The 57,671-nt window shown below is 68.3% G+C and carries 49 protein-coding genes, 1 pseudogene and 1 riboswitch (2 of these 51 cut by a window edge); of the genes and pseudogenes, 23 read left to right on the top strand and 27 right to left on the bottom strand.

What is annotated here, in order from left to right; genetic code table 11:
- From FK256_RS05515 to lepA, 10 genes are all read right to left on the bottom strand, one after another.
- Window positions 1-1,171, bottom strand: the 5' portion of a protein-coding gene (locus FK256_RS05515; RefSeq protein WP_141423992.1) for a sodium:proton antiporter. Its footprint begins 251 nt before the window's first position; the window shows 1,171 of its 1,422 coding nt (coding positions 1-1,171); its start codon is at window positions 1,169-1,171; its stop codon lies off the left edge, out of view.
- A 134-nt stretch (window positions 1,172-1,305) separates the two neighbouring features.
- Window positions 1,306-2,346, bottom strand: coding sequence for a ferrochelatase (gene hemH, locus FK256_RS05510; RefSeq protein ID WP_141423991.1), 1,041 nt, complete (start codon window positions 2,344-2,346; stop codon window positions 1,306-1,308).
- Window positions 2,347-2,503: 157 nt separating this feature from the next.
- On the bottom strand, window positions 2,504-2,689 hold the full coding sequence (locus FK256_RS14560; RefSeq protein ID WP_244936175.1) for a hypothetical protein: 186 nt from the start codon (window positions 2,687-2,689) through the stop codon (window positions 2,504-2,506).
- Window positions 2,686-3,135, bottom strand: a complete 450-nt coding sequence (locus tag FK256_RS05505) for a hypothetical protein (RefSeq protein WP_244936173.1) — start codon at window positions 3,133-3,135, stop codon at window positions 2,686-2,688. The genes FK256_RS14560 and FK256_RS05505 overlap by 4 nt, the downstream gene beginning before the upstream one ends.
- Window positions 3,136-3,398: 263 nt before the next feature.
- Window positions 3,399-3,644 (bottom strand): hypothetical protein, encoded by a 246-nt coding sequence (locus FK256_RS05500; RefSeq protein ID WP_244936172.1) that lies wholly within the window; start codon window positions 3,642-3,644, stop codon window positions 3,399-3,401.
- Window positions 3,645-3,987: 343 nt separating this feature from the next.
- A complete protein-coding gene (gene hemW / locus FK256_RS05495) occupies window positions 3,988-5,265 on the bottom strand; it encodes a radical SAM family heme chaperone HemW (protein WP_141423990.1) in 1,278 nt (425 codons plus the stop codon).
- Window positions 5,262-6,578, bottom strand: coding sequence for an MFS transporter (locus tag FK256_RS05490; protein ID WP_141423989.1), 1,317 nt, complete (start codon window positions 6,576-6,578; stop codon window positions 5,262-5,264). The genes hemW and FK256_RS05490 overlap by 4 nt, the downstream gene beginning before the upstream one ends.
- Window positions 6,575-7,585 (bottom strand): tRNA (guanosine(46)-N7)-methyltransferase TrmB, encoded by a 1,011-nt coding sequence (gene trmB, locus FK256_RS05485; RefSeq protein ID WP_076136521.1) that lies wholly within the window; start codon window positions 7,583-7,585, stop codon window positions 6,575-6,577. The genes FK256_RS05490 and trmB overlap by 4 nt, the downstream gene beginning before the upstream one ends.
- Window positions 7,586-7,665: 80 nt before the next feature.
- Window positions 7,666-8,490 (bottom strand): MOSC domain-containing protein, encoded by an 825-nt coding sequence (locus FK256_RS05480; RefSeq protein WP_101560266.1) that lies wholly within the window; start codon window positions 8,488-8,490, stop codon window positions 7,666-7,668.
- Window positions 8,491-8,572: 82 nt separating this feature from the next.
- Entirely contained in the window at window positions 8,573-10,456 is a 1,884-nt protein-coding gene (gene lepA / locus FK256_RS05475; protein ID WP_280525780.1) for a translation elongation factor 4, read from the bottom strand.
- Between the two features lie 143 nt (window positions 10,457-10,599).
- Between lepA and FK256_RS05470 the strand changes: the two genes are divergently transcribed.
- From FK256_RS05470 to ribH, 18 genes are all read left to right on the top strand, one after another.
- Window positions 10,600-10,869 carry an SNARE-associated domain-containing protein gene (locus tag FK256_RS05470; RefSeq protein ID WP_244936170.1) on the top strand — a complete coding sequence of 90 codons (270 nt, stop codon included), beginning with the start codon at window positions 10,600-10,602 and terminating at the stop codon, window positions 10,867-10,869.
- Window positions 10,870-11,031: 162 nt separating this feature from the next.
- Complete coding sequence (locus FK256_RS05465) at window positions 11,032-12,726, top strand: S8 family peptidase (RefSeq protein WP_021607368.1); 1,695 nt, start codon at window positions 11,032-11,034, stop codon at window positions 12,724-12,726.
- Between the two features lie 291 nt (window positions 12,727-13,017).
- Complete coding sequence (locus FK256_RS05460; protein ID WP_039894754.1) at window positions 13,018-14,754, top strand: anthranilate synthase component 1; 1,737 nt, start codon at window positions 13,018-13,020, stop codon at window positions 14,752-14,754.
- A 63-nt stretch (window positions 14,755-14,817) separates the two neighbouring features.
- Complete coding sequence (locus FK256_RS05455; protein ID WP_051295745.1) at window positions 14,818-15,510, top strand: anthranilate synthase component II; 693 nt, start codon at window positions 14,818-14,820, stop codon at window positions 15,508-15,510.
- A 110-nt stretch (window positions 15,511-15,620) separates the two neighbouring features.
- Window positions 15,621-16,733, top strand: coding sequence for an anthranilate phosphoribosyltransferase (gene trpD, locus FK256_RS05450; protein WP_141423987.1), 1,113 nt, complete (start codon window positions 15,621-15,623; stop codon window positions 16,731-16,733).
- Window positions 16,734-16,742: 9 nt separating this feature from the next.
- On the top strand, window positions 16,743-19,028 hold the full coding sequence (gene trpB, locus FK256_RS05445; protein WP_141423986.1) for a tryptophan synthase subunit beta: 2,286 nt from the start codon (window positions 16,743-16,745) through the stop codon (window positions 19,026-19,028).
- 1 nt (window position 19,029) lies between these two features.
- Window positions 19,030-19,905 (top strand): tryptophan synthase subunit alpha, encoded by an 876-nt coding sequence (gene trpA / locus FK256_RS05440; RefSeq protein WP_021607373.1) that lies wholly within the window; start codon window positions 19,030-19,032, stop codon window positions 19,903-19,905.
- Window positions 19,906-20,021: 116 nt separating this feature from the next.
- Window positions 20,022-20,684 carry a hypothetical protein gene (locus FK256_RS05435; protein WP_141423985.1) on the top strand — a complete coding sequence of 221 codons (663 nt, stop codon included), beginning with the start codon at window positions 20,022-20,024 and terminating at the stop codon, window positions 20,682-20,684.
- 232 nt (window positions 20,685-20,916) lie between these two features.
- The gene (locus tag FK256_RS05430) at window positions 20,917-22,443 is read left to right on the top strand and encodes a hypothetical protein (RefSeq protein ID WP_170197914.1); all 1,527 of its coding nucleotides are present in this window, start codon (window positions 20,917-20,919) and stop codon (window positions 22,441-22,443) included.
- Between the two features lie 261 nt (window positions 22,444-22,704).
- The gene (locus FK256_RS05425) at window positions 22,705-24,159 is read left to right on the top strand and encodes a hypothetical protein (protein WP_141423984.1); all 1,455 of its coding nucleotides are present in this window, start codon (window positions 22,705-22,707) and stop codon (window positions 24,157-24,159) included.
- Between the two features lie 263 nt (window positions 24,160-24,422).
- On the top strand, window positions 24,423-25,892 hold the full coding sequence (locus tag FK256_RS05420) for a hypothetical protein (RefSeq protein ID WP_141423983.1): 1,470 nt from the start codon (window positions 24,423-24,425) through the stop codon (window positions 25,890-25,892).
- Between the two features lie 157 nt (window positions 25,893-26,049).
- Entirely contained in the window at window positions 26,050-26,667 is a 618-nt protein-coding gene (locus FK256_RS05415) for a type II toxin-antitoxin system PemK/MazF family toxin (protein WP_141423982.1), read from the top strand.
- 240 nt (window positions 26,668-26,907) lie between these two features.
- Complete coding sequence (rpsT, locus tag FK256_RS05410; protein ID WP_009233552.1) at window positions 26,908-27,168, top strand: 30S ribosomal protein S20; 261 nt, start codon at window positions 26,908-26,910, stop codon at window positions 27,166-27,168.
- 107 nt (window positions 27,169-27,275) lie between these two features.
- Complete coding sequence (locus FK256_RS05405) at window positions 27,276-28,763, top strand: DUF1846 domain-containing protein (protein ID WP_141423981.1); 1,488 nt, start codon at window positions 27,276-27,278, stop codon at window positions 28,761-28,763.
- 133 nt (window positions 28,764-28,896) lie between these two features.
- A riboswitch (FMN riboswitch) is annotated at window positions 28,897-29,024 on the top strand.
- Window positions 29,025-29,113: 89 nt separating this feature from the next.
- The gene (ribD, locus tag FK256_RS05400; protein ID WP_244936168.1) at window positions 29,114-30,271 is read left to right on the top strand and encodes a bifunctional diaminohydroxyphosphoribosylaminopyrimidine deaminase/5-amino-6-(5-phosphoribosylamino)uracil reductase RibD; all 1,158 of its coding nucleotides are present in this window, start codon (window positions 29,114-29,116) and stop codon (window positions 30,269-30,271) included.
- A complete protein-coding gene (locus tag FK256_RS05395; protein WP_141423979.1) occupies window positions 30,271-30,933 on the top strand; it encodes a riboflavin synthase in 663 nt (220 codons plus the stop codon). The genes ribD and FK256_RS05395 overlap by 1 nt, the downstream gene beginning before the upstream one ends.
- The gene (locus tag FK256_RS05390; RefSeq protein WP_141423978.1) at window positions 30,927-32,258 is read left to right on the top strand and encodes a bifunctional 3,4-dihydroxy-2-butanone-4-phosphate synthase/GTP cyclohydrolase II; all 1,332 of its coding nucleotides are present in this window, start codon (window positions 30,927-30,929) and stop codon (window positions 32,256-32,258) included. Before FK256_RS05395 ends, FK256_RS05390 begins: the two co-directional genes overlap by 7 nt.
- Window positions 32,255-32,728, top strand: coding sequence for a 6,7-dimethyl-8-ribityllumazine synthase (gene ribH / locus FK256_RS05385; protein WP_141423977.1), 474 nt, complete (start codon window positions 32,255-32,257; stop codon window positions 32,726-32,728). The genes FK256_RS05390 and ribH overlap by 4 nt, the downstream gene beginning before the upstream one ends.
- Before the next feature lie 8 nt (window positions 32,729-32,736).
- Here ribH and holA read toward each other — a convergent pair whose 3' ends face one another.
- The 5 genes and pseudogenes from holA to FK256_RS05360 form a co-directional block, all read right to left on the bottom strand.
- Window positions 32,737-33,768 (bottom strand): DNA polymerase III subunit delta, encoded by a 1,032-nt coding sequence (holA, locus tag FK256_RS05380; protein ID WP_244936165.1) that lies wholly within the window; start codon window positions 33,766-33,768, stop codon window positions 32,737-32,739.
- Between the two features lie 86 nt (window positions 33,769-33,854).
- Window positions 33,855-34,865, bottom strand: a pseudogene (locus FK256_RS14820) (ComEC/Rec2 family competence protein); the annotation flags it as partial.
- Window positions 34,866-35,503: 638 nt separating this feature from the next.
- A complete protein-coding gene (locus tag FK256_RS05370; protein ID WP_244936163.1) occupies window positions 35,504-36,313 on the bottom strand; it encodes a ComEA family DNA-binding protein in 810 nt (269 codons plus the stop codon).
- A 154-nt stretch (window positions 36,314-36,467) separates the two neighbouring features.
- Window positions 36,468-37,340, bottom strand: coding sequence for a DegV family protein (locus tag FK256_RS05365; RefSeq protein WP_141423975.1), 873 nt, complete (start codon window positions 37,338-37,340; stop codon window positions 36,468-36,470).
- A gap of 75 nt (window positions 37,341-37,415) precedes the next feature.
- The gene (locus FK256_RS05360; protein WP_021606392.1) at window positions 37,416-38,699 is read right to left on the bottom strand and encodes a glycosyltransferase; all 1,284 of its coding nucleotides are present in this window, start codon (window positions 38,697-38,699) and stop codon (window positions 37,416-37,418) included.
- Window positions 38,700-39,089: 390 nt separating this feature from the next.
- On the opposite strand from FK256_RS05360, the gene FK256_RS05355 reads away from it, so the two are divergent.
- Window positions 39,090-41,081, top strand: coding sequence for a helicase HerA-like domain-containing protein (locus tag FK256_RS05355; RefSeq protein ID WP_141423974.1), 1,992 nt, complete (start codon window positions 39,090-39,092; stop codon window positions 41,079-41,081).
- Between the two features lie 174 nt (window positions 41,082-41,255).
- Here FK256_RS05355 and FK256_RS05350 read toward each other — a convergent pair whose 3' ends face one another.
- The 4 genes from FK256_RS05350 to FK256_RS05335 all read right to left on the bottom strand — a co-directional run bounded on the left by FK256_RS05350 (window position 41,256) and on the right by FK256_RS05335 (window position 45,525).
- Window positions 41,256-41,531, bottom strand: coding sequence for a hypothetical protein (locus FK256_RS05350; protein ID WP_021606390.1), 276 nt, complete (start codon window positions 41,529-41,531; stop codon window positions 41,256-41,258).
- 6 nt (window positions 41,532-41,537) lie between these two features.
- Window positions 41,538-41,771, bottom strand: coding sequence for a hypothetical protein (locus FK256_RS05345; RefSeq protein ID WP_021606389.1), 234 nt, complete (start codon window positions 41,769-41,771; stop codon window positions 41,538-41,540).
- A 183-nt stretch (window positions 41,772-41,954) separates the two neighbouring features.
- Entirely contained in the window at window positions 41,955-44,936 is a 2,982-nt protein-coding gene (locus tag FK256_RS05340) for a leucine--tRNA ligase (RefSeq protein ID WP_141423973.1), read from the bottom strand.
- 148 nt (window positions 44,937-45,084) lie between these two features.
- Window positions 45,085-45,525, bottom strand: coding sequence for a MerR family transcriptional regulator (locus FK256_RS05335; RefSeq protein WP_244936161.1), 441 nt, complete (start codon window positions 45,523-45,525; stop codon window positions 45,085-45,087).
- Here FK256_RS05335 and FK256_RS05330 point away from each other — a divergent pair.
- Window positions 45,524-46,198, top strand: a complete 675-nt coding sequence (locus FK256_RS05330; RefSeq protein ID WP_170197912.1) for an RBBP9/YdeN family alpha/beta hydrolase — start codon at window positions 45,524-45,526, stop codon at window positions 46,196-46,198. The genes FK256_RS05335 and FK256_RS05330 overlap by 2 nt on opposite strands.
- A gap of 294 nt (window positions 46,199-46,492) precedes the next feature.
- Window positions 46,493-48,769, top strand: a complete 2,277-nt coding sequence (locus FK256_RS05325; RefSeq protein WP_141423972.1) for an HNH endonuclease signature motif containing protein — start codon at window positions 46,493-46,495, stop codon at window positions 48,767-48,769.
- Window positions 48,770-48,796: 27 nt separating this feature from the next.
- On the opposite strand, the gene FK256_RS05320 is transcribed toward FK256_RS05325, so the two are convergent.
- The 7 genes from FK256_RS05320 to FK256_RS05290 form a co-directional block, all read right to left on the bottom strand.
- Window positions 48,797-49,243, bottom strand: a complete 447-nt coding sequence (locus FK256_RS05320; RefSeq protein WP_021608605.1) for an HIT family protein — start codon at window positions 49,241-49,243, stop codon at window positions 48,797-48,799.
- A 60-nt stretch (window positions 49,244-49,303) separates the two neighbouring features.
- The gene (locus tag FK256_RS05315; protein ID WP_009233572.1) at window positions 49,304-50,065 is read right to left on the bottom strand and encodes a metal-dependent transcriptional regulator; all 762 of its coding nucleotides are present in this window, start codon (window positions 50,063-50,065) and stop codon (window positions 49,304-49,306) included.
- Window positions 50,065-50,799, bottom strand: a complete 735-nt coding sequence (locus FK256_RS05310; protein WP_021607486.1) for a vitamin K epoxide reductase family protein — start codon at window positions 50,797-50,799, stop codon at window positions 50,065-50,067. The genes FK256_RS05315 and FK256_RS05310 overlap by 1 nt, the downstream gene beginning before the upstream one ends.
- Window positions 50,800-50,893: 94 nt before the next feature.
- Window positions 50,894-52,945, bottom strand: coding sequence for a metallophosphoesterase family protein (locus FK256_RS05305; RefSeq protein WP_021607485.1), 2,052 nt, complete (start codon window positions 52,943-52,945; stop codon window positions 50,894-50,896).
- An 8-nt stretch (window positions 52,946-52,953) separates the two neighbouring features.
- Window positions 52,954-53,811: an HAD hydrolase family protein gene (locus tag FK256_RS05300; protein WP_009233575.1), complete on the bottom strand. Its 858-nt coding sequence runs from the start codon at window positions 53,809-53,811 to the stop codon at window positions 52,954-52,956.
- A gap of 96 nt (window positions 53,812-53,907) precedes the next feature.
- Window positions 53,908-54,081, bottom strand: coding sequence for a methionine/alanine import family NSS transporter small subunit (locus tag FK256_RS05295; RefSeq protein WP_021607483.1), 174 nt, complete (start codon window positions 54,079-54,081; stop codon window positions 53,908-53,910).
- A gap of 1 nt (window position 54,082) precedes the next feature.
- Complete coding sequence (locus tag FK256_RS05290; protein WP_021607482.1) at window positions 54,083-55,657, bottom strand: sodium-dependent transporter; 1,575 nt, start codon at window positions 55,655-55,657, stop codon at window positions 54,083-54,085.
- Between the two features lie 233 nt (window positions 55,658-55,890).
- On the opposite strand from FK256_RS05290, the gene deoD reads away from it, so the two are divergent.
- Both deoD and FK256_RS05280 read left to right on the top strand, forming a co-directional pair.
- Window positions 55,891-56,613: a purine-nucleoside phosphorylase gene (gene deoD, locus FK256_RS05285; RefSeq protein ID WP_021607481.1), complete on the top strand. Its 723-nt coding sequence runs from the start codon at window positions 55,891-55,893 to the stop codon at window positions 56,611-56,613.
- Between the two features lie 379 nt (window positions 56,614-56,992).
- Window positions 56,993-57,271 (top strand): DUF1540 domain-containing protein, encoded by a 279-nt coding sequence (locus FK256_RS05280; RefSeq protein ID WP_003781261.1) that lies wholly within the window; start codon window positions 56,993-56,995, stop codon window positions 57,269-57,271.
- Window positions 57,272-57,390: 119 nt separating this feature from the next.
- Here the strand turns inward: FK256_RS05280 and FK256_RS05275 are convergent, their stop codons facing one another.
- On the bottom strand, window positions 57,391-57,671 hold the final stretch of the coding sequence (locus FK256_RS05275) for a hypothetical protein (protein ID WP_021607479.1). Its footprint extends 607 nt past the window's final position; only the last 281 of its 888 coding nucleotides appear in the window; the start codon falls outside the window, past its right edge — the gene reads right to left on this strand; its stop codon occupies window positions 57,391-57,393.

Raw genomic sequence — 57,671 nt, 5'->3', positions numbered from 1 at the left:
TCGGGCCGTTACCGATGTAGGTGATGGCGCCGCACAGGACCGCTCCCAGGGAGACGGACACCAGGTAGAGCTCGGGGACCCCGGCCACGTTGTCCCCACCGGGGTGTGCGACCTGCCCGGCCATCTCGAAGAAAGTGGCGTAGGTGGGGGCGTTATCCAGGACGGAGGAGAGCCCGCCGGTGAAGACGAAGAAGGTGACCTCGTTGAGCGGCAGCGAGCCGGCCACCTCGTCGAGGTAGTGCAGGGCCGGAATCATGGTGAGGAAGATGCCGATGAACAAGATGGCGACCTCGGCGATGGGGTCCCAGGTGAATTGGTTGTCCTTGAAGCGGACCTCGCGGCTGCCCAGGAAGTAGGAGCATGCCGCGGCGGCGAGCATGATGATCTCGCGCACGGGGATCCAGTCGCCCGGGGCGGCGTGGCCGGTCTCAATGGCGTGGACGTCGACGGAGGGAGCGAAGGCGACGGCGGCGATGATGGCGGCGAAGAAGACGAAGTTGAGTGAACCCTTGAGGCCGAGGGGCTCGATCTCGGTGTCGTCGTCATGGACGGCCTTGGCCGGCTCCTGGGAGTAGTAGTAGGAGTCCAGGGCGTAGTAGCTCACCAGCAGCATGGCGTTGACGAAGAGGTACTCGCGCAGGAGGTTGAAGGTCCAGGTGAAGGGCACTCCGCGCAGGAAGCCCAGGAATAGGGGAGGGTCCCCCAGGGGTGTGAGGAGTCCGCCGCAGTTGGCCACGATGAAGATGGTGTACAGCACCGTGTGCACCCGGTAGTGGCGCTCCTTGTTGGTCGCCAGCAGGGGCCGGATGAGGAGCATGGCGGCGCCGGTGGTGCCCACGAAGGAGGCGATGACGCCGCCGATGGCCAGGAAGATCGTGTTGTTGCGGGGCGTGGCCCGGATGTCACCCTTGAGGAAGATGCCCCCGGAGACGACGAAGAGGGCCAGCAGCAGGCAGATGAACTGGAAGTACTCGACCACGGAGGCGAAGACGACCTCCCAACCGCCGAGGACCCACATCCAGGCGGCCACCGGCACACCCAGGCTCACGGCGACGAGCAGCTGGCTGGAGTGCTTCTCCCACCAGTGAGCCGTGGCCGGAATCAGCGGCAGGACGGCGATACAGGCGAGCATGCCCGCGAAGGGCAGGACGGACCACCACTCAAGATGCACGGCGACTTCCTCACAGAATCGGGGTTGTTTACGTCACCATACCGTCCCGGGCATCAGTTTCCCCGGCGAGAGCCTGTGGTCTCTCGTGCTGAGACCGACCTTCCGGGCCGATGCCGCAGTGAGGCAGGCCGGGCTCAGATCCAGCCGGCCAGCACGTTTCGGGCCTGTTCAGCCAGGGTGGCGATGGCGCCCTCGGAGTCGTTGCCCCAGGGGATGTAGTGGAAGCTTCCGCCTCCGGCAGTGGTGAAGGTCTCGCGGTTGAGCTGGTTGATCTCCTCGAGGGTCTCCAGACAGTCGGAGAAGAAGCCGGGGCAGATGACGTCGAGACGCGGGCAGCCTGCGCTCCCCAGCTCGCCGACCGTGTCGATGGTGGCCGGCCCGATCCACGCGGCGGGCCCGAAGACGGACTGGAAGGTGAGCTGGGCGAGCCCGTCGGGCAGATCGAGTCGGCGCGTCAGGAGCTCAACGGTGCGCTCGCACTCGGTGCGGTAGGGATCTCCGGCGTCGTGCATGGCTTGGGGGATGGAGTGGAAGGACAGAAGGAGGTGCTCGCCGGCAGCAGGGTCGGGACGTCCATGGATCTTCCAGTGCTGCTCCAGGGCCGTGGCGAGGGCTTCGATGTAGGCCGGGGAGGCCTCGAAGGAGCGGATGGTACGCAGCTCGGGCTGGTTGCGGGAGGCGAGGATGAAGCGGGCGACCTCGTCGATGACGGTGCCCGACGCGGAAGCGGCGTACTGCGGGTAGAGGGGGACGACGGCGATCCGGCGGCAACCGGTGTCCATGAGATCGCCCATGACGCGGCGCAGGGACGGCTGTCCGTAACGCATGGCGATGCGGACCTGAACCGATTCGCCGAGCTCATGCTGGAGCAGCTCGCCCTGGCGCTCGCTGTAGTGCATGAGCGGCGAACCGGAGCGGCCCACTTGGTCGGGACGCCAGATGGTGGCGTATTTGGCGGCCGAGTCCCGTGGACGCACCCGTAGGACCACGCCCTCCAGGACGGGACGCCACAGCAGTGGGTGCATCTCGATGACGCGGCGGTCGGAGAGGAACTCCCGCAGGAAGAATCGGACCGCGGTGGGGCTCGGTTCGGCCGGGGTGCCGAGGTTGGCCAGAACGAGGGCAGGACGCTCGTCCACGGCGCGCGGGTTCGGGGCGGCGGGGCTCGATGGCACGAAAGTCCTTGGGGCGGGCAGATGGTTGTCGAGAATGACGGCAACGGCCGACGTCGGACCTCACTCTAGCCGAGCCGGTGCGCCCTTCCGACCTCGAAAGCACTCTGCGCCCCGTAGGCCGGAGCATGCGGGGCGCAGACGGAGCACGAAAGCAGAGTCAACGGATGACGTCGTAGCCCTGGATGCGCACGTAGGAGTAACCGGTCATAAGCACGACCAGCGGCATCGTCACGATCCAGCCGAAGACCGTGATGACGCCGACAATGCTGAGGCCGGCACCGGTCAGAGCGAAGGGGAGGAGCTCGCCGACATGGCTGGACAGGGTGTTCCATGAGGCCCTCATTCCCTCGATACCGTCCACCCCCTTATCCACGGTGAAATAGACGGAGTAATATAACAGGAAAAGAACAATGAACATCGGAACAACACACAAAAGTATTCCGCAACCATAGCAAGCGTGCTTAGAAATGTCGCCAGAAGACCCGCAACCAAGTTCGGGAAAGAAAAAAGGTCTCCCCATTCCAGAGGCCGTCCGGAGGCAACCTTAAGCGACATGTTGGCACACACGATGGGGGCGAACAGCCCGGCGACGAAGGAGACAACGCTACCGACCGAGCTGCCGAGGCCGACACCATACTCCTGATCATTGATCGTGAAGTGGGCATCGAATCCGCCCGCCGAAAGAATATTCCACAAGCCGATTCCAACCACGAGAATAAGGGCATTCTCCTTGACCTTCGACCAGGCCCAGGACAGACCGTCGCCGATACTCATCGGCACGCCGCCCATGACACCTCCTGGATAGGGCGGCACGCCTCCCCCGGCACCCGTGCCGGGCTGGAAGCTGTAGCCGGGCGGCGGGCCATAGCCTGGAGAACCTCCTGGCTGAGCTCCGTAGCAGGGTTGCGGACCATAACCCGGAGCGCCCCCAGCCTGAGGGTTATCACCGGGTTGGGAACCGTCGCCTGGGTAACCTGGAGGGTGCGGAGTATTTATTCCACCAGTTTGCCACAAATCCCTGACACTACATTGAAAACATCACCGCGAAAACATCACTGCATCAGCTGGGGCAGGCCTTGAGCGGCCCGTGCCTGTTGGATCGCCGCAATGACCCTTTTCCTGCTCCACGTCACGAACTCCAGGTCGCCTCCCCTCGCGGTTGAGATGACGACGGTGACGTGGAGGATGAAGACCTTGGGGCGTGCAGCAAGGATTTCAGCCACGGGGACACGCAGCCGGCTTCGGTCTCTGTTGAGATTCATGGGGTGAGGCTCGAAAATGACCTCCGTGGTGGTCACCAGGAGACGTCCCCCACGCGCCACGCGGCCCCGCGCGCCAGTGAGGACGGCGGGCAGCGAAATGAACCGCTCAAAAGCAGAAGCAGGCCGGTCGAGATGATTCGCAGGCACCTTGAGCAGGACCTGTGCGTCAGGTGTCATTGTCACAGCCGTCGCCCTTCGATTCCGTCTAGGTATTGACCTACCGTCAGCTTACTGGATCACCCGCTCAGCGTGATGGATAGAACTGCCCCGCAGCACACGGATTCGCTCCTCAAGAGCAGACGCCCTCTTAAGGACCGCTCCACTCCAGGCCGCCCCTGGGCTGGGGCCATCCCGTCTGCTGCGGTGTCTGAGCGCCGACTTACTGGGTCAGGGCGCGGGTGACAGTGTCGGCCATGAGGCGGCCGCGCAGGGTGAGAACCGCCCGGCCCCTCATGGCAGCGCCGGCGTCGAGCAGCCCATCGGCCACGAGACCGGCCACGACGGGCACCAGGTGCGGCGGCGTGGCTCCGGTGCCGTCGGCCGAGTTCGCTGACGGGCCGTCTGCGAGACTCGCCAGCGCGATGCCCTCACGCAGGCGGATGCCCAGCATGATCCGCTCCAGCTCGCGCGAGCCCGCGTCGATGACCTCGTGTCCGGCTACGGGCAGGCGGCCGGCGGCGATCTGTCCTGCCCAAGCCACCGGGTGCTTGGTATTCCACAGGCGTACGTCGCCCAGGTGGGAGTGGGCTCCGGGTCCGGCACCCCACCAGTCCCAGTCGAGCCAGTAGGCCCGGTTGTGGCGGCACTGGGCGCCCGGGCACGCCCAGTTGGAGATCTCGTACCACTCGTAGCCGGCCCGCCCCAGGGCGGCGTCGGCCATTTCGTACTTGGTGGCCTCGTCGTCGTCCTCGGGCATCGGCAGCTCTCCGCGACGGACCTGTCCCCACATCCTGGTGCCTTCCTCGATGACCAGGGCGTAGGCACTCACGTGGTCGGGGCCGATCTGGGCCACTGCGTCCAGGGAGCGCTGCCAGTCCTCCAGGGACTCCCCCGGAGCCCCGTAGATAAGGTCCAGGGAGGTACTCAGTCCTGTCCGCCGCGCCCATTCGACGACGCGGGGCACCCGGGCGGGCTCATGGGTGCGCTCCAGGACTTTCAGCACGTGGGGCACGGCCGATTGCATCCCGAAGGAGACCCGGGTGAAGCCGCCGCGGGCCAGGACCGCCAGGCCCGCCTCGTCCACGGAGTCGGGGTTCGCCTCTGTCGTCACCTCCGCGTCCGGTGCGAGCCCGAAGCACTCGCGCACGAGGTCCAGCATTCTCACCAGGTCCGAGGCGGGCAGCATGGTGGGGGTTCCCCCGCCCACGAAGACGGTTTGCGCCCGGCGCACCGGCAGACCCGCAGCGTCCATGGCGCGGCGCGTAGCGCGCAGCTCGCCGGCGAGTGTGCCCACGAAGTCCTCGGCCGAGGCGCCCCGCCCCATGGACAGGTTCGTGTAGGTGTTGAAGTCGCAGTAGCCGCAGCGCACCCGGCAGTAGGGCACGTGCAGGTATACCGAGAACGGGCGCTCGCCCCCATCTGGCGCGGGCGCGGCCACCTGCGGCGGCAGCTCTCCCGTCCCCGGCAGGGGATCGCCCACGGGCTGGGCCGGACTCATGCGGTGCCACCGCGAGCATCGGCCTGTTCATCGCCCTCCAGGACATCGGCCGGGACGGTGCGTTCAGCTCCGGCCGGCTCACCCGCGCGAGCCGCGATCTGGGCGCATACGGTCATGAGCACCAGGACCGCCGTCACCACGGCGAAGGGAATCACCCAGCCTCCGCTGCGCCCGTGAATCCAGCCCATCACCACGGGTCCCACCGCGGCCACGCAGTAGCCGGTTGTCTGGATGAGAGCGGTTGTCCTGCGGTTGTCATCAACAGACTCCGAGCGGCGGATGACCAACGTGAACAGGGCGGCGAAGAAGGCGCCCTGTGCGATGCCGGAGAGCATGCAGGGCACCAGCCAGAAGCCGGGGGCCACCACGAGGCAGACCGGCAGCGTCAGCCAGCAGGCGCAGATGACGCCGAGCACCCGGCTCGCCGGCCACCGCAGCGCCTCGAACATCACCGGGACCAGCAGCGGCCCCACGATCCCCAGCAGGGAGAACACGGAGGCGGCCGCGCCAGCGCCCGCCTCACTCATACCGAGCTCGTCGGCAAGGGCCGTAGGCAGCCAGCCCGAGACCGCGTAGTAGGAGAAGGTCTGGGCTGCGAAGGCCACGGCCATCACCCAGGTCAGGGGGCGCCTCCAGACGGCGGCGCCCGCCGACGTCGTCGGCCGGGCCAGGGCCCGCTCCGTCACCCAGGAGGTCATCCCCGCCCGCTCCCGCAGACTCTGGCGGGGCGCCGGCCTGCCGGGCGGGAAGACCCACAGCCACAGGACGCCGGCCAACAGCACCGGGACCGCGGTCCAGGCGGCGGCCGAGCCCTGCCAGCCGATGACGAGGGCCAGCGGCACGGCAAGAGCCGTGGCCGCCGTGACGATGACGTTGCAGGTCGAGGAGTACAGGCCGGTCATCAGCGCCGTGCGGTGCCAGAAGTCGCGGCCGATGACCATGGGAGCCACCAGGTTGCCCACCGTCAGCCCCGCCCCGATGACGACGGTTCCGGCGAAGGCCGCCCAGGTGGTCCCGGCCGAGCGCAGCAGCGCCCCAGCCAGAGCCATTCCCAGGGTGAGCAGACCCGCGGCGTTGACGCCGACGCGGCGCACCACGAGTGAGGCCAGCGGCGTGAGCAGCCCGAAGCACAGGATCGGCACCGAGGTCAGCGCGCCGCGCGCCACCTCCCCCATACCCAGATCCTGCCCCAGACGCGTCAGCAGAGGCGGGATGACCCCGACCGGCGCCCGCAGAACCGCGCAGAAACCCAGGAAGCCGACAACGATGACCATAAGCCAGGCGCGGCGGGGCAGCCCGGCGGCACCGCTCACAGCTGATCCGTCGCGTGCAACAGGCCGTCGCCGCGGCCCTCTCGCAGGCGCCAGGGTTGGGACTCCAGCTGGTCCCAGGCCTGGCCCTCGACCTCGAGACGCTCCAGCATGGAGGCACCCCGTTCGGGGATCCAGGCCACCTCGGTGCGCACGGCGGTCAGGTCGCGGATCGTGCGCCCGGCATCCAGGCCCCGCTGCTCGAACCGGGTCATAACCCGCCCCTCGTAGCGGGGCGACCAGCCGCCGCGCACGCCCGCCGGGGAACCAGGGTCCAGGCCGTTGCCCAGACTCCCCTCCTCGGCGGTCTCGGCCCCCAGATCGGGGCGGGCGCCGGCGTCGTCGTGCCGGAAGTAGGGCAGGGTCGCGTCGGGGCGCAGACCGGTGGGCAGCGCCGCGACGTCCTCGATGACGTCGCGCATCTGCCAGGCGTAGTCCGCCCAGTCGGTGGCCAGACGCCACACGCCGCTGGGGCGCAGAACGCGCGCCACCGAGTCGGCGAAGGCGGTGGTCACCAGACGGCGTTTGCGGTGGCGGGGCTTGCGCCAGGGGTCGGGGAAGAACACCCACACCTCGCTGGCGCAGGCCACCGGCAGGGCCGTGGCCAACAGCTGGGAGGCGTCGGCGGGAACGACGCGCACGTTGTGCAGGCCCTGCCGGTGAATGGAGGTCACCAGTCGGGCGATCGCGGTCTCCCATACCTCCACCGCCAGGTAGTCCGCACCCGGGTGGGCGGCAGCGTGAGCCAGCAGCGCCTCACCACTGCCCGAGCCGACCTCGACGATGAGGGGGCGCACCTGCCCGACGTGTCCGAAGAGTCGGTCCGGCTCCAGGCGGAAGCTCGGGGACACGGTGCGCACGGCGTCGGCCCGCGGCACGTTGACGACGTAGCGGGGCCCGAGCTCGGCCAGGGCTTCGGCCTGGACGGGGCGCAGCCTGCCGCCGGCGCGCGAGAAGGAACGCACCCGCGAATGGATGGCGTGGGAACGGGGCGGATGGTGCTGAGCCATGCGGGGCCTTCAGTCCTTTCCTTCTCTTGACTCTTCTATGCCGTCTATCCGGTGCTGCTATCCGGCACTGCACGGTGCTTTCAGCCGACCTGCTCGTGGGCGGCGGCGCGCACGTACTTCTTGGTGAAGGGCGCGATGACGCAGTTGCCGAAGATCTCGGAGTTGAGCAACCCCTGGGCGTCGCGCGGGTCGTGGTGGGCGAACCAGCGCCGGCAGGTGACCCGATGGCCCGGGGAGGAGATCACGCGCACCTCGTCACCGGCCTGGATCACTCCCCCGGCGAGCACCGCGAGGTAGACGCCCACTCGGTTGCGCTCGGAGAAGACCTCCACCCAGTCGGCCCGGCCCACGCCCCGGGCGAAGGTGGCGCACGGGTTGCGCACGCCGGTCACCCGCACCCGCAGGCCTCCGGCGGCCGGGTCGCCGATGGACAGGATCGCCCCGATCTCGACGTCGTCGATATCACCCTCGATGAGCAGGTTCTCCCCCAGTCGGCCCGGCTCGATACCACCGAGTTCCTCCGACCAGTGACGCTGCTCGGCGGCGCTCATGGCGTAGAGGGCCTTGTCGGTCCCGCCGTGGTGGGCGCTGTCCCCGTGCTCGTCGGTGACAATCCCGGTGCGACCGACCTCGACCGGGCCGTCGACGGCGCCCTTGTGGATCGCCGAGACTCCCGCCGGGCCGGCATCGGGCCGCATCCGCCGGACAGTGCACACGGCGCTGACGGTTCCCACCAGGTCGCCGTCGTGGAACGGGGAGGGCTCGTCGTCGTGGCGGCCGTCGGCGCCCGCGTGCGGCTGACCCAGGACCCGGGCCAGCTCGCGGGTGAGCACCAGGCCGGAGCCGTCGTCGCTCAATGCAGCCTCGACCGTGCTCGCCGTGTTCTTCCCTGTCATCTCAGCCATGTCGGTACCCGTCCTTTCTTGGTCCGTCGGTGCCTTGCTCGTTCGGAGTCGTCGTGTCCCCGTACTCGTCTGCTACGTACCGTTACTTGCCCGGTTTGGCGCCGGTGGGCGTGTCCGCGCCGAGGGCAGCGATGAAGGCCTCCTGGGGCACTTCGACGCGGCCTATGGCCTTCATGCGCTTCTTGCCCTCCTTCTGCTTCTCCAGCAGCTTGCGCTTGCGGGTGATGTCACCGCCGTAGCACTTGGCCAGCATGTCCTTGCGCAGGGCCCGGATGGTCTCGCGGGCGATGACCCGGGTGCCGATGGCCGCCTGCACGGGCACCTCGAACTGCTGGCGCGGGATGAGGTCCTTAAGCCGCTTGGTCATCATGACGCCGTAGGAGTAGGCCGAGTCGCGGTGGACGATGGCGCTGAAGGCATCCACCTTGTCCCCGTTGAGCAGGATGTCGACCTTGACCAGGTTGGCGTCCTGGGAGCCGTCCGTCTCATAGTCCAGGGAGGCGTAGCCGCGGGTGCGCGACTTCAGGGCATCGAAGAAGTCGAAGACGATCTCCGCCAGCGGCAGCACGTAGTGCATCTCCACGCGGGACTCGGACAGGTAGTCCATGCCCTGCATGGTGCCGCGGCGCGACTGGCACAGCTCCATGACCGTGCCCACGAACTCACTGGGGGTCAGGATCGTGGCCCGCACGACCGGCTCGGAGACTGCGGCGACCTTGCCCTCGGGGAACTCGCTGGGGTTAGTGACCGTGTGCACGGTGCGGTCCTCCATGGTCACCTCGTAAACCACCGACGGCGCCGTGGAGATGATGTCCAGGTTGAACTCGCGCTCCAGTCGCTCACGGATGATCTCCAGGTGCAGCAGCCCCAGGTAGCCGCAGCGAAAGCCAAAGCCCAGGGCCACCGAGGTCTCCGGCTCATAGGTCAGGGCCGCGTCGTTGAGCTTGAGCTTGTCCAGGGCGTCGCGCAGAGCGGGGAAGTCCGAGCCGTCCACCGGGAACAGGCCGGAGAAGACCATGGGCTTGGGATCCTGGTAACCCGACAGGGGTTCGGCGGCCGGGGCAGCCGCAGAGGTGACCGTGTCACCGACCTTGGATTGGCGCACATCTTTGACGCCGGTGATGAGGTATCCGACCTCCCCGGCCCCCAGACCCGCCGACGGCGTGGGCTCGGGGCTGATGACGCCGATCTCCAGCAGGTCATGGACAGCCTCGGTGGAGAGCATCTCAATGCGCTCGCGGGGCTTGAGGGCGCCGTCGACGACGCGCACGTAGGTGACCACGCCGCGGTAGGTGTCGTAGACGGAGTCGAAGATCATGGCGCGGGCCGGGGCGTCGGGGGCGCCGTGCGGGGGCGGGACGGTCTCGACGATTCGGTCGAGGAGCTCGGGTACGCCCTGGCCGGTTTTGCCGGAGACCTTGAGGACGTCGTCGACGTCGCAGCCGATGAGGGAGGCGATCTCCTCGGCGTGCTTCTCTGGCTCGGCGGCGGGCAGGTCGATCTTGTTCAGGACCGGGATGATGGTGAGGTCTCCCTCGATGGCCATGTAGAGGTTGGCCAGTGTCTGGGCCTGGATGCCCTGGGCGGCGTCGACCAGGAGGACCGCGCCCTCGCAGGCGGCCAGAGAGCGGTTGACCTCGTAGGAGAAGTCGACGTGCCCGGGGGTATCGATCATGTTGAGGGCGTAGGCGCGCGTGACGCCGTCGTCGCCCTCGAGGGCCCAGGGCATGCGCACGGCCTGGGACTTGATGGTGATGCCGCGCTCGCGCTCGATGTCCATGCGGTCCAGGTACTGGGCGCGCATGTCGCGGGGCTGGACGACGCCGGTGGCCTGAAGCATGCGGTCGGCCAGGGTGGACTTGCCATGGTCGATGTGCGCGATGATGCAGAAGTTGCGCAGCCGCGCCTGCTCGGTGGCGGCGGGCTGGACGCTGGTCATCTGCTCTGGTGTGGGGATCGGTGACACGGAGATCGGTTCCTGGCTCTTCCTCATATCTGGCATGGGTCTGGCTCAAGTGTCCCACGACGGCGGCCCACCGCCCCAGCCCGGCGGGCCGCCCCGCGGTGTGAGGTGCGGCTGCACGCCGATTCTTCCAGGCGCCAACGTAGGTGATTCCACATCCGGACACCGGACTGCTTAGGCTAGCCTTCCTCATCTCCGCGGGCGTGGCCCGCATGCCGCTGCGCCGCTACGTAGCAGCCACGGCCGTCGGGGCAATCGCCTGGGCGGCCGTCTACATGACCGTCGGCATGACGATCCTGGCGGCCTGGCTCACCGCCCCGATCGGCCGCATCGTCTCCGTCCTGACGGGCACGGCCCTGGTGCTCATCGTTATGATTCGGCGCAGTCGATCCGTACGTGACGACCGGAGCCACTAGCGCAACCGAAGCGGGCGGACCTGTCCAACAGCCCCTGTTGGGGAGGCCTACCCACAGTCACGGATGGGACTCTGCCGCCTTTTCGTGCCAGACTCGTCGCACTGCGGGCTTCTGAGCAGCCCCGTCCCCCCGGGGTCGTCCCCACCGAAAGCGTCTCCTGATATGACTACAACCCTCAGCAGAAAACGTGTCCTGATCATCGCCATTGTCTCCACCGTCGCAGTGGTCTCCATCATCGCCGCAGGTCTGGTTTATGCCGGAGTCTTCGGCAACCGCAGCTCCTCCGCAAAGGCGTCCAGCAGCACTGCCGCAAATGAGCCCAGCGACCGCTTCATCGTCTCCTACGCCGAAAACTCGGCGGCGGCCAAGGTCATCGCCTCGGCGAAGGCCTACGGCGAGAACGTCCTCGAATCCCTGCCCTCCGAGGACAGGCAGACGCTGGACAACGCCGCCGGGAAGTTCTCAGTCAAGGTGGAGAACGTTACCGCGCACTCCCTGAGCACGGCCGGTGTCAAACTGAGCGACAAGCTCACTGTGAACCAGGTTAAGGAGTTCATTTCCACACTTGAGGCCGCCAACGGCATTGAGTCCGTCGAGCCCGATATGCACATGACCGCCGTGGACAACGCCTCCTCCGAGGACAGCAACGTCCCCGACGATCAATACTTCTCCAAGCAGTGGGACATGACCTCGGGCTCCTACGGCGTCAACGCCACCAACGCCTGGTCGCAGTCCACGGGCAAGGGCGTCACGGTAGCCGTCATCGACACTGGCATCCTGAGCAACCATCCGGACTTTGAGGGCCAGCTCCTGCCCGGCTATGACTTCATCTCCGATCCCGCAAGGGCTCGCGACAATGATGGCTACGACGCGGACCCGTCCGACGAGGGCGACTGGGTCGAGCAGGGCGACTGTTCTTCGGAGGGCGGGGCCAGCAAGGATCAGACGTCGAGCTGGCACGGTTCCCACGTGGCCGGCACTATCGCCGCGCGCACGAACAACAAGAACGGAGTGGCGGGCGTCGCCCCGGATGCCAAAATCGTGCCCGTGCGCGTCCTGGGCCGCTGCGGTTCCACAAGCGCCGACACCATCGACGCCGTCACCTGGGCCTCGGGGGGCAAGGTCAACGGCGTACCGGACAACGAGAACCCCGCCCGGATCATCAATATGAGCATAGGCGGCACCGGCAGCTGCCCGCGCTTCTTCCAGAAGACCATCGATGCCGCTGTCGCACGCGGCTCAATCATCGTCGCCGCCGCCGGGAACGATGATCAGGACGTGCGCAACGTCGCCCCTGCGGGCTGTAAGAACGTCATCACCGTCGGCGCCTCTACGAAGACCGGTGCCCGATCCTCCTTCTCCAACTATGGGACCGGTGTCGATATCTCCGCCCCCGGCGGTGAAATCGACGCCGCCGAGAACGGTATTTTGTCCCTGGCCGACAAATCCACGAAAGCTCCCCAGGATCCCGACTATGCCATCATGATGGGCACCAGCCAGGCAACCCCGCACGTGTCCGGCACGGTTGCGCTGATGCTGGCTCTTAACCCCGATCTGAAGGCCGAAGAGGTCGTCACCATACTGCAGAATACAGCTACGCCAATGGCAGAATGCGATCGCAAGGCCTGCGGCGCCGGCATTGTCAACGCGGCCGCCGCCGTGGACAACGTGTCCGGTAAGAGCCCTGGGCCCAGTACAACCGCCAGCGCGAGCCCTTCTGCCTCGGATAAGGAGTCCTCCTCCCCCAGCGCGAGTCCCTCGACCTCGAGCAGAAGATCCTCCACCCCCAGCACGAGTCCCTCGACCTCGAGCAGAAAATCCTCCACCCCCAGCGTGCCTCCCCGCCACTTCCAGTAAGAGGTTCTCGGCTTCCATCGGCCCACCGCCGGCATGGTGAGACACCGAGCGACTCATCCCGCGCTGCCAGTCCGGACACGCATCTCATCTTCTGCCGTCGATTTGGCTGCTTGACAACCTCGTTCTACTCTCTGTGGTTATGACAGCGTTCCGCGACCGCCAGTGGTGGTGGCTCCCTTTGCGGCGAGCCACCACCCTGACGCGCTAGGACGTGCCGGCTCGCTCACCGCGGGCCCGCCCGATGCATGAGTGAGAGGCCCGCCTGACCCACGATCTCAGGAAAGAGGCCCCATGCCACCCACCGTGTCAGATGCAGCACCTCCAGCCGCGCCCTCTGCTGCCTCACCGATCGTCCTCACGCGCCAAGTGCGCTACCACGCCGACGGCGGTGCCCTCCTGGAGCACCTGACCCGCACAGGCCTGCTGCGCATCACTGGCTACCCGGTCGGAGGTGCAGAAAGCGACACCGGCAACAGCACGGTACGCCCCGTGGACTGCATCCTGCTCGAGAGCGCCGACATCACGACCAAGGTCTCGCGCACCACGGTCGCCGTCCTAGAGGCCTCGGCCAGGATGACTTGCTGGGGCGGAACCGTCACCGCTGAGGCGCTGGACGCCGTCGACGGTCAGGGCCCCGGGCCCGACGGCCTCGCCGCCCTGGCCCGCCTGGAACAGCACCTGGGCGAGCACATCACGGACCGCTCCCCCAATCGGCTCACGCTCAGCCTGCCCACCATCTCCGACGACGACCCAGCGATCGAGGAACGCGAGCGCCTGACGGCCCTGTCCACCATCGAGCCGCTGCGGGTCCTGGCCGGAACCGAGATCGATCACCCTCATCTGCCGTTGGAGGCGGGGACCTTCGCTTTCGACTACCTGTCCACCTTCGAGTCCCTGCCCGAGGTGGACCAGGGTGCCAATACCTGCCCGGACTACCTTTTCTACGATGCCCGCATCATCCTCGTCGTCGACCACCCCACGCAGGAGGCGACCCTGGTGGGAGCCTCCGTCGACGCCGTGGACCTGGAGTCGCGCATGAATGCGCTGGCCGCAGCCATCGACGACGCGACCGATGAGCCGGTCGACGGTGCCGACGGCAGCGAGGCGCCGTCCGCGTCGACAGCCGCCGCCGGCTGCCCGGTCCTGCACGCGGAGCCCACCATCTCCGACGCCGACTTCGAGGCGGTTGTGGAGACGATGCGCGGCTACATCGCTGACGGCGACATCTATCAGGTGGTGCCCTCGCGCGGCTTCACCATCGCCTGCCCGGACACGCTGGCCGCCTACCACGTGCTGCGCCAGGCCAACCCGAGCCCCTACATGTTCTATCTGGCGGCCCCGGACTTCGAGTTGTTCGGGGCCTCCCCGGAGTCGGCGCTGCTGCACTCGGCGCGCAGCGGCCGGGTCGCCATCCGCCCGATCGCCGGGACCCGTCCGCGCGGGCTGCACCCCGACGGCTCGGTGGACCACGAGCGCGACACCCGTCTGGAGCTGGAGCTGCGCACCGACGCCAAGGAGGTTGCCGAGCACGTCATGCTCGTGGACCTTGCCCGCAACGACGTCGCCCGGGTCAGCCGCCCGGGCACCCGCAGCGTCCAGGACCTTTTGCGCGTGGACCGCTACAGCCGGGTGATGCACTTGGTCTCGGAGGTCTCCGGCGAGCTGGCCGATGACCTGGATGCTCTGGACGCCTTCCGCGCCTCCATGACGATGGGCACCCTCACCGGGGCGCCCAAGCTGCGGGCCGCCGAGCTCATCCGCCGGGCCGAGGGCGTGCGGCGTGGTTCCTACGGCGGCTCGGTGGGCTATATCCGCGGAGACGGCGAGCTGGACACCTGCATCGTCATCCGTTCCGGCTTCGTGGCCGACGGGACCGCCCTGGTTCAGGCCGGGGCCGGCGTGGTGGCCGCGTCATCCCCGGCCGCCGAGGCCGCCGAGACCGTTCACAAGGCCCGTGCCGTCCTTGAGGCGGTGGCCGCCGCACAGGGCGCCGCCCTCGTCATCGACCGAACCGGCAAGGAGGTTTGAGCCATGACCAATACCAGCACTCGGCGCAGCGGGCAGAACACAGCGAATAGCATGGCCAAGAGCATGGTGAATAGCGCAGTGAACAACACGGAGAAGGACGCCGTGGCAGTCTCGGCCCCGACCCGGGTGGTCCTGCTCGACAACCGCGACTCCTTCGTCTACAACCTCGTCGACCAGTTCGCCACGCTCGGCTCCCACATCGAGGTTTATCGCAACAATGTACCGGTCTCCCGGGTGCTCGCCGCTCTGGAGCCCACCGAGGCCGAGCACGAGTCCGCTCGCCGCCCGGTTCTGTGCCTGTCCCCCGGTCCGGGCTACCCGGCGACATCGGGATGCCTCATGGAGCTCATCGCCGCCGCGCTGGAGCAGGCGATCCCGACGCTGGGCATCTGCCTGGGCTTCCAGGCCCTCGTCGAGGCCTGCGGCGGACGGGTCGCCCCGGTTGGCCCGGTCCACGGTCGCTCCGACCGCGTCGAGGTTACCGAGGCCGGCCGCGCGGACCCGGCCTTCACGGTGCTCGACGGCGGACCGCTGGATGTGGCCCGCTATCACTCGCTGGGCACGCGCACGCCGCCCGAGGCGCTTGTCAGCCTGGCCTGTACTGCGCCGGTCGAAGGAGTCAATGGCATCGTCATGGCGGCCCGGCACCGATCGGCACCGGCGGTCGGGCTGCAGTTCCATCCCGAGTCGATCCTCACCCCTCAGGGGCCGGCCCTGCTCAAGTCCATCACCGCCGACCTGGCCCGAACCTCCTGAGCCACGCCGCCTCACGTCATCCCGCAGATCCCCGCAACCGCGGTACCACTCGGGCAGAATCGTCCCCGAGTGCCCCAAGCCTCAACCATCCGTGAAGGAGCTACAGACCGATGAGTGAGACCAACAATGCGGCCCCCGCTGCCGCGGACGGCACGCATGTTGCCACGGCGCAGGAAGCGCACGAGCTACTGCGCGAAGTCGTTCAGGGCCGGCGCCTCACCCGTGAGCAGGCCTCCACGGTCTTCGCCGCCCTGGGCGCCGGGGATCTGTCTGAGGCGGAGACGGCGGCGCTGCTAGCGGCGCTGCACGCCCGCGGCGAGGAGCCCCAGGAGGTCGCCGGGGCCGCCAACGCCTTCCGCCAGGCGGCCCGGGCCTTCCCCTCGGTGACCTTCCCACTGGTGGACGTCGTCGGTACCGGGGGCGACGGCGTGGGCACGATCAACATCTCCACGGGGGCGGGGCTGGTGGCTGCCTCGATGGGGATCGCGGTTGCCAAGCACGGCAACCGGGCCGTCTCCTCCAAGACGGGGGCGGCAGACGTCATCGCCGAGCTGGGACTGCCCCTGGATGTGGACCCGGCCACGGCGGTCGAACTGCTGGCCCGCGACCACTTCACCTTCCTGTTCGCCCAGGCCTACCATCCGGCCATGCGGCACGTGGCCCCGGTGCGCAGAGCGCTGGCGACCCCCACGATCTTCAACGTCCTGGGGCCGCTGGTGAACCCGGCCCACCTGACCTTCCAACTCATGGGCGTGTGGGACCCGAGCATGCTGGACATGATCGCCGAGGCGATGGTCCAGTTGGGACGCAAGCGGGCGCTGGTCGTGCACGGCTCGGGCCTAGACGAGATCGCCGTCCACGGGCCGACGCTCGTGCGCGAGGCGACTCCCCGCGGGGTCAAGTCCTACGAGGTCGCGCCCCAGGAACTGGGGGTGAGCACCTACGAGCTGGCCGATCTGCTGGGCGGGGAGCCTGCCGACAACGCCCGCCTGCTGCGCGAGGCCATCTCGGGTGAGGGCAGGCCGGCCCATCGCGACGCCATCGCTGTCAATGCCGGCGCCCTGCTGTATCTCGCAGGCCCGGCCGACAACCTCGCAGACGGCACCGCCATGGCACTGGAGCAGATCCGTTCTGGCCGCGTGGCCCGCCACCTGGAGTCCATGACCAAAGCCAGTGAATTGGCCAGTGAGCCCGCCGACGATTCAGCCGCCGAGCGGGCCTGAGGAGAGACCGTGACCACCCCCGATACCGCCCCCATTCCCTCCATGGATCCCGGCTCCCCGACTTCGGACCCCGGCGAGCGCGCGCACCGTGAGCCGGTCGAGGCGCGGCTCATCGCCACGGGCACCGTCCTGGACTCGATCGTCCAGGCGCGCCGTGAGCGCATCGAGGAGCTGCGCACCCGCTTCGGGCACCTGCGCGCCGAGGAGCTGCCGCACTCGCAGCGCTCCTTCGCCGCAGCCCTGCGCACTCGCAGCGGCGGGGCAGCGGGCCCGCAGCCGGCCCTCATCATGGAGTGCAAGGCGGCCTCACCCTCGCGCGGGACCATCCGCTCCAACTACGACCCGGCCGCGCTCGCCGCACAGTACGCGCCCCATGCGGCCGCGGTCTCGGTGCTCACCGAGCCCGACCGCTTCAACGGCTCCTTCGACGACCTGGCGGCCGTGCGCGAGGTGGTGGACGTCCCCGTCCTGTGCAAGGACTTCATCGTCGATGAGGTCCAGGTGCTGGCGGCCCGCAGCCTGGGGGCGGACGCGATCCTGCTCATGCTCTCGGTGGTGCCCGACGACGTCTACCGAGAACTGGCCGAGCTGGCGCGCTGCCTGGGCATGGAGGTGCTCACGGAGGTCTCGAGCCCTGAGGAGATGCACCGGGCGGCGGCGCTGGGCGCCGAGGTCATCGGCATCAACAACCGCGACCTGCGCACTCTGGACACGAACCTGGCCCGCACTGAGGAGCTGGCCCCACTGGCCCCGGCCGGGGTGGTCCTCATCGGCGAGTCGGGGGTCAGCACGCCCGACGACGTACGGCGCCTCTCCGGCCTGGTGGATGCCCTCCTGGTGGGCTCGTCCCTGTCCGGAGCCCCGGACCCGGCCGAGGCCGCCCGAGACCTGGCCACCGCGGTGCCGCTGCCACAGCGGGACGGACAGTCCCAGAGCCAGGGCGCAACGTCGCCGTCGGACCAGGAACCGGGCGAGGGCGAGAGGGAAAGGCACCACCCGCGCCTGCCCGCCTTCTTCGGACCCTACGGCGGGCAGTTCGTACCCGAGCTGCTCATCCCGGCCTTGGACCAGCTCGAGGACGCCTTCATCGACGCCCAGGCCGACCCCGCTTTCGCCGCCGAGCTGGACACGCTCATGACCCGCTACCTGGGACGTCCCACAACAGTCACCGAGCTGCGCAACCTTCCGCTGGAGGGCAACGCCCGCATCCTGCTCAAGCGCGAGGACCTGGTCCACGGCGGCGCTCACAAGGGCAACCAGGTCCTGGGCCAGGCCCTGCTGGCCAAGCGGATGGGCAAGCGGCGCATCATCGCCGAGACCGGTGCGGGCCAGCACGGAACGGCCACCGCCATGGTCTGTGCCCTGCTGGGACTGGATTGCACCATCTACATGGGGGCCACCGACGTCGTACGCCAGGCTTCCAACGTCGAGCGCATGGAACTCATGGGCGCCACGGTAGTGCCGGTGGACAGCGGCGCCGGCACGCTCAAGGACGCCGTCAACGAGGCGCTGCGCGACTGGACCGCCTCCTTCGCCGACACCCACTACCTGCTGGGCACGGCCGCCGGCCCTCATCCCTTCCCCACGATCGTGCGCGAGTACCACCGGGTCATCTCCCGTGAGGCCCGCGCCCAGGTGCTGGGGCTGACAGGGCGTCTGCCGGACTCGGTCATCGCCTGCGTGGGTGGGGGTTCCAACGCGATCGGCATGTTCGCGGACTTCATCGACGACCCCGGCGTCGAGCTCATCGGCGTCGAGCCCGCCGGTGAGGGACTGAACACGCCCCGCCACGGCGCCCCCATCAACAAGGGGCTGGTGGGTATCCTCCACGGGGCGCGCAGCTACCTCATGCGCACCTCCGAGGGACAGGTCGAGGAGTCCTTCTCCGTCTCGGCGGGCCTGGACTACCCGGGCGTGGGGCCCGAGCACGCCTGGTTATCGGACACCGGCAGGGCCCGCTACGTCGGTATCGGCGATGACGATGCGATCGAGGCCTTCCAGCTGCTCTCGCGCCATGAGGGGATCATCCCGGCCGTGGAGTCGGCTCACGCCCTGGCACAGGCTCTGGCCATGGCCCGGGAGGTGCCCGACGGCGAGGAGCCCCCGATCCTACTGGTGTGCCTGTCGGGCCGCGGGGACAAGGACCTCGATCAGGTGCGGGCGCGGTTGGGCGGCTCGTTCTCCTCCGACGGTGCCGTCGCCCGGGCTGCGCGCATGGTGGAGCAGATGGGCAAACGCATTGAGTACGCAGGTCTGAACGCAGGCATGAGCACCGGCCCAAATGAGGAGTTCTGACATGAGCCGCTACCCCGCGATGTTCGCCGCTCTCAAGGAGCGCGGTGAGGGCGCCTTCGTCCCCTTCGTCATGGTCGGCGACCCCGACCCGGCCACCAGCGAGGCCGTCATCGAGGCCCTCATCGCCGGCGGGGCCGATGCCCTGGAGCTGGGTGTGCCCTTCACCGACCCAGTCGCCGACGGACCCACGATCCAGAAGGCGCACGTCAGGGCGCTGGCCGCTGGGGCCGGCTTCAGCGACTGCTTGGAGGTGGTCGCGCGGGTACGCCGGCGCCACCCGCAGCTGCCCATCGGCATGCTCATCTACGGCAACGTGCCCTTCGCGATGGGCCTGGAGCGCTTCTACGCCGAGTGTGCCCAGGCCGGCATCGACTCGGTGCTGCTGCCCGACGTCCCGATCCGCGAGTCGGCACTCTTCAGCCGTGCCGCCGAGGAGGCCGGCATCGACGCCGTCTACATCGCACCGCCGTCGGCTGCCACCGAGACCCTGGACGCGGTGGCAGCGGCCTCACGCGGCTACGTCTACGCCGTCTCCCGGGTGGGCGTGACCGGTACCGAGAGGGCCTCGTCCACCGTGGGGCTGGCCGAGTCGGTGGAGCGCCTTCGCGCCGACTCCGCCGCACCCGTCATGCTGGGCTTCGGCATCTCCACGCCCGCGCAGGTTGCCGAGGCGATCGCCGCGGGCGCCGACGGGGCGATCAGCGGGTCCGCCACGGTCAAGATCGTCGAGCGCTTTGCCCCCGAGATCGTGGCGGCCACCTCCGGCGACGACGGCGGGCGCGGCAACGAGGAGCGCCGCCACTATGCGCTCGGGGCACTGCGCAGCGAGCTCGTCGCCTTTACCGCTGCCATGAAAGATGCCACGCGTCGGCACTGAACCGGCCGGCTGTCACCTCAGAACAGGGGCCAGAACCTCTTTACGAGTGACGCGCACCACGGTATATTGACCGGATAGTCGTTTCTGTCCCGACTACCCCGTGAAAGAGGTTGCTCATGCATCTGCCACAACGACAACCAGCCTCATCCCGACGGCGCCTCACCGGTGCCATCGCAGCCCTCCCCCTGCTCCTCGCCGGCTTCCTCTCTTCACCGGCACAGGCCGCCCCCGATAGCATCATCGCCTCCGGAATCTACAATTCGAGCGGCGAGGGATGCCAGGGCTCGGGCACCAGCACCGACTGCCTCAGCTGGGGCCTGCGCATCCCCTCTACCATCGCGCCGAAGAAGGAGCTGACCGTCACCGTTGAGGTCGACTCCGTCCCCGGTCAGTGGGCATGGAACTGCCTCGCGAACGACCGGGTCGCCGGAACGGCATCGTTTTACGATGTCCCCATCGGAGGTGAGAGCAAGAAGCTGAGCAATTCCGATCTCAGACGCTTCGCGCGCCTCCACTACGGATCGTACGGAGACAGCGCTGGGCAGGTCGACGCCATCACGTGCACCCCGGAGCACCTGAGCATCACCTACAAGATCGATGACCTGGTGCGCGTGGAGGGCTCCTACCTCGACCTGAGCTTCGGAACGACCACAACGACCCCGGGATCCGGCCAACACACCTACTCCTTCTCACCGACAGTCACCACCTCCGCGGACAACACCCCCCAGAAAATCACGGCAACCGTGCAGAAACCTGCCGCGAACGCAGCGCCTCATTAAAAGCACGGAGAACAGAACGACAAAGGTCGGATGTGCGACGAGTCTTCGCACATCCGACCTTTGTCTTAATTTGCGGTCCATTCTCATCCAGCTCCAGACACGATCACCGAGGAGGGTCGGAAGACACTGGGTGTCAGTAGAATTGATCCAACCTTTTGATAATGCCCTTCTTAACGGTATATTGACAAGGCAATTGGTTCCCATCCCGATCACCTCGGAGAAAGGCGTGCTCATGCACACCCCACCTTCTCATCCCGCTCGGCCATGGCGACGCCTCCTGGGCGTCGCCATGGCTCTCCCCCTGCTCGCCGCCGGTACCGCTCCAGCGAGCGCCGCTACCTCTGCCGCCGCACCTGATACCGGCATCACCGTTGAGGGGCGTTACAACACGGCCGGTGCCGGCTGCCACGGCTCCGATGACGCCGCCGGCTGCCTGAGCTGGGGAGTTCGCGTCCCCTCCGACATAGCCCCGAACAGCTCCACCAACATCACCATCGAAGCGGACTCCGTGCCGGGCCAGTGGACCTGGACCTGCCCCACGCCGGACGGTGACAAGGTGGCCGGGACGAGCGCCTTCTACATCAAGAAGGGCGAGGGCGAGCCTCCAGCCAAACTGGCCGAATCCGACCTGAACTTCTTCGCCGGCCTCTACTACAACCACCACGGGGACAGCGCAGGATCGGTCAAGGCGATCACCTGCACTCCTGAGCACCTGAGTCTGACCTACGAGGTCAACTTCAACGCCGTCTGGGACAAGAGCTCCTACCTCGACTTGGACCTCGGGGCCACGGCAGCGGCCCCTGGCGCGGATGCGCGTAGCTACAGCTTCAGCCCCACAATCACGACCTCCACGGCCAGCCAGGTTCTCAGGCCCACGGCTACGGCACAGAAGCCGGCAGCCAGCGCCACCCACGCCACGGTCACCACCGAGGCGGTCAAGGTCGACGGCGCCGCCAAGGACGCCGGGCGCTTCACCATGAAGGCAAAGAACGACTCGACCACCCCTCTGTCCGACTTCACCATCTCCGCCTCGCGAGGCAGGGGACAAGCCCAGGTCACCGCCCTGACCTGCGACCTGACCGCCTTCGGCGGCGAGGTCGTCTCTGCCAAGGGACCGGCCGAGAGCCTCAAGGTCTCCAGCGGCAAGGCGAAGGTTCCCCAGGGCAAGGAGATCTCCTGCCAGGTGGACCTGACCGGCGTCGTCGGACGCAACACGATCACGGCCGGACTCACCACCGGCGACCAGACCTTCTCCAGCGACTACACCGACGACCGCCCCGTCGGCGAAGTCACGGTCCAGCCCACTGACCTCGGCATCGAGGCCGCCCCCACCGGCACCTACGAGGTCGAGGTCGGCTACACCGTCACCTTCACCAACACCACCGACGCCGACGGGTACAGCTCCAATATCATTCTGCGACCTCACCTCCCCGCCGGCTTCACCCTCAAGAGCGTGTGGGGCACTGGTGTCCCGTGGTGGATCACCATGGACGACTACATCATCGAGCCGGATGGCTCCGTGTCGTTGTCGACGGCCGAGCCCCTGTATGCTGGTTCGTCCACCACGATGACCTTCTTGAACACCTACACGGTCAACGCCGACGCGATCACCGAGGAGGGCTGGAAGGCCCTGGGCACCTGCGACGCCAAGGACCCCTCTAAGGGACTGACTACCCAGATCGACGTCGCCGACAGCGACGCCGGCATCGAGGCCGGGACCTACTCGGTCTGCACTACCGTGACGCGTACGGAGAACTGACCACGGACACCGGTCAGTCGACCTGAATAGACGAAGGTCGGGTAGGCGAAAGTCGTCGCTTACCCGACCTTCGTAGCTTTTTCTTACGAGATGAGAAACCGAGCCTCAGTAGAACTGATCCAACTTTTCAATAATGTCCACCTTGTCGGTACATTAATGATGCAATTAGTTCCCATCCCGATCACCTCGGAGAAAGGCGTGCTCATGCACACCCCACCTTCTCATCCCGCTCGGCCATGGCGACGCCTCCTAGGCGTCGCCATGGCTCTCCCCCTACTCGCCGCCGGCACCGTCGCCGCTCCGGCGTCCGCTGATGCCGACATCACCGTGGAGGGACGTTACAACACGGCCGGTGCCGGCTGCCACGGCTCCGACAATGCCGAGGGATGTCTGAGCTGGAGAGTTCGTGTTCCATCGGCCATCACCCCGAAGGGCTCTACCAACGTCACCATTGAGGCCGACTCCGTGCCGGGCCAGTTGACCTGGACCTGCCCCACGCCGGACGGTGACAAGGTGGCCGGGACGAGCGCCTTCTACATCAAGAGGGACCAGGGCGACCCCCCAGCCATTCTGGCCGAATCCGACCTGGGCCTCCTCGACAGCCTGTACTACAACCACAACGGGGACAGCGCAGGATCGGTCAAGGCGATCACCTGCACTCCCGAGCACCTGAGTCTGACCTACGAGGTCAACTTCAACGCCGCCTGGGACAAGAGCTCCTACCTCGACCTGGATCTCGGGGCCACGGCGGTAAAGCCCGGCGCGGATACGCGCAGCTATCACTTCACACCAACGATCGACGTCTCCACGCGCAACGCGATTCTTCGGCCCACTGTCACGGCGCAGAAGCCGGCAGCCAGCGCTCCTCACGCCACCGTCACCACCGAGGCGGTCAAGGTCGACGGCGCCGCCAGGGACGCCGGGCGCTTCACCATGACGGCGAGGAACGACTCAACCACACCCCTGTCCGACTTCACCATCTCCGCAGGCAGATCCAGGGGACGGTCACAGGTGACCGCCCTGACCTGCGATCTGACCGCCTTCGGCGGCGAGGTCGTCTCCGCCAAGGGACCGGCCGAGAACCTCAAAGTCTCCAGCGGCAAAGCGAAGGTACCCCAGGGCAAGGAGATCACCTGCCAGGTGGACCTGACCGGCGTCGCCGGACGCAACACGATCACAGTCGGACTCACCACCGGCGACCAGACCTTCTCCAACGACTTCTTCGACTACCGCCCACTCGGCGAGGTTACGGTCCAGCCCACTGACCTCGGCGTTGAGGCTGACCCCACCGGCACCTACGAGGTCGAGGTCGGCTACACCGTCACCTTCACCAACACCACCGATGCCGACGGGTACAGCTCGGATATCGTCCTGCGGCCTCAGGTCCCCGCCGGCTTCACTCTCAAGAGCGTGACGGGTACTGGTACCCCGTGGTGGGTTGGCCCGGACAGCTACGCCATCCAGGACGACGGCTCCTTGTCATTGCGTACCAGTGATTCCCTGAACGCCAACTCGTCAACCACGATGACCTTCTTGAACACCTACACGGTCAACGCCGAGGCGATCACCGAGGATGGTTGGAAGGCCCTGGGCACCTGCAACCCCCAGGACCCCTCCAAGGGACTGACCACCCAGATCGACGTCGCCGACAGCCACGCCGGCATCGAGGCCGGGACCCACTCGATCTGTACCCCCGTGACGCGCACGGAGAACTGACCACGGACACCGGTCAGTCGACCTGAATAGACGAAGGTCGGGTAGGCGAAAGTAGTCGCCTACCCGACCTTCGTAGTATTTATCTTACGAAACGAAAAAATCGGGCGCCAGTAGAACTGATCCAACCTTTCGATAATGTCCTTCTTAACGGTATATTAACAGGACCATTGGTTCCCCTCCCGATCATCTCGGAGAAAGGCGTGCTCATGCACACCCCACCTTCTCATCCCGCTCGGTCATGGCGACGCCTCCTAGGCGTCGCCATGGCTCTCCCCCTGCTCGCCGCCGGCACCGTCGCCGCTCCAGCGAGCGCCGCTACCCCCACCACTGCGCCCGACACCGGCATCACCGTCGAGGGGCGTTACAACATGGCCGGTGCCGGCTGCCACGGCTCCGACGACGCCACTGACTGCCTGAGCTGGAAGGTCCACATCCCCTCCGCGATCGCACCCTGGCAGAAGCCCACCGTCACCATTGAGGCGGACTCCGTGCCGGGCCAGTGGACCTGGACCTGCCCCTCGCCGGACCGCGTCGCCGGGACGAGCACCTTCTACGCTCAGGGCGGTGAGGGCGCGCCCGAGACCAAGTGGGGCGACTCAGGCCTGGGCACCTCCGATCAGCTGCACTACAACGACTTCGGGGACAGCGCCGGCGAGGTCGAAGCCGTCACCTGCACTCCGGAGCACCTGAGCCTGACCTACAAGCCCAAGTTCACCATCCTGTGGAACAAGAGCTCCTCCTTCGACCTAGACCTCGGGGCCACGGCGGTGTCGCCCGGTACCGATGCGCGTAGTTACAGCTTCACCCCCACGATCGCGACCTCCACGAGCAGTCTGGTTCTCAGGCCCACGGCTACGGCGCAGAAGCCGGCAGCCAGTACGCCCCACACCACCGTCACCACCGAGGCGGTCAAGGTCGACGGCGCCGCCAAGGACGCCGGGCGCTTCACCATGAAAGCGAAGAACGACTCGACCACCCCCCTGTCCGACTTCACCATCTCCGCAAGCCGCTCTAAAGGACAGGCCCAGGTCACCGCCCTGACCTGCGACCTGACCGCCTTCGGCGGCGAGGTCGTCTCTGCCAAGGGACCGGCAGAGAACCTCAAGGTCTCCAGCGGCAAGGCGAAAGTGCCCGAGGGTAAAGAAGTCACCTGCCAGGTGGACCTGACCGGCGTCGTCGGGCGCAACACGATCACAGCCGGAGTCACCACCGGTGACCAGACCTTCTCCAGCGACTACACCGACGACCGTCCCGTCGGCGAGGTCTCGGCCAAGAGCTCCCAGAGCAGCATCGAGGTCGCTCCCACCGGCACCTACAAGGTCGAGGTCGAGTACACCGTCACCTTCACCAACAAGACCGACGCCGAGGGGAGAACCTCCGACGTCGTCCTGCGACCCCACCTCCCCGCCGGCGTCGATATACGGAACATGTGGGGCACCGGCCTCCCGTGGCGAGTCGACATCAACGCCTTCGTTTTCCGGGAGGACGGTTCCGTCTGGCTGCCAACGGGAGACCCCATGCCCGGAAACTCCACAACCACCATGACCTTCTGGAACACGTACACGATCAACGCCGACGCGATCACCGAGGACGGCTGGAAGGCCCTGGGCACCTGCGACGCCAAGGATCCCTCCAAGGGACTGACCACCCAGATCGACGTCGCCGACAGCGGCGCCGGTATCGAGGCCGCATCCTTCGCGGTCTGCACCGCTGTGACGCGCACGAAGAACTAGAACCTTCGGGCACGCACCGCAAGTCACCGCGATCCGCGGCATCACCGGTGGTCCTCTCCCCACACCGGGGAGAGGACCACCGCGTTGTTGGTCACCGGCACCGACCCTCGGCGGCCACGGCGTCCCGGCACTCTCGCCAGACGATAGGGTGGCGCCCATGGCCAGTCTGCTCAATCGGATCCTCAGCCTGCTCGGTCGCGCCGCCTCCGACGCCGTGAGCGACGCACTCGCCCAAAAGCCGTCGACCTCGCCGGACCCGTCCGGGAGTACGCCGGCCGGATCTGCGGACCCCGGCAAACCCACTGCGCCCGTTCGAGCCCGTTCGCCCAAATCATCACCCACGTCGTCCTCCCCTCGGGGGGTCGGCGTCTACGACATCTCCGCCCTGGGACTGCCCGCCTTCAGCTACTCCCCCGACCCCGACGGCGACGCCGACCCCGGTGAAGTGGTGTGGGCCTGGGTTCCCTTCGAGGAGGATCCCGCTCAGGGCAAGGATCGGCCGGTGCTGATTCTGGCCCGCCACGAGGCCTGCCTCGTTGCGGCCCAGATGACGAGCAAGGACCATGATCGAGATGCCGCTCAGGAGGCGCGCTGGGGTCGCTTCTGGCACGACGTCGGCACTGGCGACTGGGACCGTCAGGGCCGCCCCAGCGAGGTGCGCCTGGACCGCCTGCTCCTGGTGGAGCCGGCCTCGGTGCGACGCGAGGGGGCCACGATGAGCCGGCAGGTCTTCGACGGCGTCGTCGCCACCCTGCGCCGCCACCACCACTCCTGAGCACATCCGGAGCACAGTCTGAGCGCAGCGGGTCATGGGGCGATACACCTCACGCCTGCACCCCGTTTCACGCCTGGGGACACGGGGATCCTGAATGATACAGTCGCCTACTGGACCTCTGGCCTGGCCGGCTGCGGGGTCCGGCGACCGGGTCAGCCAGGTGCCCCACCACCTCATGTCAGCCCGTGGCGCGAACCCTCTCTCCGGCCATTGACCAATCAGACGCGAGAAAGTTTCACCGTGGCGAACATCAAGTCCCAGATCAAGCGTATTAGGACCAACGAGAAGGCCCGCCTGCGCAACAAGTCCGTCAAGTCCGAGCTCAAGACCTACGTGCGCCGCGTGCGCGAGGCTGTCGAGGCCGGTGACAAGGACGCCGCGCTCGAGCATCTCAAGGCCGCCTCCCGCAAGCTGGACAAGGCCGTCTCCAAGGGCGTCATCCACAAGAACCAGGCCGCCAACCGAAAGTCTAAGCTCGCCAAGCGCGTCGCCTCGCTCTGAGGCCACCGCAGCAGTGAGCATCTGAAGGGCGCCTCCCACCGGGGAGGCGCCCTCCCCTTTTTCCGTATCCCTCACCCCGTTCATCAGACCGCTTCAAGGAGAGCCCATTGCGCATCGGATTCGACCGCGACAAGTACCTGCGGATGCAGTCCAGCCACATTGCGGAGCGCCGCGCCCAGTTCGGCGGCAAGCTCTATCTGGAATTCGGCGGCAAGCTCATCGACGACATGCACGCCTCGCGCGTGCTGCCGGGCTTCACCCCGGACAACAAGATTGTCATGCTCGCCGAGCTGGCCGACGAGGTCGAGATCGTCATGGCAGTCAACGCCAAGCACCTCGCCCGCAACAAGGTCCGCGCGGACCTGGGCATCTCCTACGAGGACGACCTGCTGCGCCACATCGACGCCTTCCGCAGCTACGGGCTCTACGTGGGCAGCGTCGTCGTGACTCAGTGGACCGAGGACAATCGTCAGGCCCACGACTTCAAACGCAAGCTGGAGTCGCTGGGTATCACGGTCTATCGTCACTTCCCCATCCCCGGCTACCCCGGTGACGTCACCCGCATCGTCTCCGAGGAGGGATACGGGCGCAACGAGTACATCGAGACCCGCCGGGACCTCGTGGTCGTCACCGCCCCCGGCCCGGGCAGCGGCAAGATGGCCACCTGCCTGTCCCAGATCTACCACGACCACCTGCGGGGCATCTCCTCGGGCTACGCGAAGTTCGAGACCTTCCCGATCTGGAACCTCCCCCTGGACCACCCGGTCAACATCGCCTACGAGGCCGCCACCGCGGACCTCGACGACGTCAACATGATCGACCCCTTCCACCTGGCGGCCCACGGCGTCCAGACCGTCAACTACAACCGCGACGTTGAGGTCTTCCCGGTCCTGACCCGTCTGTTCGAGGAGATCCTGGGGTCCTCGCCCTACACCTCCCCCACGGACATGGGCGTCAACATGGCAGGTAACTGCATCTGCGATGACGAGGCCTGCCGGCAGGCCGCCAGCCAGGAGATCATCCGCCGCTACTACCGGGCCCTGGTGACCGAGAAGCGCGACGTCATCGCCCCCGTCCAGTCCCAACGGATCGCGCTGCTCATGGCCAAGGTGGGGGTCAGCAAGGAGGACCGTCCTGTCGTGCCGCCCACGCTGGAGGTGGCGGCGGCCACCGGTGAGCCCGCCTCGGCGATCGAGCTGCCCGACGGGCGCATCGTGACGGGTAAGACCTCGGCTCTGCTGGGCTGCTCCTCGGCGATGCTGCTCAACGCCCTCAAGGTCCTGGCCGGGATCGATGACAGCGTCGACCTGCTGGCCCCGGCCTCCATCGAGCCGATCCAGAAGCTCAAGACTCAGGGACTGGGCAGCCGCAACCCGCGGCTGCACACCGACGAGGTGCTCATCGCCCTGGCCGTGTCCGCCAACGGGGACGACAACGCCCGCAAGGCCCTCGACCAGCTCGAGACGCTGCGGGGCTGCGACGTCCACACCTCCACGATCCTGGGGTCCGTGGACGAGGGCATCTTCCGCGCCCTGGGGGTCCAGGTCACTAACGAGCCGGTCTACGCCACCAAGTCCCTGTACCGCAAGAAGTGAGGCCCGGGCGCGGGCGGCCTGCCTGCGGTGCCGTCCGCATCCGGACACCCTGTCGAGGTGGGGCTGATCACATGAGTGCGGGGAGGCGGCCGAGCGCACTCGCACGCGGTACATTCTCCCCAACGAGATGAGCTCGTGTGCTCTGGGGTCGGTGAAAGTCCGAACCGGCGGTGACAGTCCGCGACCCGGTCGCATCCAGCGACCGGCTGACCAGGTGGAACTCCTGGACCGACGGTGAGAGTCCGGATGGGAAGCGCGCACGGGACACACCATGCCGTACCGGGTGCCGTGCACCCGGTGGGTCCGGCGTGGCGGTGTCTCTCCCCAGCGCACCCGAGGGAGAGGACCGGATGACTTCGTTCACCCCCGTGCAGACGGCCGCGATGCGACGCGCCCTCCGAGCCGCGGCCTCCCCCGACGCCCCGCCCGGCCCCAACCCCAGGGTCGGTTGCGTCATCCTCTCCGCCGACGGCGACGTCCTCGCCGAGGGCCACCACCGTGGCGCCGGCACCGCCCACGCCGAGGTCGACGCGCTGGCGAGCCTCGCCGCGGCAGGTGGCTCCGCCCAGGGAGCGACCGCCGTCGTCACCCTCGAGCCGTGCAACCACGAGGGCCGCACCGGCCCGTGCGTCCAGGCGCTCCTCGCCGCAGGCGTGGCCGAGGTCATTTACGCCCAGGACGACCCGACCGAGCAGGCCGGAGGCGGCGCGGCGACGCTGGAGGCTGCCGGCGTGCGGGTACGGCGTGGGCTGTGCTCCCAGGACGCCGCGCGTCTCAACCGCCCGTGGCTCCTGGCCGTGACCCGCGGCCGCCCCATGGTGACGTGGAAGCTCGCCACCACCCTCGACGGCCGTATTGCCGCCGCCGACGGCACCAGCCGGTGGATCACCCCGACGGCGGCCCGCCGCGACGCCCACCACCTGCGCCGTCAGTGCGACGCCATCATGGTGGGCACCGGCACCGCCCTCGCCGACGACCCGGCCCTCACAGTCCGTGACGAGACGGGAGAGCCCGCCCCGGCTCACCTCCAGCCGCTGCGCGTCGTCGTCGGTTCCAGGCGCCTGCCTCCCGCCTCCAGGGTGTTCGCCGACGACCGCTATCTCCTCCTGCCCGACCACGACCCGTGCACCGTCCTCACCGTGCTCGCTGAGCGCGAGATCCGCCACGTCCTCCTCGAAGGAGGCCCGACTCTCGCGACCGCCTTCCTGCGCGCGGGCGTCGTCGACGAGATCGTCGCCTACACGGCCCCCGCACTTCTGGGCGCGGGACCGGCCGCCATCGCCGACTTCGGGGCAACGACAATCACCGACGCCCTGCGGCTGCGTCATCCCCGCGTCGAGGTCCTCGGCGCAGGCGACGGGCTCGCCGTCCGCCTCTCCGGTGACCTGGGGGCCGACGACGCCCACCCCGACGCCCCTCCAGTCCCGAGGCCGCGGCACAGCCAACGCCCGGACCACCGGGACCGCATTCATCCCCCTATCCGCTGCCACACCGAGGAGAGTCACTGATGTTCACCGGAATCGTCGAGGAGCTCGGACGTGTCGTCCGGCTCGAGACCGTCGAGGACTGCGCCCGGCTGACGGTCGAGGCGCCCACCGTCACCCAGGACGCGAGCCTGGGCGACTCCATCAGCGTCAACGGGTGCTGCCTGACGGTCGCCGCCATGCACGGGAACACCTTCACCGCCGACCTCATGGCGGAGACTCTCACGCGCACCACCCTGGGATCCCAGGCGCCCGGAGACCCGGTCAACCTTGAGCGCGCCCTGCGCGCCACCGACCGGCTCGGCGGGCACATCGTTCAGGGACACATCGACGCCACCGCCGAGGTCCTCGACCGCAGCCACGGCGAGCACTGGGACCTCCTGCGCGTCGGCCTACCGCAGGAGATCGCCCGCTACGTCGCCGTCAAGGGATCGGTCGCCCTCGACGGGGTGTCGCTGACCGTCGTCGACGTCGAGGACGCCCAGCGCGACGCCCCCGACGCCTCCCCCACGCCGGGAGCAGGGGCGTCACTCAGCGTCGGCCTCATCCCGGAGACGCTGCGACGCACGACTCTGGGCACGAGGCGGCCGGGAGAACGGGTCAACCTCGAGGTCGACGTCATGGCCAAGTACGCCGAGCGTCTTCTGGGCGCCCGCCTGAGCGAGGAGGATCGGCAGGCATGCTGAGCACCAGGAGCGTGCGCCCGGTCACACGCATGGACAGCGTCGAGGACGCCCTCACCGCCCTCCGCGAGGGCCGGATGGTCGTCGTCGTCGACGATGAGAGCCGGGAGAACGAGGGGGACCTCATCTTTCCCGCGGCGACCGCCACGACCGAGCAGCTGGCCTTCGCGATCCGACACTCGACCGGCATCATCTGCGCACCCATGACGGCCCAGGAGCTCGACCGCCTGGGCATCCCCATGATGACCGAGCACAACACCGATCCCAAGAGGACGGCCTTCACGCTGAGCGCCGACGCACGCACGGGCATTACCACGGGGGTGAGCGCCACCGATCGGGCTCGCACCATCCGTGTCCTGGCGGACCCGGGCTCAGTGCCGACCGACCTCGTCCACCCCGGCCACGTCTTCCCCCTGCGTGCACGCGAGGGCGGGATCCTCAGGCGCCGCGGTCATACGGAGGCCGCCGTCGACCTCATGCGCCTGTCGGGCAACCGGCCCGTGGGCGTCCTCGTGGAGATCGTCAACGACGACGGCACCATGGCGCGCCGGCACCAGGTGCGAGAGCTCGCCGACGCCCACGCCATGCCCATGATCACGGTCGGCGACCTGGAGCGCTACCGGTGGCTGCACGAGGATCTCGTCGAGGAGGTCGTCTCGACGCACCTGCCCACCGCGCACGGGGAGTTCACCGTCCATGCCCTGCGCAGCAGGGTCGACGGCACCGAATACCTCGCGCTCGTGTGCGGCCGCGTCGTGGACGGTGAGGACATCCTCACCCGCGTCCACTCCGCCTGCCTGACCGGCGACGTCCTGTCCTCGCTGCGCTGCGACTGCGGGCCGCAGCTGCGCGCCGCCATGGAGGCGATCGGCGCCCGCGGCCGCGGGGTCCTCGTCTACGCCTCCGACCACGAGGGGCGCGGCATCGGGCTCATCGACAAGCTCCGCGCCTACGCGCTGCAGGAGGAGGGAATGGACACCCTCGACGCCAACGTCGCGCTAGGGCTGCCGACCGACGCCCGCAGCTACGCCACCGCCGCCCAGGTGCTACGGCGCCTGGGCGTACGCTCGGTCGAGCTCATGACGAACAACCCGGACAAGGTCACGGGCCTGGAGCACTACGGCGTGAGCGTCCGCTCCAGGACGTCGACGCCGACCTTCGCCAACGGGGAGAACCTCAGTTACTTGCGCACCAAGCGCGACCGCATGGGCCATCTGCTCACCGGGCTCGAGCCCACCGGCTCCCGCGCGGAGGTGCTGCCCGGTGAGGCGACGGCTGACGATGCACCCTGGCACAAGACCGGCAAGAACGAGGGAGAGGCACGATGAGCGGATCCGGGGCACCTGAGCGGAGCGCACCTCACGCGCGGGGCATGAGGGTGACGGTCGTCGCTGCCCAGTGGCACGAGCGCGTCATGAGGGGCCTGGTCACCGGGGCGCTGCGCGCCGTCGAGGAGGCCGGAGCTCAGGCGAGCATCGTGCGGGCGGTGGGCTCCTTCGAGCTTCCGGTGCTCGCCGCAGCCGCCGCGCGGGGCGGTGCCGAGGCGGTCGTCGCGCTGGGCGTCGTCATCCGCGGCGGCACCCCGCACTTCGATTACGTGTGCCGGGCCGCGACAGACGGGCTGAGCCGGGTGGCGCTCGACACCGGGGTGCCGGTGGGCTTCGGCGTGCTCACGTGCGACGACGAGGCCCAGGCGCTGGCCCGCTGCGGCGGTCCGGGCTCGGACGAGGACAAGGGGTACGAGGCGGCGTGTGCGGCGATGTCCACGGCGCTCACACTGGCCGCCATGCGGGTCTGAGGGGCGGCTCAGCGCCGGCGGGTACCCGAGCGGCGGGCGTCGCAGATGGTCAGGACCGCGCGCTCAACGGCGTAGACGGGATCGCGGCTGGCGCCCTTGGCCTCGGCATCGGCGCGGGCGACCGCCAGGATCGAGGCGGCCAGGGCGTCGTCGGACCAGCCCTGGAGCTCGCGACGGGCCCGGTCCACCTGCCAGGGGGCCATGCCCAGCTCGGCGGGGCTCATGCGCCTACCCCCGGCGGCCGCAACCCGGGCGAGCTGGCGCACCTTCATGGCCAGGGCGGCGACGATGGCCACCGGGTCAGTGCCGGTGGCCACGGCGTGGCGCAGGGCGGTGATGGCACCAGGGGTGTTGCCGACCGCGGCGGCGTCGGCCACGGTGAAGCCGGTGGCCTCGATGCGCCCGGCGTAGTAGGTGCGCACGTGGTCGACACCGATAGTGCCCTGGGTATCGGCGAGGAGCTGGTCGACAGCGGAGCACAGCTCACGCACGTCGCTGCCCAGGGCGTCGACGAGGGCACCGACGGCCTCGGGTGCGATGCTCCGCCCGGCGCGGCGCACGTCGGCCGTCACGAGGGAGGACTTGTCCCTGGCGCTCTTAATGGCGTCGCACTGGACGGTCGGGTAGGGCGAGGCCTTGATGGCATCGAGCAGGCGCTTGCCCCGCTGGCCGCCGTTGTGGCGCAGGATGACGCTGACCTCGGGGTCGGCGTCGCCCACGTAGGCGATGAGGTCGGCCAGGAGGGCGTCGGTCATCTGCTCCAGGGCGGGGACGTAGACGAGCCGGGGCTCTCCGAACAGGGAGGGCGACACGAGGGTGTCGAGCTGGTGGGGCTCGTAGGTGGCGGCCTCGAGGCGCGTGACCTCGGTGGTCGGGTCCTTGGCCTTGGCCTGCTCCAGAAGACTCGATACCGCGCGGTCAGCGAGGACCTCCTCGCTGGCGCGGATGAGGACGATCGGCGCCAGCTGGGCCTGGTCCCAGCGAAGTCCAGCCGGTGCGTTGCGCTGGCCTCGGGAGCGGGAGGTTCGGGTCGCTGCCATGGGGCAAGCCTGCCACGAGCGGGCCGCATCAACCGTCTCAGTCCCTTCAGCAGGGCGCGGCGGGCGCGGGGAGCCACCAGGAGCAGGACCCCGAGCTCGCAGGCCCCCAGTGCCAATGCGCCCGTGAGGCCGTCCGGCCAGGGCAGCGTGGCGCAGGGCAGGTGGGCGAAGAACCCGGCGATCCAGACCATCCAGGAGCAGGCCGCAAGCGCCGGCCAGGCGATGACGGTGGCGGCCTCGGGCCAGGCGGGGTGGACCAGGGCTGCCAGGAGCCCGCTGATCGTGGCGATGACAGCGGCCGGCTCGGTAAGCAGATTGGCGGGAACCGACCATGCCCCCACGGTGGGTTGGAGGAGGATGAGAAGGGGGCCGCAGGCCGCCTGAGCCACCAGTGGCAGGGCCACGGCGACGGCCAGCCACCTGGGAAGGCGGCGCGAGAGGTGGGCCGCGACCGGCTTGGCACCGATGACGATGCCTGCGGTGGCGACCACGGACAGGGCGAAGCCGTAATCCCGGGCCTGCCAGGGATCGATGAGCAGCAGGACGATGGCCCCGGCGCATAGGGCCGGCACAGAGGCGGCGCGGCGTCCTACCACGACGCCCAGGAGCATGACGGCGCCCATGGTGGCCGCGCGCAGTACCGAGCCCGAGGGGCGTACCAGGATCACGAGGAGAGTCAGCAGGATCGTCCCGAGCAGTGCCCGCCAGCGCCGGGGAACGACCCCGAGGGCGGCCAGGCCCAGGCCCAGGACGATGGCGACGTGCTGCCCGGAGACGGCCGTCAAGTGGGTCATGGACACGGTGCGCATGTCCTGGCGCACCTGGGCGGGTAGGGCGTGGTCATCGCCCAGGGCCACGCCGGGCACGAGGGTTCGAGCACCAGGCGGCCAGAATCCCCGGGACGCGGTTTCCGTGCCTTGTGCGTCTTCTGCGCCGACGGCCCGGGCAAGGCCGGTGCGAATGCTGGTGACGGCTCCGAGCACCCCGGCCGGTGGGCTGAGCACCTTGAGACCAGCGCGCTTGGGGATGATGGCCGTCTCGGATCGGCCCGGATGCGTGGGCTTCAGGTGCGTGCGTACCTCGACGCAGGTCCCCATGGGCAGGCTCAGCCATTGCTTGTCGGCCAGGACGGTGGCGCTCAGGGACGAGGATCGCCCATCGACCTGCTCGACGTCGAGGGCGGTGATGACGAGGGTGGATCGACTGGTGGCCGAGACTCTGGGCTCCTGGGAGACGGTGCCGACCAGGGTGACCGGGCGCCCGGAGGCCACCGCCATGGTCAGGGGGTCGCGCTGGCGGGCCCACAGGTGGGCGGCGCTGATGGCCAGGACCGCCGCGGCGCACAGGGCGCACACAAGCATGCTGGCACTCACTGTGCCGATGGCGCAGGGGTCCTGCTCGGGGGCTCCGGGGCGCGGGTCGGCCCGGTGGCGCGGTGGCCGGAAGCGCAGGACGGGCACGATCAGTGCCGCAGCCAGAGCTGCGCACCCCGAGGCCAGCAGGAGCACCGGTCTCCAGGCGCCCACTCCATCGTGCCCGACGGCCCACCAGGCGCTTGCCCAGCAACTGATTGCAGGAGTGAGCAGACGCAGGTCGAGGGGCTCGGGGGCCTTGGAGGCGGTGGCGTGCGCGCGCCGCCCTCGGCCTCGGCGCTGGCTCTGCTCCTGGCGCAGGCGCTCGTAAAGCGTCGGATCGTCCCACGGGGCCCCGGGGGTGCTCGTGCCGTGGTCTTCCTTCATACGGTGGCCTGTTCCCGCAGGGCCTCCAGCTTGGCCTTGCCGATGCCGGGAACGTCGGTGAGCGCGTCGACGCTGGCGAAGGGCCCGTGGGAGTCGCGGTACTCCACGATCCGCTGGGCCAGGGCTGGGCCGATGCCGGGCAGCTTCTCCAGCTCGGAGGCCGAGGCCGTGTTGATGTTGACCGTCCCCGAGGCGCCGCCGTCTCCGGGCTTCCCCGAACCTGTTCCCGCCCCGGGGGTGGCGGCTCCGCTGGGTTGTGGTGCGGGATCGGGCATGACCTCGCCGATGCGCGGCACCCGGATCTGCTCGCCGTCGGTCAGGACTCGGGCGAGGTTGAGTTGTTCGGCATCCGCGTCCGGGGCGACTCCCCCTGCGGCGTCGATGGCGTCGGTGACGCGGCTGCCCACTCCCAGGACCACGACTCCCGGCCTGGTCACCGCCCCGGTGACGTGGACGACGACGTTGCCGGCTGCGGCGGGCGAACCGCCCGGGGCGGGGCTGCCCCGCGTTGAGACCGGCGCAGTGGCCGCAGATGCGGCCGGGGCATGTGCCCGCATCGATGCGTTCGCCGTGCCCGCGGCGGCGGTGGCCGGAGCCGGCTCGCCGCCGGTACCGGTGGAGGCCAGGACGGCCCGTAGCGCCAGGACGAGAGCCAGGATGAGGAGGACGGCGCCGGCGACCACGGCGGCCCGAGGCGCGATCGCCAGGCGGCGCGGACGGCGGACGGGCTCCTCGGGATCGGTCGAGCAGGCCAGGCGCACAAGATCGTCCAGGGACCGGTCCCCCGTCCTTCTGCCAGCACTCATGGCTTTGACGGTAGGTGGTGAACGGGCCCGCCGCGCAGCCTGTCCATCTGCCTTGTGGAGAGGGAGCGCAACTCGTCTTCTGTGGCAACCGGGCATCATTGCGGGATCGTCGTGGGGCGCCGCGGGCGCGACGGGGTGGGCCCTAGGGCAGGAGTCAGTGTGCCCTGAGGTCGGGGGCGACGGCGATGCCAAGGGCCCCGGGACCAAGATGGGTGCGGGTCGCCTCGTCGATGGGGAGGGTGAGGACCTCGGTGACGATGGCTCCGGCCTCATCCATGGCCTCGCGCAGTCCGGTCTCGAGCTGACCCAGCATGTCGACGTCGTCACCCTGGATGGCTAGGCGCACCGGGTCGGCGGGGCGCCTAGGGCCGGACAGGGCGGTCCCGCCGGCGGCGCGGACGGCCTGGGCGATGAGGTGTCTCCTAGCGCGGGCAGCACCGCGTACGGTCTCCAGCGCCCGAATCCCGTCTCGGGTGAGGGCCAGCACCGGGCGAATTCCGAGTACTCCGTCCAGGCGGGCGGTGGTGCGGTCGATCCGCCCGGAGCGGGCCAGGCGGCCCAGGTCGTCGACGATGAAGAGCTGGCAGGAGCGGGCGGTGCTGGCACGAGTCAGTGCCGCGCCGCGGCGGGCATCGTGGGCGCGGGCGGCCGCCAGCACCGCGAGTCCCAGGGCTCCGGAGCTGGTGCCGGAGTCGACGACGCGCAGCCACTGCGGCCGCCTGCGCCCGGCACTCCCTTCCTGCCCGGTGTTCCCGGCGTACTCGGCCTCGATCCGAGCTGCGGCGATGCGGGCGTTGTCCACGGTTCCGGACAGCGCCGAGGAGATGTGAACGGCCAGGACCTCCTCGGCCCGCAGAGCTGCACGGCCATAGGCGTCCATCAACTCCTGGACACTGGGGCGTGACGTGGTTGTGGGGGCGCCGTCCGCACCGGGGATGGTATGAAGGGGGACCACCTCGATCGCACGGTCACGTATCTGGGGCTCCGTCAGGCAGGCGGCGGAGTCGGTGACGACGGCGAGCGACATGGCACCTACCTTATCGGCAAGGCCCCTGCTCACCGGCCAGGCGCCACCCGCGGCGGTGGCGTCCGGAACCTTCGGCTACTGGTCTGCCGGCGCTGGCTGTTTCTCGCTGCGAGAGGCGAGGAGTTCGGTGTAGAGGTCGATGAGCCGCTTGGTCATCGTCTCGGAGTCGAACTGCCGGGCTGTCTCTAGGGCGCCGTCGGACAGCTCGGCGAGCCGGGCGTCGTCGGACAGCAGCGAGGCGAAGACCCGAGCGAAGTCCTCCCCCTCGATCCCGTCGGTGAGGATCGCGTTGCGCTCGGTGAGGCACTCGGTCATCCGCTCGTCGCAGTAGACGATCGGCAGTCCGGAGGCAGCGGCCTCCAGGAACACCATGGGCTGGTTGTCGAAGTGGTAGGAGGCCAGGGAGAAGACATCGGCCTGTTTGAGTAGGACGGCGACCTCCTCGGGTGAGCGCTTGCCGGCAATGACCACGCGGTCGGCGACCCCGAGCTCCTCGGCGCGCCGGCCCAGCTCCTCCTGGGAGGGTCCTGGACCGACCAGCACCAGCTTGACCGGCATACCGGCTAGGTGGGGCATGGCCTCGACGAGCGTCATCTGCCGCTTCTCCGGGCTGAGGCGGGCCACGCAGATGATGATCTTCTCGCCGGGCGCCTTGGCAACCGGCGAGTCGACGGCGCGGGCTCGCCGGTAGCGGCTGGAGTCCAGTCCGTTGGGCAGGACCATGCAGGGGGCGGTTAGTCCGCCGTCGTTGATGAGGATCTGGGCCAGGTGCTGGGAGGGCGACAGGCAGGCGTCGCACTTGTTGGCGAAGGCCGCTGTCAGTCGCCATCCCTGGCGGGACAGGGCCGTCTTCATGTCGCGCTTGTTGAGGTGTTTGATGGAATCGCGATGGGGGCGGGGTAGCACTGGCAGGGACTTGAGCGCCACGGGGAAGGCGACGGACAGGGCCAGCAGGCCGGAGAGCACGGCGAGCGGGTAGTCGTCGATGAGCTCGGTGTAGAGGGTGTGGATGGTGGTGACGTGGGGGATGTTCTGGCGCTTGGACACCCAGTGGGCCAGGACCCCGAGGCTGAACTGGGTCTGGCTGTGGACGATGTCGAAGTCGTAGGCGTCGAAACGCCGGGCCAGGCCGGGGTAGATGGTGGCGACTTCGCGGCTGTCGAAGACGTAGTAGCGCGATGAGGGCAGGCGGATGACGTGGTCGTCGGTCTCCTCGTAGCCCTCGGCCTTGGGGGCCACGATGTAGACCTCGTGGCCCATGCGTTCCAGGGCGGCCCGGAAGGTAGCCGTGGAGGTGGCCACGCCGTGGACGGAAGGCAGGTAGTCGTCGATGAAGAAGGCGATCCGCATGACGCTCATCCGATCCTGCGGGCTGGAGTCGACAGCAGCCTGCCCCGTAGGGGCGGCTCATCCGGGCAAGACGACGCAGGGGGCAACATAGGGGCGCGCAAACCTCACAGCAAAGAGGACGGGTGAAGGAACGGGGCCGGACGCGCGGTCTCGGAACTCTTGGGCTCAGAGGCTACCCTGCCGACCGCGCCACTGCCGCCCGGAGCACCCGAAACGGCGCCAAGACCACATTTTTCTCTGTTTATCCTGGTCAACGACGTTTGTGTCTGTGATGCCCCTATGAATGGGCTTGGAGGGATCGTCTTTCCGGACGCTTGGCCCCATCATGTCCTCAGACGCGCCAGGCTCCTGGCACGCCCGAGTCAGCGCGCTGGCAGGTTCGGCGTTTACGATGACGCCATGACCGACTCAGCTGAGATCGCACGCCTCAAGGCCGAGGCCGCTCAGGCCGCCGCCGAAGCCGCCGCAGCCAAGGCCGCCGCTGCTCAAGCCGCCCTTGACGCCGCCATCGCCTCTAGTCCCGCCTCGGCCGAGGCTACTCCTGGCACAGGGACCGCTGCAGAGGCCGCAGGGGCCGAAACGGGGGCTCCGGCCGCAGCTCCCACGGAGTCGGCCGACGCCGTCGCCCCCGCTGACTCCGCACAGCCCGCTGAGGCACCGGCGGAGGAGGCCCCTGCGGCACAGGATCAGACGGAGACCGCGCCCCCTGCCGAGGATGCCGCCTACACCGGCCAGGTCCGCTCCGGCTATGACTTCTCCTCTCCCACCCTGCCGGTGGGCACCTACCTCGACACGCTCTGCGATGGCGAACCCGCGCCGGTCAAGGGCCTGTCGGTCGGTATCCCGCTGGGGCTGCTCAACCGGCACGCGCTGGTGGCCGGGGCGACCGGTACCGGCAAGACCCGTACGCTCCAGCTCCTGGCCGAGGGCCTGTCCAGCGCGGGCGTCCCAGTCTTCCTGGCCGACGTCAAGGGCGACCTGACCGGCCTGGCCGAGTCCGGAGCCTCCAACGACAAGATCGCCGCCCGCATCGACTCCACCGGTCAGGAATGGGCGGGTCAGTCCTTCCCCATCGAGCTGTTCAACCTCGGTGGATCAGACTCCGGCGCCGGCATCAGCGGCACCCCCATTCGCACGACGGTCACCGAGTTCGGGCCGATCCTGCTCTCCCGGGTCCTGGGCCTCAATGACACGCAGGCCTCCGCCCTCCAGCTCGTCTTCCACTGGGCTGACAGCCAGGGGCTGGCTCTGCTGGACCTGAAGGACCTGCGCGCCGTCGTCGACTACCTGACGAACACCGACGCGGGCAAGGAGGAGCTCAAGACCATCGGCGGTGTCTCGGCTGCGACGGCCGGGGTCATCCTGCGTGAGATTGCCGCCCTGGAGGCGGCCGGAGGCGAGGCCTTCTTCGGCGAGCCCGCACTGGATGTGCGCGACCTCATGCGGCTCTCCCCCGATGGCCGTGGTGTCATCTCGGCCCTGGAGCTGGCCGACATCCAGTCCCAGGGCACGCTGTTCTCCACCTTCCTCATGTGGCTGCTCGCTGAGCTCTTCGAGACCCTGCCTGAGGTCGGTGACCCGGACAAGCCCACCATGGTGTTTTTCTTCGACGAGGCCCACCTGCTGTTCTCCGGCGCCTCGAAGGCCTTCCTGGAGGCCGTGGTGCGCACCGTGCGGCTCATCCGCTCCAAGGGCGTGGGCATCGTTTTCATCACCCAGTCCCCCACGGACGTGCCCGACGAGGTCCTGGCCCAGCTCGGCAGCCGGGTCCAGCACGCCCTGCGCGCCCACACCCCGGCCGACGCCGCCAACCTCAAGAAGGCGGTCTCCACCTTCCCGGTCAGCCCGGTCGACCTCAGCCGGGTGCTCACGTCACTGGGAACCGGCCAGGCCGTCGTCAGCGTCCTAGATGAGAAGGGACGCCCGGCCCCGGTCGCTCCGGTGATCATCAACGTGCCCGCCGCCGTCATGGGGCCGGCCCAGGACGGCACCGTCGGCCAGGTGCTGGCCTCCTCCCCGCTCAAACCCAAGTACGCCACCGGGGTGGACAACGAGTCCGCCTACGAACTGCTGGCCCAGCGGATCCAGGCCGACGGCGAGGCCGCCGAGGCCGCCCGCGCCGCCGAGCAGGCCGCCAAGGAACAGGCAAAGGCCGACGCCGCCGCTCAGAAGGCCCTGGAGAAGGAGGCCGCCCGCCAGGCCGCTCAGCGTCAGAAGGAGGCCGAGCGCTTGGAGCGCGAGGCCGTCAAGGAGGCCCAGCGTCGCCAGCGCGAGGCGGAGAAGGCCGCCGAGCGCCGTCAGCGGGAGGTCGAGAAGACCATCGGCTCGGTGGGCCGCCAGATCACCCGCGAGATCACGCGTTCCATCTTCGGCACCCTCAGGCGCCGCTGAGAACCGGCTCAAGCAGGGCGAAGGGGCTGCACCAACCACTCGGTTCGTGCAGCCCTTCATGCTGCTTCTCCGCTACTCCGGCGCGGCCGTGAGCGACGCCGTCGAGAGTCTGCCCCGGTCACTCGGGGACGATGCTCACCAATTTGGGAGCCCAGAGAAACCGGCATCTGAAAACTACTGCACCACGGCGCTGTACCGCTGACGAGCAGCCTCTCCACTGGTTCCGATCGCCTCACCGACTTCGCGCCAGGACAGCTGCTGCTCACGGGCCGCATGCACCGCTTCAGCAAGTTCACGCTCAGCCGTATCACGACGCCACGCCGCAAGCTTGACGGCCATGATCGGCGGCAACGGAGCATCCTCGTCACCGGGCCTGGGGTCATAGTTCTCGAAGGCGTCGGCGAACTCGTCAGCGCGAGCCGCGATGTCTGCGATGGAGCGTCGAGTCATCGTGATTCACCTCAGATACTTGGAACGGGCCGGGCGCATAGCGTGAGCGATAGCGATGACGCCGTGCCATTCGATGACGCCTACCTCAATGAGAATGCCAGTCTCGTCGGCACCTATGAACATCGTCATCGAATCATCTTGCACAAAGTGACGGACAGGAAAGCGCAGTGCGTGGAGCATGGCATCATCCGGCACACCGTGCCGATGTGCACTGTCGAGGATAATCGGGCCCAGCTCCACAACACAAGGTTACTTGTTGTTCGTTTTCCAGCCAAAGCACAGTCTCAACGCACTCCTCCTCATCTATCCCCGCGGGCACATCTTGAAGGGCTGCACCAACCACTCGGTTCGTGCAGCCCCTCGTACTGTTCCTCCGCTACTCCGGCACGGCCGTGAGCGGCGCCGTCGAAAAGTCCGCCCCGGTCACTCGGGGACGATGCTCACCAGCTTGGGGGCGCGGACGATCACCTTGCGCACGCCGCGCCCGTCCAGGGTGCGGATGACGCCGGGGGCCGCCAGGGCCAGTTTCTCCAGCTCGGCCTCGGAGATGTTGGGGTCGACCTCGAGGCGATCGCGGACCTTGCCCTTGACCTGGACGACGCAGGTGACCTTGTCGGCGGCCAGCAGGGACTGGTCGGTCACGACCGGGAAGTCCTCGTGGGCCAGGGAGTGCTCGTGGCCCAGGCGCTTCCAGATCTCCTCGGCGATGTGCGGGGCCACGGGCGCCGTCATGAGGACGAGGGCCTCGACGGCCTCGCGCGGGACCGCGCTGAGCCCGGTGAGATGGTTGTTGAGGACGATGAGCTTGGCGATGGCCGTGTTCAGCCGCATCCCCTCGTAGTCCTCGCGCACGCCCACGATCGTCTTGGCCACGAGCCGGCGGGTCTCCTCGTCGGCGGGCTCGTCAACCACCGTCAGCTCACCGGTGGTCTCGTCGACGACATTGCGCCACAGGCGCTGCAAGAAGCGCTGGCTGCCGGCGACGGCGCGGGTGTCCCACGGGCGGTCGGCGTCGAGCGGCCCCATGCTCATCTCGTAGACGCGGAAGGTGTCGGCGCCGTAGGCCTCATACATGTCGTCGGGGGTGACGATGTTCTTCAGGGACTTGCCCATCTTGCCGTACTCGCGGCCCACTGGCTGCCCCTGCCACAGGTAGCTGGTGGTGCCGTCCGCGGCGGTGACCTCCTCGACCTCGTCGGCGGGCACATACTGCCCGCGGGAGTCGGTGTAGGCGTAGGCCTGGACGTAGCCCTGGTTGAAGAGACGGTGGTAGGGCTCGGAGGAGGAGACGTGACCCAAGTCGAAGAGGACCTTGTGCCAGAAGCGCGAGTAGAGCAGGTGCAGGACGGCGTGCTCGACGCCGCCGACATACAGGTCGGTGCCGCCGGAGGTGTTGCCGGCCTGCGGGCGCGGCCCCATCCAGTAGGCCTCGTTGGCCGGGTCGACGAGCGCGTTGTCATCGGTGGGGTCGATGTAGCGCATCTCGTACCAGCACGAGCCGGCCCACTGCGGCATCGTGTTGGTCTCGCGGTAGTACGTCCGGGGGCCCTCGCCCAGGTCGAGCTCGACCTCGACCCACTCGGTAGCTTTGCCCAGCGGCGGCTCCGGGGAGGAGTCGGCATCGTCGGGGTCGTAGGAGCGCGGCGAGTAGTCGGTGACCTCGGGCAGCTCGACCGGCAGCATGGACTCGGGCAGGGCGTGGACGCCGCCGTCCTCATCCCACACGATCGGGAAGGGCTCGCCCCAGTAACGCTGGCGGGAGAAGAGCCAGTCGCGCAGGCGGTAGGTGACCGCGCCGCGACCGGCGCCCTTGGCCTCCAGCCAGCCGATCATGGTGGCCTTGGCCTCGTCCTTGCTCATGCCGTTGATGTCCAGGTCGCCCTGGGCGGAGTTCACGACGACGCCGTCGCCGGTGTAGGCCTGGGCGGACAGGTCGATGCCGTGGGGGTCGTCGGCCGGGCCGATGGTCTGGATGATGTCGATGCCGTACTTGGTGGCGAAGGCGTAGTCCCGCTCGTCGTGAGCGGGTACGGCCATGATGGCGCCGGTTCCGTAGCCCATGAGGACGTAGTCGGCCACAAAGACCGGCACCTTCGCGCCGTTGACGGGGTTGATGCCGAAGAATCCGGTGAAGACACCGGTCTTGACCCGGCCCTCATCGGTGCGGTCGGCGTCCGACGTCGCCGCGGCCCGGGCGCGGTAGGCGGCCACGGCCTCGGCGGGGGTCGCGTAGCCGCCGGTCCAGGCCTCCTTGGTGCCCTCGGGCCAGGCGGCCGGGACGGTCAGGGCCGCGGCGTCGTCGGCGATCTGGGTCTCGGTGCGCACCGAGCCGGAGGACTCGACGCCGCCCAGCATGGGGTGCTCGGGGGCCACGACCATGAAGGTGGCGCCGAAGAGGGTGTCGGGGCGGGTGGTGTAGACGCTCAGCGATGCATCCTGGTCGGCGCCCTGACCGGCCCCAGGCACGGCAAAGGTCACTTCGGAGCCCTCGGAGCGGCCGATCCAGTTGCGCTGCATGAGCTTGACCTTCTCGGGCCAGTCCACGGTGTCCAGGTCCTCGGCGAGGCGGTCGCCGTAAGCGGTGATGCGCATCATCCACTGGCGCAGGTTGCGCTTGAAAACGGGGTAGTTGCCGCGCTCGGAGCGGCCCTCGGCGGTGACCTCCTCGTTGGCGAGCACCGTGCCCAGGCCGGGGCACCAGTTGACGGGGGCGCTGGAGACGTAGGCCAGACGGAAGGAGTCGATGATCTCGGCCTGCTCGGCGGCGCTCAGGCCGGCCCAGTCGCGGCCGCCGGGGACGGGGACCTGGCCGGAGGCGAGCTTGTCGCGCAGCTCGGTCACCGGCCGGGCCGCGCCCTTGCCGCGGCCGTCGCGGCGCGGGGCCTCGGGGTCGAACCAGGAGTTGAAGACCTGCAGGAAGATCCACTGGGTCCAGCGCACGTAGTCGACGTCGATGGTGGCCAGTGAGCGGCGCGGGTCGTGGGACAGGCCCAGGCGGCGCAGCTGGCGGCGCATGTTGGCGATGTTGGCCTCGGTGGAGACGCGCGGGTGCTGGCCGGTGGTGACGGCGTACTGCTCGGCGGGCAGGCCGAAGGCGTCGTAGCCCATCGTGTACAGGACGTTCTTGCCGGTCATGCGGGTGAAGCGCGCGACAACGTCGGTGGCGATGTAGCCCAGCGGGTGGCCCACGTGCAGGCCCTTGCCGGAGGGGTAGGGGAACATGTCCAGTAGGAAGTACTTCTCCTTATCCGCCCCAGGGCCGGCCAGGGCACCGACGGGGTTGTCGGCGTTGAAGGTGCCCTCGGCCTCCCAGCGGTCCTGCCAGGCGGTCTCGATGGAGTCCGCCAGGGCCGCCGTGTAGCGGTAGGGGGTGTCGGACTCGCCCGGTGCGGTTCTCTCTGACATCGCGGCAGCGCTCTTTTCCTACTCGTGCTTCCTGGTGCTGGGGCACAGCCTATCGCCCGGCGGCAGCGGGGCCCGGCGGCGCCCGCCCCGCGGGCGGGCGAGACCGGTCACGTCGGTGGAGCCCACTGGGGTTTGAGCGGTGTCGTCCTCACTCTTCTTCCCGAGCCGCAGCCCTGAAGCGGTTGAGGGCGCCCTGCTCACGTGCCAGCCGGCTACGGTGCCGGTTGATCCGCTCCTCAACGACGTCGAGCTCACGGCGCAGGCCGGGGCACATGGTGATTGCGACAGCTCGGTTGTCGCCAGTGATCTCGACGCAGTCCAGGTAGCGACGGGCGGCAGCGACGCCGAGGCCGGTGGCCAGGATCGGCCGGATGCGTGCGACGGCGTCCAGATCCTTCGGGCTGTAGTCCCGGTATCCGGCGGAGGTCCGTTCGGGCACGAGCAGACCGGCCTCTTCGTAGTGCCTTAAGGAACGGGGGCTGACACCCGCCTGTCGGGCGAACTCTCCGATGTGCACAAGGAGCTCCTCTCCGGCGAACATCTTCCACTTGACCTTGCCACTGGCGTGAATGTCTACCGTCGGGGTCATGGATCACATGACAGAACACTATTCCTTCGACGGACTCGATACTTTCGACAGAGTCATCCTCGTCCACGGTTTCGGGGCAGGGCCTCACGACCACTGGTTTCCCTGGCTCGCGCGGACCGTCCGCCATGTCGAGGTGCCGCAGCTCCCTCATCCAGAAACTCCGGAGGCCTCGACCTGGGCGTCGATCATCGCCGAGAGAATCGGGACGTCGCCAGACGGGCTGGCGGGGCTCGCAATTGTGACGCACAGTCTTGGCGGCCTGACCGCGCTGCGGGCAATCGAGCGAGTCATCGCGTGCGGCTCACCGGTGAACGGCGACGGTCGGCACCTGGCAGCCTTCATCGCCGTCGCACCCTTCGCGCAGCAGCTTCCACCGACGGGAGAGGCGGAGCTCGACCATTTCCTCACCACCGGACTGAAGGGCTTTCTCGACGGCGCGAGCCCCGGTGAGCTGCGTCCGCTTCTGGGGCCCACCACAGTCATTCATTCCGATAACGACCCGCTTGTCCCCCGGGCGGCTTCCCGGAGATTCGCCACCGCGATCAGCGCCGACGTCGTCACCGTTCCGGGCGCGGGCCATTTCCTGGCCTCCGACGGCGTCACGTCTCTTCCGCAGATCGTTCGGGCGCTAAGTCGTGCGAGCGATGAAGGTGCGGGCGCGCCTGGAAAGTAGAAAACGGGCGGGAGTTTCTCCCACTCCGGCGGCCAGAGAGGCCCCTGCGCCAGCCCTCATATCGCTCGACAGTTCTCCCTCACGGCATTTGGACCGTTACCGCTCTTTGCTGTAACGACCGCAGAAGTACCAATATCGCATTAGCAGGGCAGATGGTTCCGAAGTCTCGGCGGACCGCCGCACTGACTCCGAGGTAACGGAGGCTCCGATAATGCGGTTTTTCGTTGTTGTTGAGCCGGTTTCCGGGAATGTTGATGGGGCGCGGATGTCGAGGACTGTTGCTATACTGTACGTATGTTCGAAGGCGGCATGTTTCCTCGTGTCCCGGCCGGTGGTGCGGTCGGGGCGCCGGGCGCGCCCGCCGGTCCTCCGACGTCGGTACCGCCGGTCTCAGCAGAAGACGCCGCCGTCCTGCTGGCGTCCCTGGGGGCGGGCGGAGTGCTGGCCGGTGTAGTGGAGGGGTTGCTGGCTCGGCTGCTGGTGACCGCCCAGGACTCCGACGATGAGGGCTCCGCTGCTGACGGCGTCGGCGGTGTTGATGGTGAGGGCTTGTTCACTAGCGAACCTGGGGGTGATGCGGCCATGGTGACCGCCGCCAAGGGGCTCAGGACCATGGACGTGGAGGAGGCCGGCGCCTCGGGGCTGATTGGTCTGGGGGCAGCGGGTTTGGGGGAGCTGGCCGCGGCCTGTCATCGCCTGGCGGCCTGGGCTGCCTGGGGAGAATCACTCGCAGCGGCCTGCCTGACCGGGTGCGCTGAGCTGTCAACCCACCCCGGCCAGTGGGGCCCAAACGGCCAGGTCTCACCCGTGGTCGGCTACGAGGAACGCAAGTTCAACACCACCTGCCTACTCTCGGTCCGACTGGGGATCTCCCGGACTCGGGCCGGCCAGATGGTCGATCACGGCAACGCCCTCATGAATATTGGCTTCGGCCCGGTCGAGGCCATGGAGCGCTCCGGGGTCCTGGACTCGACAAAGGCGTCCCTGGTGACTCGCCGTCTGGAAGACGTGCCGGTTCCTGTGGCACTGGAGGTCCAGAACAAGGTCCTGCCCCAGGCACCCCGACGCACCGTCTCTCAGGTGGGGCGGGACATTGAGCGGGCCCTCATAGAGGTCGACCCCGACGGACACGATGAGCGAACCCGAGCCAATGTCTCCAAGCGGTGCGTGTCGCGCCCGAAGCCTGCGGGCGAGGGCCTGTGCCAGGTCCGGCTTCTGCTGCCGACCATGGACGCCCTGCTGCTGGACGCCACCCTGGACGCGATCGCCGCCAGCGCGCGCGCCGCCGGCGAGGAGCGCACCCCGGGCCAGCTCAGGGCCGACGCCATCACCGCCATGACCCTCTCGACGCTGCGCACCAGCCAGCAGACCGCCTACCAGTCCGCTGTGAAAGCATCCGATGTCCGCGACGGCGCCCCTACAAGCCTCGACGACGGTGGCGGTGGCATCGATGGCGACCTCAGCACGCTGGGCTCAGTACCCCACTCCTGGGCATCTCCTAATTCCCCCGTCCCGGGGCGCCTACTACCCGACGGGGTACCCCTGGTGGAAGGGCTCCTGAGCAGCTTAAGCGGCCTGGTGAGCTCGGTCAGCCCATGGTGGACCCCCTCAGGAACCGGCCACCTCCCTCTACCGGCGAGCATCCACATCAACGTCAATGTCACCGTCCCCCTGACCAGCTTGGTACCACCAGGAGACCCCACCGGCAGCGACGATCCCGGAGGCGGCGACCGCGCTGACGGCCCTTACAACCCTGATTCCAGCCGGACCAGCCCAGACGGCGGCCACGCAACCGTGCTTGAGCCCTCCGACCGGGAGTCCTCCGAGACCAGCGGCAGAAGTCTGCCCGAATCCAGGCAGGACGTTCCTGCTGCCCAGTCCGTAGCGGAGGTACGGATCGGGGCTCGGAGTGTGCCGGTACCGGCCATGACTGCCTGGGCCCTGGCTGCAGGCGGCACCTGGAGGCGCCTGGTCACCGACCCGGTCAGCGGAGTCGTCCTGGACGTCGGCCGCACCAGGTACCGGCCCCCGACGGGTCTGGCCGACCTGGTGCGCGCCCGCGACCGTGCCTGCGTCTTCCCCACCTGCCAGATTCCAGCTGAGCGCTGCGACCTGGACCATCTCACCGCCTGGGGCCAGGGCGGGACCACGAGCCTGGACAACCTCGCCACCCTGTGCGAGGCCCACCACCGCCTCAAACACACTCCCGGATGGGCCCTCACCAGAGACCAGACCAGCGGGGACCTGTCCTGGCACACCCCTGACAAGACCGTCTACCAGCGCCACCCCGACGGCACCATCGACCGCCTGCCCAGGAAGGTCGGGCCCCGCCAGCACCTTGTTCCCGGCACCATCATCCCGGACGGCCTGAGCAAACAGATCGGCCCTGACCTCATCGACCGTCTCAACACCGCCCTCGACCACACCCACCCCGGCAACGGCAGTGCCCGGCTGGTCACCCGCGGCCCCCGCCCCGGTGAAAAGGCCGGAGACTTCGAGACCGCCCCCTACCCGAGAGCCGCCCACACCCTCGGACTGGCACCCCTCATCGACCAAGCCCCATCCTTCTGACGGGGACGAAGCCGGCAGCCTCGGGTGCTACGCGAGCGCGGCGCTGTCCAGCCTTGCGGGGACGAACTCGCCCCAGCCGTCCTCGACAAGGCCGCCCCGCAGGCGCTCCATGGCGGCGTCGAGTTCGGGCCCCTCGGGGTGGCGGGCCGAGGAGAAGGACAGGTCCTCCTCGGAGCGGATCGGCAGCACATGAAGGTGCAGGTGGTCGACCCCGTAGCCGGCCACGACGAGCCCGGCCCTGGGCGCCTCAAAGACGCGTACCTGCGCGGCACCGATGCGCTTGGCGACCACAGCCAGGTGCGCCACTACGTCGTCGGGCGCGTCCACGTAGGAGTCGACCTCGACCCGCGGAACCACCAGGACGTGCCCGTCGGTATGCGGCTCAATGGTGGCGAAGGCGACGCAGACCTCGTCCGCCCACACGAAACGGCCGGGGATCTCACCCTTGATGATCTTGGTGAAAATCGTGCTCATGGCCCCATTGTCCCCCAGCCGCGCCCGGATCCGTTCAGATCCGTACAGACAGCGCCCCTATCAGGCCAGCAGCCACAGGGAGCCGTCGGGGACGATAGCTTCCGGGACTGCCCCTGGCGCCGCGATGCGGGAGGCTTCCGAATCCAGTAGGGCGATGACGGTGGCCCGCCTGCGCTTACCGCCCTCTTTGGCCGGTGCCACGGTCCCCCGGTCGCGGATCCGCACCCGGCTGTCCAGTCCAATGCCGGCCCGTCTGAGACGGCGCAGTGTCTCGGTGTCGTCCTGAATCCGGCCGACGACGCCGTCGGAACCCACCGGTCTGGTCTCCAGGCGCACCAGGTCGGGCACGATGAGCCGACCGTCCGCCGTGGGGATCGGGTCCCCATGCGGGTCCCTGGTGGGGTGACCCAGGACGGCGTCGAGCCGCTCCAGCAGCCGTTCGGAGACGGCGTGCTCGAGCTCCTCGGCCTCGGCGTGGACCTCGTCCCAGCCGAAGCCGAGTTGGGTAACCAGGTAGGTCTCCAGGATCCGGTGGCGGCGGATCATGCCCATGGCCCGGCGCCTGCCCTCCTCTGAAAGGGTGACGGACCGGTAGGGCTCGTGGACGAGAAGTCCCTCCTCCACCAGGCGGGCCACGTTCTCCGAGGCGGTCGAGGGCGCCACCTCCATGCGCTTGGCCAGGCCGGTGATGGAGGCGCCCGCACCGCCCCACTCGCAGGCGGCCCATACGACCTTGAGGTAGTCCTGGGTGACGGTCGAGTCCCCCACCACCGATGGCTTCGAAGTGGACCGGGCCGAGGCCGCCCGGCTCGAGGGCGGCATTATCCGAACATCCTCGCCAGCTGGCTGCCGAAGGCGATGATGATGGTGAGGATCACCGCCAGGTACATCGCCGCCATGACCCACCAGCGGGACTTGAGCAGGTCGAGCGCCAGGTTATCGCGCAGTCCCAGATGCCCACCGGCTGCGGTCCAGGCCCAGGAGTGAGCGGCCACCGGAATGGTGACGGACCAGATGACCATGCAGAAGGGGCAGAGCTTGCCGAAGGTCACGATGGAGACGGTCAGGAACCAGATGACGAAGGCGATCCCGCCCAGGCTGCCGGCGCTCAGCCCCCACCACATCCACCGCGGCAGGCGCGCGCCACTGAGCAGGACCGCACCGATCGCTACCAGGGCGCCGAAGGCGATGGCCCCGATGAAGGAGTTCGGCACACCCAGGAGGTTGCCCTGCCACACGTTGAGGGAGTCACCGCAGGACACCAGGGGGCTGACGTCGCAGACGAGCTGCGCATCCGAGTTGCGCAGCAGGTCGATCTGGGAACTGATGAGCTCCCAGCAGGCGACGATCCCGATGAGCCCGCACACGATGAGCAGCCAGCCGAAACCCCGCTCGGCTCCTGATCGGCGCAGCCAGTTGGGCCGGGCGGTGGAGGCCTCACCGGTATCGCGGCGAGCGCGCCGGTCGAGCTCCTGACCGGGGGCGGAACCCAGATAGGCCTCGAGCTCGGCCTCGCTCATCTCATCGATCTCGGCATCTGTGGGCATGTGCGACATCGTCAGCCTCCTCACCAGTGGTGCGTCATCAGTTCTTCGGGGAGTCATGTGGCTATCAGGGTGAGAGCGTATGCCACAACGGGCGGCCCGCGCCCTACCCGTCCGAAAGATCGGCCTGGTCCTGGGGCTCGGCTCCCTCCTCGGACTCGGCCGGTACCTCCCCAGGCACCTCGGCCGGTGTCTGTTCCGGGTTGACCGATGCCGACGGATCCGGCGTCGAAGCCGTCGTCACCGTCTCCTGGCCCGGAGAGATGCCCGCAACCGGCCGCCAGGCCCCCACCGTCACCGAGGCGTCGGGGTGGAGGATGACCGCACGCCAGGACACAAGTGCGCCGGTGGAGTCGAAGGACAGGACGTGGAGGAAGGCGTCCTCCGTCACCGAGCCGAGCGAGGTGCCGCCCTTGCCGGCACCGGAGATGATCCCGCTCACGGGTCTACCGGTCTGGGGGCTGATGGCCGTCGTCATGCCGCGCTCGGCGTGGACGTGCCCGGCCAGGAGCAGCGGCGCGCACCCCTCGTTCATCAGTGGGTCGAAGGTGGCCGGCTGATGGATGAGGACGACGTCGACCGGCGTGCGCCCGCAGCTGACTTTGGCCAGACGAGCGGCGACCTGCTCGGTGGTCTCGCCGCTGCGCGGCTTGGTGCCCGCCGCCGTCGTGCGGTCGGCGTCGTCGTCCCCCAGAACGGTGATCCCGGCGACCTTCTGGACCGAGCCGTTGGTGACGGTCCATCCCTGGGAGCGCAGGCGGGCCGCCGTGGCATCAGAGTCGTGGTTGCCAACCGTGGCGACCTTTGCAGTCGAACTCGGGACCGCCTGGGTCAGTGCATCGACGCATACCCGCTCCGGGTCGGAGCCTGTCATGGTCAGATCCCCGTCATCCATGTGGATATCGGCGTCGGAGAGCTGGTCGAGAACCCCGGAGAAGGCGATAACGTCGAGATTGCAGTGCAGATCCGTGGTGAGCACGGCCGTCTTGCGGCCGCGCTCGGAAACCGAGCGGGCTCCTGTCGTTGGCGTAGCCGTGGTCGAGGGGGATGCCTGGGCCGACGATGCCACGGTGGTCGCGGCGGCTGCAGCACCCTCGGTGGACTGCGGGGTCTCCTGCGGTGATGCAGATGATGCGGGTTCGGCCTCCACCACCGTCTTCGCGGAGGCCTCCTTGATCCGCGCCTGGAGATCCTCGGCGTCCACCTTTCCTTCGGCGGCCGTGACGTCCACCAGGCCATCGGTCTTCTCGGCGCTCTTCCAGGCGGCCCGCAAGTTGGTGTCTGCCTTGGCGTAGAAGTCTTTGTTGGCCTCCACGAAGGAGCGCGCCTTGGGACCGTAGGCAGTGACGATGTCGGCGATTCGCCCCGAGAAGCGGGCCCGGGCCATCGGAGTCCCCTCCAACGCCGACAGGGTGGAGCCGTGCACAGTGGTGGTACGCATCGCCGGGACCAGTAGGGAGGCCACAGCAGCCACCACCGCCGAGACCGCCACGGCCGCCGCCCAGCGGTGCGAGGCTCCGGCGCGGACCGTCTCGCGCAGGGGCTTGGTCGGCGCCAGGCTCCATGCGGCCACGCAGCACAGGAAGATCGCCTCGATAACTCCGGCCCGGCGCAGGGCGTCGCTCGCCAGGCCGTAGAGTCCCTGCCGGATCGTCAGGTCCGGGTGGGAGATCAGCGAGAGGTAGGAGGCGGCGTCGGATGACAGCGACTGTCCCACGCTGGCGGCGTTGGCGGCATCGGGAGCCGGGTCACCGGGGATCTCTCCCAGAACCACCTTGACGCCGAGGAGCCCTGCGGGTGACTGCATCGAAGCGGTCCCCAGCGGTCCGAGGTCGAGCGTGACGGTGGAGTCGAGGGTTGTCGACCAGGTCGCCTCGTGCGGGCCGACCGGCGCCGAGGCCGTCGCCGTGGACAGGCCCAGGAGGAGGGAGACCAGGCTGGAGGTCAGGATCATCGCCGCCGTGCTGATCACCGCACGGGTACCGGAACGCAGTCTTCTCCACCGTGTCCGCGCCGATAGCAGCACCGTGAGCACCAGGGCGCCGCAGCGACGGGCGGCTGTCAGCGCACCGGTCCACAGGTCGACGGCGCGACCGACGGCGCCAGTATCGACGTTGGTATCCGCTTCAGTGCCGGCATCCGTGTCAGTACGAGCCACGGCCCACCTCAGATACGGGCGCCCAGGGAAACCCTGGTGGCGTGGTCCTCACCGTTGTGCTCCTGGGAGGCGATGAGACCCGCCAGCGCGGTGACGTAGGTGACGGTGTCCTGCCATCCGCCCACGGCCTGGCAGGGAACGCCGAGGGCCTTGACCGGGTAGTCATTGCCCTCGGGGTCCAGGCGGTCGCCGATGAAGAGCATCTCCTCCAGCGCGATCCCGGTGACCTCGGCCAATCGTCTCATGCCGTAGGCCTTGTCGACCCCCTTGAGGGTGATGTCCACGCTCGTAGAGCCGCCAGAGCGGACCTCCAGCTCCGGCAGGAGCGGGGCGACGGCGTCGCGCAGGGCAGCCTTCTTCTGCCCCGTGGGGTCCCAGGCGCGTTTGGCCTCCAGAGGGGCGTCCTGCCCGAGGGCCGAGAAGGTGATCTGGCTGCCTCGGTCCTCCAGGATCTCCCCCCAGGTCCGTTCCTCCCACAGGCCGAGACGGCGCGCCTGGGCCTCGACGATCTCGAAGCCGGTACGGATCTGCTCGGGCGTGAGGTCGTTGGCGTAAACCAGTTTCCAGGCATCACCGCCCCGGGCGGACTGCGAGGAGTCGTAGGTGTAGTACCGCGTGCCGCAGGTGGGCATGAGGTGGAGCCGGGAGAGCTCGTCGGCGTCGGCGTCGAGACGGGCCAGGACCTGATCGCGGAACTGCCCCACCTGTCCTCCGGAGATGATGCAGACGGGGACCACATCGAGCAGCCGCCTCAGTGCCGTCGCCATCGCCGGCGGCATGGCCGACTTCGAGGGCGCCAGCGTGTCATCGAGGTCGAAGGCCACCAGACGGGGCAGCTCCTGCGGGCTCACATCAGTCTGAGTCATAGGCGTATTGTGACCCACCCGCCTGGAAACCGGCCGAACCGGGCTCCAGACGGGTGGTGGAGTCGGTCTCTCTTCACAGCAGTGGGTGGGGACAGATTAGTCAACCTTCTCGGGGTGGAGCATGTGCTCACGCGCCCGCGCCGAGGCCTCCGCCCGGGCATCACGATCCTCCCGGCGTCCGCGAGAGATGAGCGCGGTGATGGACACCGCCAAGCCGCCCCAGATAATGACGATGGCAAGAAGCATGATGAGTACAGCGATTCCAGTCATCTCAGCCCTCCTCCTTGGAATCGGTCTCAAGCTCAAGGGGCTCGAACTCATCCACCGGAGTCTTCCAGGGGATGAGGGTCATGATGGCGGTGCACAGGGCCACCATTAGGAGCATCCCCCAGCCGAAGACCATGACGAAGCCGTTCGAGTAGGTCTCGTAGCCCTTGGACAAATAGGTCCCCAGGGTCTGGAGGAACATGTAGCCCAGCAGGACGGGGACGACCACGCCGACCAGGACGCGCCACCATAGACCGATCATCCGCGACTCGGAGACGGCGTTGAGATGATCCTGAAGCAGCCTGGTGCGGCGCAGGCCCCAGACCACCGCCACGCACATGATGATGGCCGATGCGACCACACCGATGTTGTTGATGAAGGCGTCGACGACGTCGAGATCCGGCAGGCCAGAACTGGTGGCGAATAGGACGAAGGACAGGACAGCGGCCGGAATGCCGACGACGAGCGAGGCAGGTTTGGGAGCCAGACCGAGCTTCTCTCCCACGCCGGCGGCCACCACCTGGATGATGGAGATAAAGGAGGTCAGTCCCGCCATGGCGAAGGATGCGAAGAAGAGCACTCCGAACAACGCGCCACCGGGCATCTGAGCGATGACCGTGGGGAAGGTGATGAAAGACAGGGAGGGTCCGGTGATCTTCATATCGTTCAAGCCGACGCCCTGGGTGTGCGCCATGAAGCCGAGGGTGGCGAAGACTCCGATGCCGGCGAACAGCTCGAAGGAGGAGTTGGCGAAGCCGGCCACCAGGCCGGTGCCCACCAGGTTGGAGCGGCGGCGCTGGAGGTAGGAGGCGTAGGTGAGCATGATGCCGAAGCCCACGGACAGGGAGAAAAAGATCTGGCCGAGTGCCGCCATCCACACCTTGTAGTCCAGCAGGGCGGACCACTTGGGGGTGAACAGGGCATTGAGTCCCTCCCCCGCGCCGGGAAGCATGAGGGCCCGCACCACGAGGGCGGCAAACATGAGCACGAGCAGCGGTAGGAAGACCTTGTTAGCCTTCTCCACACCGCCACTGACGCCCAGTGCGGTCACCACCAGGCCGAAGGCCCACACGAACAGCAGCGGAACGGCCACGCCCGCGATGACGGCCGGCGAGTAGCTGACCTCGGTCTCGAGCTGGTCGGCACCGATGTAGTGCATGAAGAAGCCTCCCGCGTCATTGCCCCAGGCGGTGGTGAAGGAGAAGAACATGTAGCGCAGGGACCAGGCCACCACCACCGCGTAGTAGGTCATGATGACGAAGCAGATGAAGACCTGGAACCAGCCCAGCCACTCCAGCTTGGTGGACATGCGCCGGAACACCGCCGGCGGCGAGCCGCGGAAACGGTGTCCCAGGGCGTAATCGAGGAAGAGAATCGGTAGTCCCGCCGCCAACAACGCAATGACGTAGGGGACGATGAAAGCACCACCACCGTTGGCGTAGGCCACGCCGGGGAAGCGCCAAATGTTGCCCAGCCCGATCGCCGAGCCGATGGCTGCCATGAGGAAGCCGAGCTGACCGCTCCACTGCTCACGCGGGGGCGCTTGAAGAGACTCGCTCTCCCCTGTCCTGGGGGTCATGAGTAACCTTCCGTGATCTCATGAACGAAGGCGACCCGACGGCCGCCTTCTCCTGCGGAATGGTCGCAGGCTCTTTTGTCGTTGGACGCTAGCTCTAGTGACCACGATGTGTCGCTCGATGTCCAGCATATGGACTGCATGTGCGAGGTCACCTTCCACTCTTTCTCACGCGATCTGTGCCACACTGAACGCAATTCCACCCGGTACTCAGTACTCCTTTCGAGAGGAATCCCATGGCCACCCCGCACATTGCCGCAGCTCCAGGTGACTTCGCCCCCGCGGTCCTCATGCCCGGCGACCCCAAGCGCGCCCAGCGCATTGCCGAGATACTCATGGCTGACGCCCGCATGATCACCGACGTGCGCGGGATGCTGGGCTTCACCGGAACCGTCAACGGCAAGCCGCTGAGCGTCATGGGATCGGGCATGGGACAGCCCTCCTTCACAATCTACGCCACCGAGCTGTTCAGCCAGTTCGGGGTGGAACGGATCATCCGCGTGGGCACCATCGGCGCTATCTCACCTAAGGTCGAGGTCGGCGACGTCGTCGTGGCCACCGGCGCCCACACGGACTCCTCCATGAACCAGCTGCGCATTCCGGGGATCAACTTCTCCGCGGTCGCCGACTTCCATCTGGCCCAAGCCGCCTACGAGGCCTCACTGACCCCCCAGGCCGGCGTGGACGGAACGGTTCATCTGGGAACCGTCATCTCGCGCGACCACTTCTACTTCACCCCCCAAGGCCAGACCGAGGCACTGGCCGCCTACGGAGTCCTGGGCGTGGAGATGGAGGCGGCCGCCCTCTACGGCGTCGCCGCCGAGTACGGCAAGCAGGCGCTGGCGGTTCTGACGGTCTCCGACCATCTGCTGGATCACTCCGGCGACATGAGTGCCGCCGAGCGCGAGACGCGCTTCGCCGCCTCCCTGCGCCTGGCCGTGGCGGCCGCCCACAGCTGATCCACACGCGGACCACGGGACACTCGGAGCCCTGGACGGCTCGGGGAGCGCAGATGCCCCTTCACCGGAGCACGGGTCGCACTCACCATGCCTTCACCCCATGAATGGAACCCTCCATGCGTAGGTGAATTCCTGACCGCACCGGTTCAGGAGTGCCTTACCTGCGAGGAATAACGAAAATTAACGGCACACAACCCCATATTTTTTCAAGCTCCCATCACTGACGGAAACAGCCCGATGAGAACCACCAAAACGTTGGAATCCCAACGTTCATGGACACGGAGCAAAGCAGGCCAGGCTGCCCTTCGTTGCCGGGGTGCGGGAACGGATTTACGTTATTCATGTCCGCAGCGCACATCCGCTCGAAAGGAATAGCATCATGTCCGTCACCAAGATCACCTCCTGCACCACCACCTCCTGCGCTTTCAACAACGGAGGCTGTACCGCTTTCGCCATCACCGTTGGCGGCGACAACGGCGCACCGGCCTGCGACACTTTCATCAGCCTCGATGCCCGCGGCGGCCTGCCCGTGGCCGAGGGTCAGGTGGGCGCCTGCCAGCGCCTCGAGTGCGTCCACAACAAGGACCTCATGTGCACGGCCGAGGCCGTGACCGTCGGCGGCGACACCGCCTCCTGCAAGACCTACGAAGTTCGCTGACCGGAAGGCTCTCCAGCTCGAGCGGCTGGGGGCCGAACGGGGGATACCACCGCGCGGTGGTATCCCCCGTTCCGGTCTCTGCGACCGGAACGTTCAGAACCGCAACCGAGGTAAGCCACTCAGGGACGGGCCAGGCGCTGCGGGAGAGCCTGGGAGGCCAGCCCTTCGAGGACCGGCCCGACCTCGGAGGCACTAGCCAGGGCATCCGGGAAGGAGACCACCAGTGTGGAGACCTCTTCCCCGGTAATGGACATGAGTGTCACCCCGTGGGTGTCGACGTCGACGCACAGGGTCCGATCCCACAGCGTAGGGCATACACCGACAGCGGGGCGGGAGGAGCAGGTCCACCCGGCCATCTGCCCTTCTCGCACGGCTTCACAGACGGCGCGCAGGCCCAACT

It is taken from the genome of Actinomyces johnsonii (genome assembly GCF_006546835.1).
Taxonomy (GTDB): Bacteria; Actinomycetota; Actinomycetes; order Actinomycetales; family Actinomycetaceae; genus Actinomyces; species Actinomyces johnsonii.
The sequence above is the reverse complement of the archived record's forward strand: the minus strand, read 5'-3'. Positions and strand labels throughout refer to the sequence as shown.

Bases quoted from the DNA above. Each gene is read 5' to 3' on its own strand.
- FK256_RS14560 (WP_244936175.1), bottom strand. From the start codon at position 2,689: ATGAGGGCCTCATGGAACACCCTGTCCAGCCATGTCGGCGAGCTCCTC.
- FK256_RS05505 (WP_244936173.1), bottom strand. From the start codon at position 3,135: ATGGGCGGCGTGCCGATGAGTATCGGCGACGGTCTGTCCTGGGCCTGG.
- hemW (WP_141423990.1), bottom strand. From the start codon at position 5,265: ATGAGTCCGGCCCAGCCCGTGGGCGATCCCCTGCCGGGGACGGGAGAG.
- trmB (WP_076136521.1), bottom strand. From the start codon at position 7,585: ATGGCTCAGCACCATCCGCCCCGTTCCCACGCCATCCATTCGCGGGTG.
- FK256_RS05480 (WP_101560266.1), bottom strand. From the start codon at position 8,490: ATGGCTGAGATGACAGGGAAGAACACGGCGAGCACGGTCGAGGCTGCA.
- FK256_RS05465 (WP_021607368.1), top strand. From the start codon at position 11,032: ATGACTACAACCCTCAGCAGAAAACGTGTCCTGATCATCGCCATTGTC.
- FK256_RS05460 (WP_039894754.1), top strand. From the start codon at position 13,018: ATGCCACCCACCGTGTCAGATGCAGCACCTCCAGCCGCGCCCTCTGCT.
- FK256_RS05455 (WP_051295745.1), top strand. From the start codon at position 14,818: ATGGTGAATAGCGCAGTGAACAACACGGAGAAGGACGCCGTGGCAGTC.
- trpD (WP_141423987.1), top strand. From the start codon at position 15,621: ATGAGTGAGACCAACAATGCGGCCCCCGCTGCCGCGGACGGCACGCAT.
- trpA (WP_021607373.1), top strand. From the start codon at position 19,030: ATGAGCCGCTACCCCGCGATGTTCGCCGCTCTCAAGGAGCGCGGTGAG.
- FK256_RS05435 (WP_141423985.1), top strand. From the start codon at position 20,022: ATGCATCTGCCACAACGACAACCAGCCTCATCCCGACGGCGCCTCACC.
- FK256_RS05430 (WP_170197914.1), top strand. From the start codon at position 20,917: ATGCACACCCCACCTTCTCATCCCGCTCGGCCATGGCGACGCCTCCTG.
- FK256_RS05425 (WP_141423984.1), top strand. From the start codon at position 22,705: ATGGCTCTCCCCCTACTCGCCGCCGGCACCGTCGCCGCTCCGGCGTCC.
- FK256_RS05420 (WP_141423983.1), top strand. From the start codon at position 24,423: ATGGCTCTCCCCCTGCTCGCCGCCGGCACCGTCGCCGCTCCAGCGAGC.
- FK256_RS05415 (WP_141423982.1), top strand. From the start codon at position 26,050: ATGGCCAGTCTGCTCAATCGGATCCTCAGCCTGCTCGGTCGCGCCGCC.
- ribD (WP_244936168.1), top strand. From the start codon at position 29,114: ATGACTTCGTTCACCCCCGTGCAGACGGCCGCGATGCGACGCGCCCTC.
- FK256_RS05395 (WP_141423979.1), top strand. From the start codon at position 30,271: ATGTTCACCGGAATCGTCGAGGAGCTCGGACGTGTCGTCCGGCTCGAG.
- FK256_RS05390 (WP_141423978.1), top strand. From the start codon at position 30,927: ATGCTGAGCACCAGGAGCGTGCGCCCGGTCACACGCATGGACAGCGTC.
- ribH (WP_141423977.1), top strand. From the start codon at position 32,255: ATGAGCGGATCCGGGGCACCTGAGCGGAGCGCACCTCACGCGCGGGGC.
- holA (WP_244936165.1), bottom strand. From the start codon at position 33,768: ATGGCAGCGACCCGAACCTCCCGCTCCCGAGGCCAGCGCAACGCACCG.
- FK256_RS05370 (WP_244936163.1), bottom strand. From the start codon at position 36,313: ATGAGTGCTGGCAGAAGGACGGGGGACCGGTCCCTGGACGATCTTGTG.
- FK256_RS05365 (WP_141423975.1), bottom strand. From the start codon at position 37,340: ATGTCGCTCGCCGTCGTCACCGACTCCGCCGCCTGCCTGACGGAGCCC.
- FK256_RS05360 (WP_021606392.1), bottom strand. From the start codon at position 38,699: ATGAGCGTCATGCGGATCGCCTTCTTCATCGACGACTACCTGCCTTCC.
- FK256_RS05355 (WP_141423974.1), top strand. From the start codon at position 39,090: ATGACCGACTCAGCTGAGATCGCACGCCTCAAGGCCGAGGCCGCTCAG.
- FK256_RS05350 (WP_021606390.1), bottom strand. From the start codon at position 41,531: ATGACTCGACGCTCCATCGCAGACATCGCGGCTCGCGCTGACGAGTTC.
- FK256_RS05340 (WP_141423973.1), bottom strand. From the start codon at position 44,936: ATGTCAGAGAGAACCGCACCGGGCGAGTCCGACACCCCCTACCGCTAC.
- FK256_RS05330 (WP_170197912.1), top strand. From the start codon at position 45,524: ATGGATCACATGACAGAACACTATTCCTTCGACGGACTCGATACTTTC.
- FK256_RS05335 (WP_244936161.1), bottom strand. From the start codon at position 45,525: ATGACCCCGACGGTAGACATTCACGCCAGTGGCAAGGTCAAGTGGAAG.
- FK256_RS05325 (WP_141423972.1), top strand. From the start codon at position 46,493: ATGTTCGAAGGCGGCATGTTTCCTCGTGTCCCGGCCGGTGGTGCGGTC.
- FK256_RS05320 (WP_021608605.1), bottom strand. From the start codon at position 49,243: ATGAGCACGATTTTCACCAAGATCATCAAGGGTGAGATCCCCGGCCGT.
- FK256_RS05315 (WP_009233572.1), bottom strand. From the start codon at position 50,065: ATGCCGCCCTCGAGCCGGGCGGCCTCGGCCCGGTCCACTTCGAAGCCA.
- FK256_RS05310 (WP_021607486.1), bottom strand. From the start codon at position 50,799: ATGTCGCACATGCCCACAGATGCCGAGATCGATGAGATGAGCGAGGCC.
- FK256_RS05300 (WP_009233575.1), bottom strand. From the start codon at position 53,811: ATGACTCAGACTGATGTGAGCCCGCAGGAGCTGCCCCGTCTGGTGGCC.
- FK256_RS05295 (WP_021607483.1), bottom strand. From the start codon at position 54,081: ATGACTGGAATCGCTGTACTCATCATGCTTCTTGCCATCGTCATTATC.
- FK256_RS05290 (WP_021607482.1), bottom strand. From the start codon at position 55,657: ATGACCCCCAGGACAGGGGAGAGCGAGTCTCTTCAAGCGCCCCCGCGT.
- deoD (WP_021607481.1), top strand. From the start codon at position 55,891: ATGGCCACCCCGCACATTGCCGCAGCTCCAGGTGACTTCGCCCCCGCG.
- FK256_RS05280 (WP_003781261.1), top strand. From the start codon at position 56,993: ATGTCCGTCACCAAGATCACCTCCTGCACCACCACCTCCTGCGCTTTC.